A 56489-nucleotide genomic window follows, 5' to 3' on the forward strand; every position below is an offset into this window, starting at 1 on the left:
CACCGGTGAGGATGGCGATGTCTTCCAGCATGGCCTTGCGGCGATCACCGAAGCCCGGCGCCTTGACGGCAGCGATCTTCAGGCCTCCACGCAGCTTGTTGACGACCAGCGTGGCCAGGGCCTCGCCTTCGACATCTTCCGAGATGATGACCAGCGGCTTCGAGGTCTGCACGACGGCCTCGAGGATCGGCAGCATGGCCTGCAGGTTGGAGAGCTTCTTCTCGTGGAGAAGAATGTAGGCGTCTTCCAGATCCGCAACCATCTTCTCGGCGTTGGTGACGAAGTAGGGCGAGAGATAGCCGCGGTCGAACTGCATGCCTTCAACGACTTCAAGCTCGGTCTCGGCGGTCTTTGCTTCCTCGACGGTGATGACGCCCTCATTGCCGACCTTCTGCATCGCTTCCGCGATCATCGAGCCGACCGACACGTCGCCATTGCCGGCGATGGTGCCGACCTGGGCAACCTCTTCCGAGGTCTTGATCTTCTTGGCGTTCTTGATCAGCGTCGCGACGACGTCGGCGACGGCGAGGTCGATGCCGCGCTTGAGGTCCATCGGGTTCATGCCGGCGGCAACCGACTTGTGGCCTTCCTGGACGATCGACTGTGCCAGAACGGTCGCGGTGGTGGTGCCGTCGCCGGCGATGTCGTTGGTCTTCGAAGCAACTTCGCGGACCATCTGCGCGCCCATGTTTTCGAACTTGTCCTCAAGCTCGATTTCCTTGGCGACGGTGACGCCGTCCTTGGTGATGCGCGGTGCGCCGAACGACTTGTCGATGACGACGTTGCGGCCCTTGGGGCCGAGCGTGACCTTCACCGCGTCGGCGAGGATGTTGACGCCGCGCAGCATGCGCTCACGAGCGTCGCGGGAGAATTTTACGTCTTTGGCAGCCATTTTTTACTCCTGGGCATTTCGCCCGAAATTCAGATTGGATGGTGCGGATGAAAGGCGGCGTGTCAGCCGATGACGCCCATGATATCGGCTTCCTTCATGATCAGAAGGTCTTCGCCGTTGAGCTTGACTTCGGTGCCCGACCACTTGCCGAACAGGATGCGGTCACCGGACTTGACGTCCAGCGGGACGAGCTTGCCGACCTCGTCACGGGCGCCGGAACCGACGGCGATGATCTCGCCTTCCTGCGGCTTTTCCTTCGCCGTATCGGGGATGATGATCCCGCCGGCGGTCTTCGCTTCGGACTCGACGCGGCGAACGACCACGCGGTCATGCAGCGGCCGGAAATTCGACTTTGCCATTTTTGGATTTCCTTGGTGCGAATGTTGAACGGTTCTCCGTTGCCGGAGCGTGCTTAGCACTCAGCCGAAGCGAGTGCTAACGCGGCAATGAGATAAGCCGCATGCTCCTGCTAGTCAAGACGGAAGAGCAAAGAGCAAAGAGAAAAGAGCAGACAGCAAAGAGAAGAGAGTAAAGAGCGTGTAAGCATCGAGCCTTTTATGTGAACAATGTCGGGTATCAGACATATATGGGGCGGCTCACCCTTTGTATTTGAGCTTTATTCAGATGGCACGAATGATGCAACGGGTGATGCATTTGATCTCATCCAGAGGCTCGCACGGGGTCGTGCTGCGTCAGCTCGGTCATGTCGAGCTTCAGAAGGCCATTTTGGCATTGGTTCTGTTGCCCTATCGCCATTCATGACCAGTCCTGCGCGCGTGAGCCGGCCGGCTAGATTCCAACCACGAGAGCGCCGCCGCTGAGACCCGCACCCGCCGCCGACAGAAGGATTTTCTCTCCAGGCTGGAATGGCTTCATCTGGTTGGCGAGCGAGAGCGACAGCGGGATCGTCGCGGCCGAAGAGTTGCCGTATTCGGCAATCGTCTTGACAATTGCTTGGTCCGCGATGCCGAGGTTCCTCCCGACCGCGTCGAAAATCCGAGTATTGGCCTGATGCGGCACGAACCGGCCGAGATCGTGTGGCCGCACTCCGGCAGCGGCTAGAGCGCTTGTCGAGCAATCGGTCATCATCTCCACGGCCATTGCGAACACTTCGCGGCCGTCCGTCATCCTCATTCGGGTTTGCGCGAGATCGAGGTCACCGTGGAACGGCTTGTTGCTTCCTCCTGCGGGAATCTGGATCAGCCCGTATCGCGAGCCGTCCGAATCCACCGAGGCACCGAGAATGCCCCGATCAGCATCATCGCACTGACCGATCACCAGGGCGCCGGCGGCATCGGCAAACAGGACCGAGCTTGCGCGCTCGGCTGGATTGATGCGGCGGCTGAGGATGTTGGCGGCGATAACAAGGCTCGCTTTGCCGTGCAGGCGGGTAAATCCGTCCGCGAACATCAGCGCATAGATGAAGCCGGCGCAGGCGCCGGTCAGATCGACAGCGCCGGCGCGGCCCAGCCCCAACCGATGTGCGACCAGGGGCGCGCTGGGCGGCAGGAGGTGATCGGGCGTCGAGGTGGCAAGTAACAGCAGACCGATGTCGTGGCGCGCAATGCCGGCGTTCGCCAAAGCCATGTCGCCGGCTTGCGTGGCCAAGCCAGACAGCGTGTCTTCGTCCGTTGCCCAGAAGCGCGAACGAATTCCGGTGCGCCGCTCGATCCAGCCCGGTTCGAGGCCGAGATTGTTCTCGATTTCGGCATTGGCCACCTTTCGCCCAGGCGCATGATGGCCAAACCCGAGAAGGCGCGACGACCTGCTCATGGCCTCGAACCGAAGCGTTCGCCGGCTTCCTCGATGGCGTCATAGAGCCCGTCCAGCTCCTCGCCGGTGATGCAATAAGGCGGGAGAAGATAGAGGACATTGCCGAGCGGGCGCACAAGGAGCCCGCGCTTGAGGAAAAAAGCGCGCAGTTTCGGGCCGATTTCGGCCAGATAACCGGCTGAGCCGGCGCGAAGATCGAGCGCCGCAATCGTGCCGGTCGTCCGCTTGTCGGTGAAGTAGGGATTGTCGCGAAAGCGTCTAAGCCCGGCGGCCTGCTTCGCGCTCAGGGCCGCGATCCGCTCGGCCACCGGCTCGTCCTGCCAGATCTCGACATTGGCGAGTGCTGCCGCGCAGGCAATCGGATTGGCGGTGTAGGAACTCGAGTGGAAAAAGGTCTTCTTCCTGTCCGTCGAATAGTGAGCCTGGAAGATGGCATCGGTGGCGAGTGTGGCCGCCAGCGGGATGGTGCCACCGGTCAGGCCCTTCGAGGTGCACAGGATATCCGGAGAAATCGATGCCTGCTCGCAGGCGAACATGCTCCCGGTGCGGCCCCAGCCGGTCATCACCTCGTCGGCGATCAGCAGCGTGCCGGAGGCTTCGGCGATCTTCTTCAATCCGGTCAGAACCGAGGCCGGATACATCCGCATGCCGCCGGCGCCAAGCACCAGCGGTTCGATGATCAGCGCGGCGGCGCGCCGGTCGCGGCTGACGGCCTCGAATCTATCCAGCGTTTCCTGCTCGCGGCCGGCGGCCGGGAAGGGAATGGTGTCGACCTCGAACAGCAAGGGTTCGTAGGCGGCGTTGAACACGCCACGGGCACCGACGCTCATCGTGCCGATCGTGTCGCCGTGATAGCTGTGCTCCATGACGACGATGCGCGAGCGCGGCGCGCCGATGTTGCGGAAATAGCCGAGCGCCATCTTCAGCGCGACTTCGACGCTGGTCGAGCCGCTGTCGGAATAGAACACCCAGTCGAGTCCGGCGGGAGCGAGTCCGACAAGCGCCTTGGCCAAGCATTCGGCAGGCTCGTGCGTGAAACCTGCGAAGATGATCTGGTCGAGGCTCGAGGCGGTCGTCTCGATTGCCTTTATAATGCGGGGATGGCGGTGGCCATGTGTGACGACCCACCAGGAGGAAATGGCGTCCAGAATGCGCACGCCATTGGCTTTGTGGAGATAGGCGCCTTCAGTCAGGACGATTTCAGGGATTGCCGGCTCGAGCGCGTGCTGGGTGAAGGGATGCCACACACGGGAATGCGGCATCATTCGCCTCCGGCAATCAAAGCGAGGTCGAAGCCGGCAATCATCGCTTGTCTCAGCGTTTTGTCCGTTAGCGGATCGAGGTGCGGCAGCCTGCCGAGTTGCGGCACGTCGCCGAATTCCACGATCGTCCGTTGCGTATCGGTCATCTCATCGCCGATGAAGGCGATGCCAGCCAGCGGGATAGCGCGCGCCCGCAGGGCCTCGATCGACAGCAGGGTGTGATTGATTGTTCCGAGCGCGGTGCGGGCGCACAGAATGACCGGCAACTGCCATTGCTCGAATATGTCGATGAACCTTGTCCGGCGGTTCAGCGGCACCATCAGCCCGCCGGCGCCTTCGATGACGAGCGGTGTCGGCAGGACCGGAAACGAAAGATCGGCAGCCTCGATCGAAACGTCGTCGATTTCGGCCGAACGATGCGGCGAAAGCGGGCTCTTCAAGCGGTAGGCTTCCGGCAGCACGCGCCCCGACGGCAGCCCGGCAAGTCGCGCAACCGCCTCGCTGTCGGTCTCGCCGTCGAGGCCCGATTGCACCGGCTTCCAGTAGAAGCCGTCAAGCAGGCCGGCAAGCCCGGCCGAAAACACCGTCTTGCCAATTCCGGTGTCTGTTCCGGTGATGACGATGCGCTTGGTCATGTCGCCTCCGGTCATGTCTGCGCCAACACCTCGACGAGCGCCTCGACCATGGCGGAAATGTCGGCTTCGCCTATATTGAGCGTCAGTGAGATGCGCAGCCGCGACGTGCCCTCGGGCACGGTCGGCGGACGAATGCCGCGTATGTCGAAGCCGCGGGCCTGCAGGCGCGCCGCCATTGCCATGGTGCGCCTGACATCGCCGATCACCAAGGGCTGGATCTGAGAGCCACTTGGCATCACACCGCAGCGATCGACCAATTGGCGGCCTGCGAGGGCAACGCGTTCATGCAGCTGAACACGCCGCATAGGCTCGTCGGCGAGCATTGCGAGCGCTTCGCGCGCCGCGACCGCCATCAGCGGCGATGGCGCGGTGGCGTAGATGAATGGCCGGCAACGGTTGATCAGATACTCGCACAGTGTCCTCGGCCCGGTCACGAGCCCACCAGATGCGCCGAGCGCCTTGCCGCAGGTGTGGAGCGCGACGATGTTGTCGCGGCCCTCGAAAGCGGCGGCCAGCCCCCGGCCGTCCGGTCCCCAGACGCCGGTGGCGTGCGCCTCGTCGACGACGAGGAATGCCTCGTGCCGATCGGCAAGCGCGACAAGGCTCTCCAAAGGCGCGCAGTCGCCATCCATGCTGTAAAGGCTTTCCACCGCGATCCAGACGCATCCCATGCCGCCTTCGGCGCGCCAACACGTGATCGCATCCTCGACAGCATCGACGTCGTTGTGCGCGGCCAGCTTGAACTCGGCGCGCCCGGCCTGCGCACCCTCATGCATGCTGGCATGGGCGAGCTCATCGAGGACCAAAAGGTCGCCCTTCTGCGGCAGCGCAGTCAGCAGAGCGAAGTTGGCGATGTAGCCGCTGCCGAAGAATAGCGCGCCGTCGGCTCCAAAGAATGCTGCCGCGTCTGCCTCGAGCTGCTCGTGTTCCGGTGCATTGCCGCGCAACAGCCGCGACCCGGTGGCGCCAACCGGCGTGCCCCGCGCAATCGCCGCCACAACCGCTTCGCCAAGTCTTTTGGAGGCGGCAAGCCCGAGATAGTCGTTCGACGAGAAGTCGAGCCCGGCGCGCGGCTTCAGCGTCCGCAGCCGGTCCTTGCGCGCCAGTCCCTGCAAGGTCGCCTCATAGCGGGCAAGCGGTGCCCCGTTCATTGCGCCTCGAGTTCCATCGGCTCGATGCCGAGGCGCCGGAACAGCAGGGTATCCTTGTCCTCGCCGGGATTGTCCGCCGTCAGCAGCGTGTCGCCGACGAAGATCGAGTTGGCGCCGGCAAAAAAGCACAGCGCCTGCATCTCGTCGGTCATGGCCGTGCGGCCGGCGGAGAGACGGATATGCGATTTCGGCATCATGATGCGCGCCAGCGCGATCACGCGCACGAATTCGATCGGCTCGATGGGCTTGGCGTCGGCAAGCGGGGTGCCGGGGATCGGGATCAGCATGTTGATCGGAACGCTTTGCGGATGTTCCGGCAGGTTGGCCAGCGTCACCAGCATGCCGATCCGGTCCACCGGCTCCTCGCCCATGCCGACAATGCCGCCGCAGCAGACATTGATGCCGGATTGGCGAACGTGCTCGAGCGTCTCGAGCCGCTCCGCAAAGCTCCGCGTGCTGATGATCTCGCTATAGTAGCGTTCCGACGTATCGATGTTGTGGTTGTAAAAGTCGAGACCAGCCTGCTTCAGTCGAGCGGCTTGCTCAAGATCGAGCATGCCGAGCGTCATGCAGGTCTCCATGCCCAGCGCCTTGACGCCTTCGACCATCGCCACCACCGCATCCATGTCGCGCGCCTTGGGGTTTCGCCAGGCCGCGCCCATGCAATAGCGGGTTGCGCCGGCGTCACGCGCTTTCTTCGCCTCGACGATGACGCGCCTGACCTCCATCAGCTTCGACGCCTTCAGGCCGGTCTCGTGATGCGCCGACTGGCTACAATAGCCGCAATCCTCCGGGCATCCGCCCGTCTTGATGCTGAGCAGCCGGCTGAGCTGGACCTTGTTTGGATCGAAATTCTGGCGGTGCACGGTTTGCGCGAGGAAGAGGAGATTGTTGAAGGGGGCATCGTGAAGTGCCTGAGCCTTCTCCAGGGTCCACGCTCCAGGGTCAGGGGATTGAGCCTGTGGCGATGTCTGCGTTGGACTGGCTGTTTGCATGTCCATGCTGTTCTCCGGTTCTGCCTTGCTTTGCTGTCTGATTGACGACGATCGGAAAGGACAGTTGATTCGATCCTGTTCGTTCCTCAGGCAATCATGAGTCCCAATAGTCGAGGCCGATATCCAGGATCGGCGCGCTGTGGGTCAGTCGGCCGACTGAAATCAGATCAACGCCGGTCGCGGCAATCGCTCGCGCTGTATCGGACGTGATCCCGCCAGAAGCCTCGGTGATAGTGCGGCCACCAACGATTGCGACCGCGCGGCGAAGATCGGCGAGGGACATGTTGTCGAGCAGAACCGCATCGGGAGCGAAGCCAAGTACCTCCTCCAACTGGGCCAGCGTATCGACCTCGACTTCGATCTTGACGAGATGACCGGCCCGTCTTCGTGCTCGCTCGAGCGCCGGGCGAACGCCGCCTGCGATGGCGATGTGGTTGTCCTTGATCAGAATTGCGTCGTCGAGGCCGAAACGGTGATTGGATCCGCCACCCGCGCGCACCGCATACTTTTCGACTGCCCTCAATCCGGGCGTCGTCTTGCGCGTGCAGACGATCTTCGCGCCATATCCACGAACCGCAGCGACGATCGATGCCGTTGCTGTAGCGATGCCGCTCAGATGGCACAAAAAATTGAGTGCCGTCCGTTCGGCTGTGAGAATGGCCCGGGCAGGGCCAACCACTGATGCAATGACCTCTCCATCCATGACATTGCAGCCGTCTGCCCGCTCCACCGAAATTTCGACATCAGGATCAATCAAGCGGAAAGCGAGCATCGCCAGATCGAGGCCGGCGACAACTCCGGACTGGCGCGCCGCCAACACGGTTCCCGCTTGGTGTTCCTTCGGGACGATGGCCTCCGTGGTCAAGTCGCCGGCTCTGCCAAGGTCTTCAAGAAGAGCTGCCCTTACAAGCGGCTCAAGCATGACCGTGGGAAGCGGTGAGAGCGTCATCACTTTGCCCCTTCGAGGCTTGGGGAGTTTCCGAGTTCCCGCGCAGCGGCCAAGGCGGCTTCGAGGGTGATTTCGGACCGTCGGGCGACAGTCGCATGATGAGGAAAATCTGTCCGGTAATGAGCGCCGCGGCTTTCTTGGCGCAACAAGGCGGCAACCGCGATCATTAGCCCGACAGCCGCCGCATCCGAGGCCGCGTCCTTGCTTTCGGCGAGCGGCAATAAGGCACGTGCGGCTGCTTTCAAACCTTCACCATCCCGGACGATGCCGAGTGCGCGCGACAGGAAAACACGCACGGGTGTCGGAGCGGGCGATGGGTAAACGTCCGCAAACGCAGGCTTTGTTCTGCGAGCAGGCGTTCCGGCGACACTTTCAGCGACCCAGCGGGCGCACACGACGGCCTCGGTCAAGGAATTGCTGGCGAGCCTGTTGGCGCCATGCAGTCCTGTCGAAGCGACTTCGCCGCAGGCCCACAGCCCCTTGACGGACGTCCTACCGGAGCCGTCCACGGCAACGCCACCCATGTGGTAGTGTTGGGCCGGACGAATGGGGATGAGATCGCGCGCGGGATTGATGCCGGCTCCACGACAGGCTGATGCGATTGTCGGGAAGTGTCGAGCAAATTCCGGGCCAGGCCGTTGCCGCGCGTCGAGAAAAACACGGTGGCCGTTGGCAAGATGGTTCCAGACGGCGCGCGCCAAGACATCACGAGGCGCAAGTTCCGCCCCTGGCACGCTCTGGAGAAAAGCCTGGCCGGTTTCGTCGATCAGGGCAGCACCTTCGCCGCGGACGGCCTCGCTGACCAGCACCATAGGGCGTTCCGGGCCGTCAAGCGCGGTCGGGTGGAACTGGATGAACTCGAGGTCGGCAAGAACAGCTCCAGCGCGGGCCGCAAGCGCCAGGCCCTGTCCGCAACTGCCCCAAGGATTGGTGGTGTCGAGAAACAGTCCCCCGATCCCACCGGTGGCGAGGACGACCCGCCGTGAGCCGAAGAAGACAGGTCCTATCGAACCGCTCGCCCAGACGCCTCGGATCGCGTTCTCTCGCACCGCCAGCCGGCGCGCTTCCGTGCCCTCCACGACAACAATCGACGGAGTGGAACGCACAGCCGCGATCAGGGCACGCATGATTTCACGCCCGGTGCCGTCACCATGCGCATGAACGATGCGACGTCGGCTGTGTGCGGCCTCCAATCCGAGGCACAGTGATCCTTTCGACGTACGGTCGAAGGGAACCCCAAAGCCCGCAAGCCCCTCTATCGCCTTGGGCGCGGCTTGGAGGATGCGGCTCGCCACGTCTGTGTCGCAGAGACCATCCCCGGCGGCAAGCGTATCGGCCAGGTGCAGTTCCGGATCGTCGTCTTCGCCGAAACTTGCAGCCAGACCACCCTGTGCCCAGGTGCTCGAATTGTCAGCTCCCAGTAGCGTCCTGGACAGAAGAAGCACCGGCTCCGGCGCCAGTTGAAGCGCCGTCATCAGTCCGGCGATGCCGCCGCCGATGATGATGGGCCGCCCGAAGAAGCTGCGGATATCGGCGCTCAAATTGCCAGCATCCGTTCGACCGCAAGCCGCGCGCGCCCGGCGATCCCGGGTTCGATGGTTACGACATGGTGGTTCTGCTCGAGCGCCGTGCGGATGTTGGCAAGCGTGATCCGCTTCATGTGCGGGCACAAATTGCAGGGCCGGATGAACTCGACCTCTGGGTGCGCTAACGCGACGTTGTCGCTCATCGAGCATTCCGTCATCAGCACGACACGTGGCGGCCTTTGCCTTTCGACATAGTCGGACATGGCAGCGGTCGAGCCGGAAAAATCTGCTTCAGCCACGACGTCGGGCGGGCATTCGGGATGCGCGAGCACGATCACGCCGGGATGGCTTTCGCGCAACTCGCGGATGTCGGCCGGTGTAAAGCGCTCATGCACCTCGCAATGCCCTTTCCAGGCGATGATCTGCACATCGGTCTGGGCGGCGATATTCTGGGCCAGATATTCGTCCGGCAACATGATCACCTGGGGAACGCCAAGGGATTGGACGACCGCCTTGGCGTTGCCGGATGTACAGCAGATATCCGACTCGGCTTTCACTTCGGCCGACGTGTTGACATAAGTGATGATCGGCACGCCGGGATAACGCTGGCGCATCAAGCGCACGTCTTCTGCCGTGATCGATTCCGCCAACGAGCATCCGGCGCTGAGATCCGGAATGAGCACGGTCTTGTCCGGATTAAGGAGCTTGGCCGTTTCGGCCATGAAATGCACGCCGGCCAGCACGATGACTTGCGCCTCGATCGTCGCAGCCGTGCGGGCCAGTGCCAAGCTGTCGCCGACGATGTCGGCCACGCAATGGAAGATCTCGGGGGTCTGATAGTTGTGCGCCAGGATGATGGCGTTGCGCTCGCGCTTCAGTGCAAGGATCGCCTCGATATCCTCGACGAAAGCCGGCCATTCAATCGGCGGGATCACTCGTCGGACGCGCTCGTAGAGAAACGCGGCCGTAGGCAGCATGGCGCTCATCGACCCCTCCAGCTTATACTCTAGTTGAAAATAACCAGCATATACTTGCTGTGAGTATAAGGGATGTCAACCCCGCGCCAGCGGCAATTTTGTCCCGGCGATGACCCTCTCGTCGAGAGCGGCGTGGCGGAACCGGTAAAGCTTCGCTGGCCGGCCGCCGGTCTCCGTGGTGGCCTCTCCGGTCTCTTCGACCAGCTCCTGCTGCTCGATCAGGCGGCGAAAGTTCGGCTTGTGGATGAGCCTGCCGGCGAGCGCCTCCACGGTTCGCTGCAGCTGCAAAAGCGTGAAGACCGGCGGCATCAGCTCAAAGACGACCGGCCGGTATTTGATCTTGGAGCGCAGCCGCGCAATGCCGGTCGCCACGATGCGGCGATGATCGGCGACCATAGACTTGCTGGGCACCAGCGGAGGCGGCGTCGCGTCCCGTCCGCTTCCGGCCTCTTGGACCAGGCCTGCTTCGTAGACCAACTCATAGCGTTGAAGCGTGAGTTCCTCGTTCCAAAGGCGGTCGTCGAAGCCGAAGGCTATCGTCGCCCGCTGCCAGCGTTCACGTCGCGCGGCCGCGTCGCTGACGCCGTCTGCCCATTCAATCAGGCGCGGTCGCAGAACGTCCAGCACGACCGGAGGCGTGCCGGAGCGGTGGTCCTCCCATGGAAAATATTCATACCAACTCTGCCAGCCGCACTTGGGCGAGCCAGCTGCCTGTTCCTTGCGGGTCAATGCGAGATAGCTGATGGAGATGACGCGTTGCTGGCGCTCGGCGCCGATGCGATCCCGATCCGCGAAGGTGTAGAGTTGCTCAATATACCCCAGCGGATGGCCGGTCTGCTGCTCGACCCACCCCCTCAAACCGGATTGCAGCGATCGGTGCTCAAGCGCAAATGGTCCGGAGGGCAGGGTGTCCGCCTGGCCGATGGTGAGGACACAGGGTTCACTGTCGTTTACGGCGACGACAAAGGCGATCAGGTCCACTTTGACTTCGTCGGCCTTGACGGCGGCTCTGTCTTTCCTGGGTCCTATTGCCTGATCGTCCATGTTCGCGAAAGTGGTTGGCCAGCTCGGGGGCGCCTGAATCGATTTAAGTGTAAGCGCGCCTGTCCGCACGTCAACACCGCACAGCTGCACGGCCATTTTTTAGCTCTTCGCACTTGCACAAAAATGTGGCAAACGCGACACCCGCGGTTGGTAACGTTGGGGAAGGAGGGTCCATTGAGTGCGTTTGGTGACACCAAGGCGATTACACCGCCGGATATTCGTTCGCGTAAAGGTGGGACGCCGCTCGTCTGCCTCACCGCCTACACGACCCCAGTCGCCCGGCTTGTCGATCCCCATTGCGATGTGGTGCTGGTCGGCGACAGCGTCGGCATGGTTCTGCACGGCCTGCCCTCGACGCTCGGTGTGACGCTGGAGATGATGATCACGCACGGCCAGGCCGTGCGCCGTGGCCTCGAGCAGGCGCTGATGGTGGTCGACCTGCCGTTCGGTTCCTTCGAGGAAAGCCCCGAGCAGGCTTTCCGCAATGCCGCGCGCGTCATGGCCGAGACCGGCTGCGCGGCCGTCAAGCTCGAAGGCGGCGAAACGATGGCAGAGACGATCGGCTTCCTCGCCGCGCGCGGCGTGCCGGTCATGGCCCATGTCGGCTTGACGCCGCAGGCGATCAACACCATCGGTGGCTACCGCGTGCAGGGCAGAGGCGGGGATGCCGAGCGCATCAGGCGCGACGCGCTTGCGGTGAGCGAAGCGGGCGCCTTTGCGGTCGTGCTGGAGAAGGTTCCCGAGGCGCTCGCCCGCCGGATCACCGGGGAGGTGGCGACCCCGACCATTGGCATCGGTGCCTCGGCAGCCTGTGACGGCCAGATTCTCGTCGTCGACGACATGCTGGGCCTCTTCGGCGACTTCCGGCCCAAATTCGTCAAGCGCTATGCTGAACTGGGGGAGGCCGCTGCGGCTGCGATCGCGGCCTATGCGCGGGAAGTGAAGGAGCGCCAGTTTCCGGCCGCCGAGCACGTGTTTGCCGATGCGCCCAAGCCCACCGACGCGGACGGCACCAAGAGCGGAGAAGCAGCGTGAGCGTGCCGATTGTCAGGAGCGTTGCCCAGCTTCGCGAAATTGTCGCCGCATGGCGCCGCGAGGGCGTGAGGATTGCCGTCGTGCCAACGATGGGTGTCCTGCATGAGGGCCATCTCAGCCTGGTGCGCGCGGCACTCGTGAAGGCCGACCGGGTGATCGTGACGCTCTTCGTCAACCCGAAGCAATTCAACAGCCAGGCCGATCTCGCCGCGTATCCGAGCACCGAGGACGAGGATGCCGCCAAACTGGCACCGCTTGGCGCGCACCTGCTTTATGCGCCGGATGCAGAGGAGATGTATCCGGCGGCCTTCGCCACGACCGTTTCGGTGTCCGGTGTCAGCGAGGGCCTGTGCGGTGCCTTCCGGCCGGGACATTTCGATGGCGTGGCGACCGTCGTCGCCAAGCTCTTCCTGCAGACCAGCGCTGACTTCGGCTTCTTTGGCGAAAAGGACTTTCAGCAGCTTCAGCTAGTCAGGCGTATGGCCCGGGACCTGGATATTCCAATCACCATTGTTCCTTGTCCGACAGTCCGCGAAGCCGACGGTCTTGCACTATCATCGCGCAATGTCCGGCTCTCGCCAGCAGAGCGTGCTGTTGCCCCCAAGCTCCCATCGGTATTGCTCCAGACGGCTGAGCGGCTTGCCCGCGGCTCGCCCGTCCTGCCAACGCTTGCCGATGCGCGCGCAGCAATTCTGGCTGCGGGCTATCGCGAGGTCGAATACCTGGAACTTCGCGACGAGGCAGATCTGCGACCGATGACAAGCCTTGACCGACCGGCACGCTTGCTTGTCGCGGCCTGGCTCGGCGGCACACGGCTCATAGACAACGTCAGAATATCACGGGTTTCAACAGATTAACGGGGTTCTCGGCACGCGCTGTATCCGTCCGGGGATCGTTTAAAACAAGGTCTCTGCCTGGCATCGAGCGATCACGGAGGTTACGCAAAGCGCAAATGCATCGCGTGTTTGAGAACTTCGTCGAGCAACTGTCTGCGAGTGTTGATGCTGCCGATCTCCGTGAGGCAATGGCATCCGCTGCAGCCGGCTTCGATTTTCCGCTATTCGCCTACTTCACTTACCCGTCGGCCCCCGGCGACGCCCCGCAATTGATCTCAAACTATCCTTCATCCTGGACATCACGTTATCTGCAACAGCGGTACCACAGTCTTGATCCGGTCATCCTGCGCGGGCTGCAAGGCTGGGATACCTTCGATTGGGGTGTGGATCGCGCTCGGCACTGTCTGCCGAATTCGCAGCAACAAATTCTGGAGAGTGCGGCTGAGTTTGGCATCCGCGGCGGCCTGACGATATCCATGCATGATCATCGCGGCCGGTTTGCTGCCCTGACCTTTGCTTCCGACGAGTCCCGCCCGCCTCTGTTGCGGTCACTGACACGTTACGAAAAAGCATTGCAGCTGGTGGCCATCAACTTTCATAGCCATGTCCGGCGCAGGCTCGCCGACGATCGCGTGGTGGACGGTGTAACGCTCACCCCGCGGGAGTTCGAGTGCCTGAAATGGGCGGCGCGCGGCAAGTCGGCTTGGGTTATCAGCCAGCTTCTCGGCGTCTCAAAGCGCACCGTGACCTTTCATCTGGAAAACGCCAAGGCAAAGCTTGGCGTTCGAACGATCAACCAGGCCGTTGCACGACTGGCTGCCTCCGGCCAGGCGAGATCCTGATTCGTCGGCCACGATAGCTGTAAACCTCTACAGGCTGCATCGCTGCCGGCTTTGCCCTTCGATGGCGGGAACACATCCCGCACGGAGGCGACCATGATGCAGCTGATAACACCAGACCTTTACGACGAGTTCGCAAGCGAGCTCAAAGAGATGCACGGGCTCAGGTTTCGGGTGTTCAAGGAAAGGCTCGATTGGGAAGTTGATACCGAAGACCAGATGGAAACAGACCCGTTTGATGGTCTGAAGCCTGTCTATCTGCTCCTCAAGGGATCCGACTGGCGAATTCGCGGTTGCGTGCGTCTTTTGCCCAGCACCGGACCCACAATGTTGCGCGACACGTTCCCGGTGCTGCTGGGTGCTGACGTCGTGCCCTCGACTGCCGACATATGGGAGAGCAGTCGTTTCGCGCTCGATCTCCCTCCGTCGGCGCCCAAGGCAGCGGGCGGGCTGGCCCAGGCAACCTACGAGCTCTTCGCGGGCATGATCGAGTTCGGCTTGGCCAAGGATCTGACCCGGATAGTAACGGTGACGGACACGCGCATGGAACGGATCCTTCGCCTCGCGACGTGGCCATTGTCGCGCATCGGACAACCCAAGTCCGTCGGCAAAACGGAGGGGGTGGCCGGGTTTCTCGAGATTTCCCACGCGAGCCTTTTGCGCATCCGCAGCAGGGGACGTCTGAGCGGACCGGTGCTGTGGCAACCGGTTCTAGGCCCGTCGGCATTGTGGACACCTGAGCCGTGAAGCGTGCTGGTCTGCCCAAGGAAGCGACGGTCGGTCTTGAATGCTGGCCGGACTGGCGTCGTCACGAAGCTTACCATTACGCCAGACGATTGCCACGCACTGCCTGGGCCTGGGAGTTTCTTCGGCGCAATCCACAATTCCAGCGCGACCACGCCAAAATGGCACCGTCCGCCTGCATTGTCGGAGCCCAGGCCGACATGAAGATAATCGAGTTGACGACAGGATCATCTTTCCTAAGACAATGGAGCCTCCTTTTTCGCGGACGCGCCACAGTCGGACGCTACGTCGGCAAGGGTCTTTTGGGATCCGCGCGACTGCGCCCGTATTCTACGGGCGGCCGCGGAGCCGGTTGGGCTCGACCACGGTTTTGAACCGCTTGACCTTTTTTCGCTCTCATGCTGCAAGGACATCCTGCTGACGCCTGCCGGCGTGCAGCACGTGCTGCTGAGGGAGGACTGCCGGAGTCTGCAGATCGCCCTTTCCGGTGCATCCGTTCTCCGCCCGTTGCGGCTATATGTCGACGCGATCGTGCAGCCGCAGCACCTGAAGTTCCATGTCGCTGCCCTTCAGTTCCTGAGCGACATCAATGGTTGCGGCCGCCTGGCAGCTGCTTGCTTTCCGCCGGAACCCCGCGGAGCGCGTCTGCGGATCGTGCTCCAGGCTTTGGATGGCTCGCTTGCGGGAGCATCTCATCAGGAGATCGCCATTGCCCTGTTCGGGAGACGCCGTGTCGAAGAAGATTGGTCTCATCCAGGTAGCCATCTTCGCGATCAGGTGCGTCGCGCCATCCAACGTGGCCGCTACCTGATGAGCGGCGGCTATAGACAGTTCCTGATGTAATTCGGGTGCCAGCTTGGTGATTGTCTTGTTAGAAAACGCGCAGGCATCATCTCCATTTCTCACTGCTATTGTGCCTTGTACAAAACGTAACACGCGCCTAGTTCTTCCGCTGCGGGAATCGGGTTTGAGTAATACGGACGAAGCACTGAGAACCAAGGCTTTTGTGATAGTGCATTCATGCCCCGAGAATCCTGATGACCGTTACGAACCCCCAGAAAGCCGGCGCTGACTGAAACGGTCGCTGAACGTGCTCTGTGGCGTGCGCCGCCTGACTCTCGGTTTCGGCCATGCCGACTAACAGCGTATTGATAGGCCATCGCGGGCTAAGCTCTACCGGCGAAAGCCGCGTCAAACTGGCAGGCAATCAGAAACTTGATCGGCGGCGACGATGATTATGATCAACGTGACGAACACGTGAATCATGCCGACGGCGCCGACGTTGCCGATGATGATGATGCCGATCATGCGTCGCTGACGCTGCCTAACTACAGTGCTTGTGATCATGCCGATCACCGCGTGATCATGAGCGGCGGCGGTCCGTGGTCAGGTGCGTAGCCGGGATGGTTCGCGCATGGCCGATTGTTCCTTCGTGCCGCGGGGTGTGGGCTTGCGTTCGGGCATGAGGGCGTCAGGCGCAACGAGAAGTTAGATCAGGGCCCACAAACGCGACTCATCCATGGGGTGGATGATAGTTATCCCTACAATCAATTGTACCAATATTACCGAATACTACTACAAGGTTCCCAATGAACGCGGCCGGATGGGTATCCGTCTCGCGTGGGCTGAAGCTGCCGGCAAGAATGGGGAGACGAACATGTGCGGGATTGTTGGCATCGTTGGGCAACAGCCGGTGTCGGATCGGTTAGTCGACGCATTGAAGCGTTTGGAATATCGCGGCTATGATTCCGCCGGCGTTGCGACGATCACCGAAGGTGCCTTGCACCGCCGGCGCGCCGAGGGCAAGCTCGTCAATCTCGAGAGGAGACTGAAGGAAGAGCCACTGAGCGGCAACATCGGCATCGGCCACACGCGTTGGGCAACCCATGGGGCCTCGACGGAACGCAATGCGCACCCGCACTTTACCGACGGTGTCGCCGTCGTCCATAACGGGATCATCGAGAATTTCACCGAGCTGAAGGACGAATTGGCGGCGGCTGGCGCCGAGTTCCAGACCGACACCGACACCGAGGTCGTCGCGCATCTCTTGGCAAGACACCGCCGGGAGGGCATGAGGCGGCAAGAGGCGATGCGTGCCATGCTGAAACGCGTCAGGGGCGCCTATGCGCTTGCCGTCCTCTTCGAAGATGATCCGTCGACCATCATGGCGGCGCGCAACGGACCACCGCTGGCGATCGGTCACGGCGACGGCGAGATGTTCCTGGGCTCCGACGCGATCGCGCTCGCTCCCTTCACCAATGAAATTACCTATCTCATCGAGGGCGACTGGGCCGTTGTCGGCAATTCGGGCGCCCATATCTTCGATTTCGACGGCCACCCCGTCGAGCGTCCGCGCCATACCTCCACGGCCGCGGCCGATCTGGCCAGCAAGGGCAATCATCGCCACTTCATGGAGAAGGAAATCTGCGAGCAGCCCGAAGTCATCGCCCATGCTCTCCGTCACTATAGCAACATCATAGAGAATCGCGCCGACATGGTTTCTGGCATCGATTTCGCCAGGATCCCGAGCTTGGCGATCTCGGCCTGCGGGACCGCCTATCTCGCCGGACTGATCGGAAAATACTGGTTCGAGCGCTACGCGCGCCTGACGGTTGAAATCGACGTTGCGTCCGAATTCCGTTACCGCGAGATCCCGTTGTCGCCGCAGTCGGCGGCTCTTTTCATTTCGCAGTCCGGCGAAACCGCCGATACGCTCGCATCGTTGAGGTACTGCAAGGAGCGTGGGCTGAAAATTGGCGCTATCGTCAATGCCTGCGAATCGACCATCGCTCGGGAGGCCGATGCGGTCTTCCCGATCCTTGCCGGACCGGAGATCGGCGTCGCCTCCACCAAGGCGTTTACCTGCCAGCTTGCCGTTCTAGCCGCACTCGCCATCGGCGCCGCCAGAGCCCGCGGGACCGTAACCGAAGACGAGCTGCAGGCGCTCGTCAGGAGCCTCGCCGAAGTGCCGCGCGTCATGGGCCAGGTACTCAACAGCATCCAGCCGGAGATCGAGTTCCTGTCGCGCGAACTGTCAAAGTGTCGTGACGTCCTGTATCTCGGCCGTGGCACCAGTTTCCCGCTAGCGATGGAAGGTGCGCTGAAGCTCAAGGAGATTTCCTACATCCATGCCGAGGGCTATGCGGCGGGTGAATTGAAGCACGGTCCGATCGCATTGATAGACGACAACATGCCAGTGATCGTCATCGCGCCCCATGATCGCTTTTTCGACAAGACCGTCTCCAACATGCAGGAAGTGGCTGCCCGTGGAGGGCGGATTATCCTCATCACCGATGAAAAAGGGGCCGCCGCATCGAAACTCGACACTATGCACACGCTCGTGCTGCCGGCTGTCGACGAGATTATCGCGCCGATGATCTTCTCGCTGCCGATACAGCTTCTTGCCTACCACACGGCGCTCTTCATGGGCACAGATGTAGACCAGCCGCGCAATCTCGCAAAATCGGTCACGGTCGAATGATTGCGAACCTTTATAGGTGGCGATGCTCGTCCATCGAAAGCGCTACCCCCTGTCTGGATCCGAAGCCCGGATGAACCAGATGACCATTGCTTGCTGCAATTTCGGGAAACTCGCCGTCGCCGCATCATGACAATCGCCATCCTTTTTTCGGCCGGTCGGGCGATTGCACAGGGCAGCCGGATCGAGCTTGCTCAAGCCGACGTCAGCACAAAAGCGCGCGGCCCTTTCGGCTGTTTCCTCGGGCGCCCCATCCTTTCGGTCTCCGAACAAGCATCGGCGGCTTAAAAAATTTCGTTAACAGCGTTGATCGATGTGTGATTCAAGCACAAGCGCGTCTTTCGCTGCATCGGCGGTGGAAATTGGTCGAAGGTATCAGCGTCCGCGAGGCTGGGTGGACGGTGCCGCGAATAGCCACTGGAGGCGTCAGGGGGAGTTCGAGTTGCTGTTCAAGAAAGCCATCGGCGAGAGTGAGTCGTGTAGGATCGCAGGTCGAATGCGCTACAGCCGATCAGGCCATCTCAGGGTGGGCAGGTTCTTAGAACTTGATCAGAAGCAGGTGAGCCGCCATATTCCGACCCGGCTGCCAATTTCAAGTGGCCCATTCCATGGATGAGGCCGGTCCGGCCGAATGGACGTCCATTTTTTTGATTTGCTGGGTGTGCGCCAGGGTCGGGGAGGAAATCTCCCGATTTGTCAGGCGCTCCCATCTTCTTGGAGATGTTTATGAAGGATTCGCGCATTCCCGAGCCAGTCTTGACGGCTATGTCGCAGGGGACCCACATCATCCGCGCTTATCGTGAGCACCTTGGGTATTCAATCGAGGACCTCGCGGTGGCGTGCGGGCTTGCCGCTGAGGAAATCCAAAACATCGAGCGGGGTGTGAGGTACAACAAGGGCTATCGGGATCGGATAGCAAGATCGCTGTCCATACCTGTGGGAATTCTTGAGGCAGAGGCGGACATATCGGACGCCGCCTGATCAGTCGGATAATCTGCAATGGGTGGAAGACCGCTCTTGTGATGTGAAGTTTGCGGCTGATAGTCGTCGCTTGATTCCGTTGGACGCGAATGCCTTCTGGCGCAGTACCGCCAAGAGAATTCTCGTCCACTGTCCGATGGAACTGCACACGGGCTCGCCGAACAGGAAGTTGGAACGCTTCGTCATGCTGTCTTAGGCGATATAGCCGCCCGGAGTGCTGCGACACGTGCACGATAGCATCGGCTCGCGACGATGGATTGCTAACAGCGAACTCATGCTGGTCGGCAAGGCGATACTGGCTGGAGCATCAACTCGGCCGACGAGAGTGGCCCCCCATCCTGGACTAGGCAGGATCGGCCGACATGGCCGGCATCGCGCGCCGCTCTGAAAAGAGCACAGCGGGCATCCAGACGCTGCCGGGTTGACTATGGGTGTCGGAACAGCAAAAAGGGGCCGCTCTTCATGAGTGGCGTGCGCCGGCAGTCTAACCCCAAGCCCCCCCGCCAGGCTGCCGGCGCGCTTCTAGGAACATCGAGGTAGGGCACTACGCTTCCTTGTCCGACTACGCCTCGATCAGATCCCGAGCAGCCAGCCAGTGTCCGACCGTCGCTTGCGCCTCTGCCCGCTGAGCCTTGTGCTTCCTCCAGCGAGTCAAGCCGATCACCATGGGTGTCGCCAGTTCTGGTGCTCACCCATGTGCCATTTGCGATCTCGTGTCGGTGAGAGCACCGCAAGCACCTCCCCTGCTACGGCAAGGCGGCTTGCGTCGCCCGTGTTGTTACTATTCTTCGCTGTGATCGGAGTTTTTTCGTGGCTTCGGAATCGGGACATTCGGCTTTGCAAAAAAATAGGCCGTCGTGGTCGATCGTCACGCCCCCGAGTTCGGCGGCACGATGGAATGACAACGGCAGCGCAAGCTCCATTTGCGCGAGGGGCTCGTCCCTTCAAATACTTGATGCATTTGCGCTTTGCGTCCTCCGTGCATGTTGCTCGATGCCAGGCGGAGACCTCTGTCTAAACGATCGCGCATCGATGCAACGCCCGCGCGTTGATCGCCATCATCGCGGCGATCGCTTTGCCGCGACCGCCGCGGCAGCGATGCGCATGCAAAAATTCACAGATGCATTCTAGCCAAATGCTAGCTGCCCAGCAAATGTCCGGCATTTCGCAAGGCCCCTAGGAAGAGACTGGCATGGCCGTTGGCATCGATCTTGGCCTGCATCGACAGGGGCATGCTGTGCCAGTTCTCCAAGGGCGTAGTGAAATGTGAGAACGTACCGTTGACGATGCACTGGTGGGTAACAAGACCCTGTCTGTCCAACGCCAGCACGCCGATCTGGTCGCCCTGATATCGGATGGCTGCGACCCGCTGGACCTCCGCGTCACCGTCGACCCGCACGTCGAAAAGCAGGATGCCGCGGCTCCTGGTGGCTACCTCGGCGGCCTTTTCAGCGAAGCTTAAGGAGAGCGAGCGGACGCTTTCGACCGCCAGCCGTAAAACCATCAAATCCAGTTCATCCACTGCCATAAGGTACCTGCGCGCAACACATGGGTGATAGCAATCGACCACACCGCTTGTTCACAGATGTCGGCTCACGACCGATCATTCAGGGTTTGCCGGTCAGTCCATTGACCGAGGGCGTGCTCCGGTTCGAACCGATCCTGAAGCGGAATGCGCTGGATCTACGGAACCCGAGGAGCAGGCCAGCCAAAGTTGCCGCGACAATTGATGTCGTGATCATTCCAGACATCTGCATCGGCGTCGCTGAACATCCCACTGGTAAGTCCGTTCTCTTGCGGCAAGCCCATCCTCGGGCCGTCTTGTACCTGAAACCCTCGCGGTGGCGTCCCTCGAAGCTCGGGACCGCCGGGCGCTTGATCGTCGAGAACTTTGTTTACGAAGGTCCGGACCTCCTGCAGAGCATATTCCGGTGCGCTCGCCTTTGAGCATTCCGCTGAAGCGTGACGTTTCGCTAGTCCGTGTTCCTTGCAGGCTCACCGCGAGGGCGCCTTGCACACAGCGGCACGTCAGCGCATGAAACTCGTCCCCCGTTCACTTCACAAAATGGATTTCCTGAAGTACTGGGAGCGCAGAGAAATCTCCGGTCGCAGCCTACCCGGTTAAAACAAGGACCCAACAATGAAGACTCTCGTCGTCTGCTCCGGCGGATTGGACTCCGTCACCCTTGCTCACAAGGTGGCAGCGGAGCACGAACTCGCCGGCCTCTTATCTTTCGATTACGGCCAACGGCATAGGAAGGAATTGGGCTTCGCCGCCCTTTGTGCGGAGCGACTGAGCGTCCCGCACCGCATCATCGACATCCACGAGATCGGCGGCGGCCTTTCCGGCTCCGCGCTGACCGATAATGTGGACGTGCCCGACGGGCACTACGCCGAAGACACGATGAAGGTCACGGTGGTGCCGAACCGGAACGCCATCATGTTGGCCATTGCCTTCGGCTTCGCCGCAGCGCACGACGCTGACGCGGTGGCGACGGCCGTGCATGGTGGGGATCATTTCATTTATCCCGACTGCCGTCCGGCCTTCATCGACGCTTTCCAGATGATGCAGGACCACGCGCTCGACGGCTACGCGAAGATTCGCATTTATGCACCCTATGTGAATCTCACGAAGGCGGACATTGTTAGGAATGGAGCAGCATACGGCACGCCATTTGCGCAGACCTGGTCCTGCTACAAGGGCGCCGAGCGTCACTGCGGGAGGTGCGGGACCTGTGTCGAGCGGCGCGAGGCGTTTCATCTCTCTGGGCAGCCGGACCCCACCGACTACGAGGACTCCGACTTCTGGCTCGATGCGCTGCGAAGGAGGACCGCGTAATGTTCCGCATCACCAAGGAATTCCACTTCTCAGCCTCGCATCAGCTCACCTCGTTGCCACCCGATCACCAATGCGCGCGCCTGCACGGGCATAACTACATCGTTGAAGTGGAGCTTTCAGCGAATGGACTGAACGAGAACGGCTTCGTGCGCGACTATCACGATTTGGCGCCATTCAAACGCTACATCGACGAGAGCTTCGACCACCGACATCTCAACGACGTGCTGGGACATGAGCAAGTCACGGCGGAATATCTGGCCAGACATTTTTATGAATGGTGCAAGGCACGCCTGCCCGAAACCTCGGCCGTGCGGGTGAGCGAAACGCCGAAAACCTGGGCGGAATACCGGCCATGACCGATACGCATCCCGCAATCCGCGTGAGTGAGATTTTCGGGCCGACGATCCAGGGCGAGGGCGTGCTCATCGGTTTGCCGACCGTCTTCGTCAGAACCGGCGGGTGTGACTATCGCTGTTCCTGGTGCGACAGCCTGCATGCGGTGGACAATCAATTCCGCCATGAATGGGAGATGATGTCCATTGGCGCGGTGTGGCAAAACGTGCTTGCGCTTTCCGGTGGCCGCCCGCTGATGGTGTCGCTGTCAGGCGGCAATCCGGCCATCCAGCCGCTCGCCGCGCTCATCGAGCGAGGCCATGGTGAAGGTTACCGTTTTGCGCTGGAAACCCAAGGTTCGGTGGCCAGGGACTGGTTTGCCGACCTTGACGTGCTAGTCCTCAGCCCAAAGCCGCCGTCAAGCCAAATGACGACCGATTGGGCCGCTTTCGAGGCGTGTCTCCAGGCGGCACAAGGCAGGCCGCAAGTCGTGCTCAAGCTCATTGTTTTCGACGAAAGGGACTACGCCTACGCGAAAGACGCCGCTGCGAGATTTCCGCGACTTCCGATCTATCTGCAACCCGGCAATCACACGCCGCCACGCCCCGCAAATGAAGACGCGCCTGTCGACCTTGACGGAATATTGAAGCGCATGGAGTGGCTGGTTGATAGCGTGACCCGCGACAGGTGGTTCGAAGCCCGTGTGCTGCCGCAGCTGCACGTTATGCTCTGGGGTAACAAGAGAGCCGTCTAGCCTAGGCCCGCTTTTCACTGAAACTGCGCCGGCAGATATTCGGGTGGACGGGTTGTCCCACGCTTGACGGCGCTGCCGGGGTGCTTGCGGACTTCTGCCACCGGCACCAAGAGCGTGGCCAGCCGCTTACGATTCGGATTGTTGCCGAGGCTCGGTTTCGACGGGCGTCCCTGGCGCGAACCAATCAAAGGGTTAGCGCGAGCCACGGGTGGATAGTATGGTGGTGCGATGCGGCGGCGCCTGCTGCAGCTGGCACGGTCCTTGCGGATTCTTGTTGCAAGGCCGAAGGGAGCTGTCGGCCGACAACCATGATCTGGCCAGGACGATTGTCGACTGCTTCCGATACAGAAAAGAGGCCGGACTCGACGTGGCGCTTCAGGGACTGCGAAATGGAATACGGCGCCGGAAGGCACGACCGGACGATATCGTCACTATGCCAAGACGCGTCTGGTCCTCGAATCCTGTTTCGACACGACGGTCGCCGATCAACAGTGAAAAACATAGCGCAATCGGTTCACGATCGACTGAGAACCATGACCGTTCCTCTGCGGTGCTCAGACTGCCGCTGAGTGCCTGGCCGTTCCACTTTCGAAATATTTGTCGAACTTTGCCGCGATGCTCCTGACAAAGGGCCGGCTTTCCGCAGGCACGACGAAGCGGTCACCATCAAGTTCAAGCAACCGCGCAGGATCTTGGAGGGCCGTGGAACTCGCTCGGACGAGAAGTCTTTGGCCGGCTTTGCCAAAGCGCTCCACCAGTACGATCGCCGAGAAGCCGAAGTCACACATCAATCGCTCGATGATCCAGCCGCGAACACGGTCGTCGTCAGAAAGCGCGATACCCCGAACAGCGGCCAGCCCGCCATCAGCAACCATGCGTCCATACTCGGCGGTCGAAGGCATATTCTGTGCATAGCCCTGGCGAAACTGGCTGATGGACGATGGGCCGAGGCCGATCAATGTCTCGTAGGAGTCCTCGGTGTAGCCTTGGAAGTTCCGGTGCAAAGTCCCGGCGCGTGCCGCAAGCGCCAGCGCATCGCCCGGCTTGGCGAAATGATCGAGCCCGATTGCTTCGTATCCCTGGTCCATGATCGCCCGCGCTGCCAATTGCGATTGGGCAAACCGCTCCGCCGGACCCGGCAACCAGGCCTCGTCGATCATCGTCTGATGTTTCTTGAACCACGGCACATGGGCGTAGCCAAAAAGCGCGATCCGATCCGGTTCCAGGGTCAGTGCCTGTGCAACCGTGGAGGCGACGCTCTCCCTGGTCTGATGCGGCAGCCCGTAGAGCAGATCGAGATTGACGGATTCGACGCCGCGCGAACGAACGCCATCAACAACCGTCTTGGTCTGCAGAAAGCTCTGCTCGCGGTTGATCGCTTTCTGCACCTTCGGGTCGAAATCCTGGACGCCGAGGCTCGCCCTTGTCATGCCGATTTCGGCAAGTGCATCGAGGCGGGCATCGTCCATATCGTTGGGTTCGATCTCAACGCTGATCTTTGCACCGGGGAGAAACGTGAAGCTGTTGCGCAGGACGGTTCCCAGCGCCACGATATCTTCCGGTTTGAGCATCGTCGGCGAACCGCCGCCGAAATGGACGGCACGCACGCGGCCCTTGCCTGCGACAAGACTGGAGACGGTGGCGATCTCGGCATCCAGTGAGCGCATATATGTGGTCACTGGTTCGTAGTGGCGTGTCTGCTTGGTGTGGCACGCGCAGAACCAGCAGAGCCTGTCGCAATAGGGAATATGCAGGTAAAGCGATATCTCGTCACCACCTTCGAGCGCCTCCAACCAGCCTCGGTAAACGACGGCATCGACCCCCGCATGGAAATGCGGCGCGGTGGGATAACTGGTGTAGCGCGGGACGTTCTCGCCAAGTCTGGCAGCTAGCTCCGGTCGCATGTTCTGGTCCACCGTGTTTGCGTCGCCGGAACTCTGGACGCCTTGATGAGGCAAAGCCCTGATTTCGGTCAACCTTCAGCACGGACAAACTGCCGCAAGGATTTTTCTACCGTAGATTGATATCCTGCCGGCACTTGGGACCGGTAGAGCAATCGAATGACATTACGGCAGGACATTCATAGTTCCGGCATTCCCGTTCTTTGCCTGTCTTGCGAGGCACGGCACCACGGTGTCTGTGGTGCGCTCGAACCAGACCATTTGGCTCAGCTCGCCAAGACGTCGTCGCGGCACAATATCGAGCCGGGGGTCGAACTGATCGGCGACGCCGAGGCGGTCGACTGTTATTCAAACGTGCTTTCAGGCGTGGTGAAGCTCACGAAGAGCCTTTCGGACGGCCGCCAGCAGATCGTCGGTCTCCAGTTCGCGCCGGACTTTCTGGGACGGCCCTTCAAGATGAAAAGCGCGATCAATGCGGAAGCGGCAACAGCTGTCTCGCTATGCTCGTTTCCGAGAGCGGCCATCGAACGGATGATGAAGGAATCACCGGAATTTGTGCATCGCCTCCTCAAGCAGGCGCTGAACGAACTCGACGAGGCACGCGAATGGATGGTGACTCTGGGGCGCAAGACCGCACCGGAGAAGGTGGCGAGCTTTCTCCTCATGATCGCCCGGAACATCGGTTCCAGTGTTGACCCGGCGGCTAGGTCGGCGTGCTTCGAGTTGCCGATGACGCGTGCCGACATCTCTGATTTCCTTGGAATTACAAACGAGACCGTGAGCCGTCAGCTGACCAGCCTGAGAATGGACGGCGTGATTCGGATCGAGAACAACCGCCGTGTCACCGTGGACAGCATGAGCCGGCTGGAACGGCGCTGCGGCGGCCGAGGCGCAACCGCCGTTTGAATGACACCGAAGCTGCATGGCCTCCGTCACTTACTTCGTTCGGGGCTGGGCATGCTCGCGTTGGGCTTAGAAGAAAATCGCATAGCGACAGCCCGCTCTCCATCCGATCGCATGAGCCAGGTGCGTTTCGGCCAACTCGTCGGCGAAGCATCCATTCCTCGAGGTGCTTGACGTGCAACCGGCTGTTCCAGGCAGGATCGCACTCGGCCGAAGTCAATACGCCTCATACGCAAGGGAAAATCGCCGTCTCCCCGAACGATGAATGTCACGAAGGCAGCGCAACGCTGGCGCTGGCTCCCAAGGCATTGAAACGATCGACGTTCGGCAAGGCATCGGCCTACTTTCCAGCGTCACAGAAGGCGCGCTTTCCCACACGCCCGCGATCGCCTCCATACCCGGCCCGACCGGGGACGCCGGGCCTGTCGATTAGGGGTGGCGGCCGGTGGTGCGCTTCAAAATTCGATCGCCACAGTCTGATCGCACCGAACTCGATGCTGCTCGAAGCAAAATCGTGCGGCTCTGACATGGATCAGGGCGAGCAGGCCACGGCTGCGCAATAAGGCACTGCGGTTTGGCGCCCGCCGGAATTGGAAATCGGGGCTTACGATGAAATTCGGCACAGAGATCGTCCTTCTAAGCCTGTTTGCGTTTGCGGCCCTGGTGGCTGCCGGCTTCGGCGTAGATGAACCTTTTCGCCGGCATATGTGGGTTTTGTTCTTCGCGGTGGCTGGCTTCACTGCGATTCTGTTGCGCAACACGGAGTTCAAGCCGACAGTTCCGATCGACCCCGCCGCTTACATGGATGGGCCGATCCGCTACGGTGCCATCGCCACCGTATTCTGGGGCGTCGTCGGCATGCTGGTCGGCGTGGTCATCGCCCTGCAGCTCGCCTACCCGGATCTCAACATCCAGCCCTGGTTCAATTTCGGCCGACTGCGGCCGCTGCACACATCCGGTGTTGTGTTCGCTTTCGGCGGCAACGCGCTGATTTGCACGTCTCTCTATGTGGTGCAGCGCACCTGCCGCGCCCGTCTGTTCGGCGGCGATCTCGGCTGGTTCGTGTTCTGGGGCTATCAGCTGTTCATCGTCATGGCGGCAACCGGCTACCTGCTCGGCATCACCGAGAGCCGCGAATACGCCGAGCCCGAATGGTATGTGGACCTGTGGCTGACCATTGTCTGGGTCGCCTATCTCATCCTGTTCCTCGGCACGATCCTGAAGCGCAAGGAACCGCACATCTATGTCGCCAACTGGTTCTACCTTGCCTTCATCGTGACCATCGCAATGCTGCATGTGATCAACAACCTGTCGATGCCGGTCTCCTTCCTGGGCTCCAAGAGCTATTCAGCCTTCTCCGGCGTACAGGACGCCCTGACGCAATGGTGGTACGGCCACAATGCCGTCGGCTTCTTCCTCACCGCCGGCTTCCTCGGCATGATGTATTATTTCGTGCCCAAGCAAGCCAACCGGCCTGTCTATTCCTACCGGCTGTCGATCATCCACTTCTGGGCTTTGATCTTTCTCTACATCTGGGCCGGTCCGCACCACCTCCACTACACCGCCCTGCCGGACTGGGCCCAGACGCTCGGCATGGTGTTCTCGATCATGCTCTGGATGCCCTCGTGGGGCGGCATGATAAACGGCCTGATGACGCTCTCGGGCGCCTGGGACAAGCTGCGCACCGACCCGATCATCCGTATGATGGTGATGGCCATCGCCTTCTACGGGATGTCCACCTTCGAAGGCCCGATGATGTCAATCAAGGCCGTCAACTCGCTCTCGCACTACACCGACTGGACCATCGGTCACGTCCATTCGGGCGCGCTCGGATGGGTTGGCATGATCTCGTTCGGCGCGATTTATTTCATGGTCCCGAAGTTATGGAACCGCGACCGGCTTTATTCGCTGCGGCTCGTCAACTGGCACTTCTGGCTGGCGACGCTTGGGATCGTCGTTTACGCCGCGGTGATGTGGGTCTCCGGCGTCATGCAGGGCCTGATGTGGCGCGAATACAACGAGCAGGGCTTCCTGGTCTACTCCTTCGCCGAAACCGTCGCGGCCATGCATCCCTACTACATCATGCGTGCCATCGGCGGCGCGATGTATCTGTCGGGCGCCCTCATCATGGCTTGGAACATCGCCATGACCATCCTCGGCTACCGGCGCGAGGAGGATCCGATGCCGCGCTCCATCCCCGCCCTCCAGCCTGTGCGATCAGGAGCCAGAAAATGGGCTTGATGGACAGACACGCGGTCATCGAGAAGAACGCCACACTGCTTCTCCTCGGGTCCCTGCTGGTCGTAACAATCGGCGGTATCGTCGAGATCGCGCCGCTCTTCTATCTCGACAACACCATCGAGAAGGTCGAAGGCATGCGGCCCTATTCGCCGCTCGAGCTCGCCGGGCGCAACATCTATGCGCGCGAGGGCTGTTACCTCTGCCACAGCCAGATGATAAGGCCGTTCCGCGACGAGGTCGAGCGCTACGGCCACTATAGCCTGGCGGCCGAGTCGATGTACGACCACCCGTTCCAGTGGGGCTCGAAGCGCACCGGGCCGGATCTCGCCCGGGTCGGCGACCGCTACTCCAACGCATGGCATGTCCAGCATCTCACCGAACCACGCTCCGTGGTGCCGGAATCGATCATGCCGGGCTATGCCTTCCTGAAGGACACACGGATCGAAGTGAAGGATTTCTCGACGCATCTGATCGCCAACAGCCGTGTCGGTGTGCCCTATTCAGACGACATGATCGCTCATGCCAATGCCGATCTCATGGCGCAGGCCGATGCGAATGCCGACACATCGGGCCTGGAGAGACGCTATCCAAAGGCCAAGCTTGGGGACTTCGACGGCGATCCGCAGCAGGTCACCGAAATGGATGCGCTGGTCGCCTATCTCCAGATGCTCGGCACGCTGGTCGATTTCAAGACCTATGACGAAGCCGCCGGTTACCGCTGAGGAGAATGGCGATGACCTACAATTTCATGCGGGAGTTTGCCGACAGCTGGGGCCTGCTTGCCATGGCGCTTTTCTTCCTCGGATGCGTTGCCTTTGCACTTCGTCCCGGCAGCCGAAGGCAAGCCGAGAGAGCCGCTCACATTCCTCTCAAGGACGACTGATCATGGGCAGCGAGCATATCGACGAGGTTTCGGGCATCTCGACGACCGGCCATGAGTGGGACGGCATCAAGGAACTCAACAACCCGCTTCCGCGCTGGTGGGTCATCACCTTCTACATCACCATTGCCTGGGCGATCGGCTACACCGTCGTCTATCCGGCATGGCCGATGCTGACTTCCGCGACCAGGGGTGTGCTGGGGTATTCGAGCCGCAAAGACGTCAAGAATGAACTGGCGGCGGCCGAAGTGGCCAAAGGCAAATATGTCGCTGCCATTCAGGCGAAGACCGTCTCCGAGATTACTGCCGACGATACGCTACGCGACTTCGCCGTCGCCGCAGGTGGCGCCGCGTTCAAGGTCAATTGCGTGCAGTGCCATGGCTCGGGCGCTCAAGGGTCCAAGGGTTTTCCCAACCTAAACGATGACGATTGGCTGTGGGGTGGCAACGCCGAACAGATCCAGCAGACGATTGCGCACGGCATCCGCTTCGCATCAGACCCGGATACGCGCCTGTCGGAAATGCCTGCTTTTGGCGACATCATCACGACGGATCAGATCAAGCAGGTCGGCGCCTATGTCGCAAGCCTCTCCGATCCTGTTCAGGACACAAGCCTGATCGAACTCGGCGCCAATGTTTTCGCCGAGAATTGTGCGGCCTGTCATGGTGAGAATGCAAAGGGCAACAGGGAGCTCGGCGCACCCGACCTGACCGACGCGATCTGGCTATACGGGTCTGGCGAAACAGCCATCGCCGCGCAGGTCCGCGCCCCGAAGCTTGGCGTCATGCCGGCCTGGATCGGGCGTCTCGGCGAGATCAAGGTCAAGGAACTCGCGGTCTATGTCCATTCGCTTGGCGGCGGAGAATAGGAACGCAAGCCTATTCTCGTCCTCCCCCCAACCGCCAAGCGACGAGGCCCGGCGCGAGCCGGGCCTCGGCATCATCCAGAAACCGATGGGTCGGGCTTCCGGCGAAATCGTCGCTGGTGACTGGAGCTTCTCGTGCTCGATAACACGCAAATAGAACGGCTCGAAGCCGATGCGGTCAACTCCGCCAGGACCCGTCAGCCGCTCTATGCCGCACGCAACAAGATCTTCCCGAAGCGGGCCTCTGGCAGTTTCCGCCGCTTCAAGTGGTCGGTGATGGCAATCACGCTGGGGATCTACTACCTGACGCCCTGGCTGCGGTGGGATCGCGGGCCATTTGCCGCGGACCAGGCCGTGCTGGTCGATCTTGCCAACCGGCGTTTCTACTTCTTCTTCATCGAGATCTGGCCGCAGGAATTCTATTATGTGGCCGGCCTGCTGGTCATGGCCGGTATCGGCCTTTTCCTGATCACATCCACCGTCGGCCGGGCCTGGTGCGGCTATACGTGCCCGCAGACCGTGTGGGTCGATCTGTTTCTGGTCGTCGAGCGAGCCATCGAGGGCGACCGCAACGCGCGCATCAAGCTCGATGCCGGTCCCTGGACTGCGCGCAAACTCGTGGTGCGAACATCGAAACACGCCATTTGGCTGGTCATAGGCGCGGCGAGCGGCGGCGCCTGGATTTTCTATTTCGCCGATGCGCCGACGCTGGTTGGGGAACTCTTCACGGGCACCGCAGCCCCGGTCGCCTACATCACCGTCGCCGTGCTGACGGCGACGACCTATACGTTCGGCGGGCTGATGCGCGAGCAGGTCTGCACCTATATGTGCCCATGGCCGCGCATCCAGGCGGCCATGCTCGACGAAAGTTCGCTCACCGTCACGTACAATGACTGGCGCGGCGAACCGCGCACGCGTCACGCCAAGAGGGTCCTTGCCGCCGGACAGCCAGTCGGCGATTGCGTCGACTGTAACGCCTGCGTGGCTGTCTGCCCGATGGGGATCGACATTCGCGATGGCCAGCAGCTCGAATGCATCACCTGCGCGCTCTGCATCGATGCCTGCGACGGCGTCATGGACAAGCTCGGCAGGGAGCGCGGCTTGATCTCCTATGCGACGCTGGCCGACTACAACGCCAACATGATGCTGGCGACCCCGGGCGGCTCCGGTTCAGTCAACCCGTCACTGGTCAGGAGCGCTGACGGCCTGTTCTCCGACAAGGTGGCCCGTTTCCATATCCGCAAGATCTTTCGCCCGCGCACCTTCATCTACATGGCCGCCTGGTCGGCGGTCGGTCTCGCGCTGCTTTATTCGCTGCTGACCCGCGAACGGCTCGAATTGAATGTCTTGCACGATCGCAACCCGCAGTTCGTGACGCTGTCCGACGGTTCGATCCGCAACGGCTACACCGTCAAGCTGCTCAACATGATCCCCGAACCAAGAACGATCATTCTCACGATGCAGGGCCTGCATGGAGCCGAAATGAGCGTTGTCGGCATCCACCTGCCGGCGGATCGCTCCTTCGCCATCCCGGTCGAACCCGACCGGCTGAAGATGCTCAAGGTTTTCGTGCGTCAGCCGGCAGATCAGGTTCGGGGTGCAGCGCAAAGCTTCAAGTTCCGGGTCGAAAACAAGGCGACGTTCGAGTCGGACGAATACACGGCCACTTTCAACGCACCGGAGAGCGCCAGATGAGCGACACCTCGCGACAATCCCGCGAATTCACCGGCAGGCATATGCTGTTCACCATCCTTGGCTTCTTCGGCGTGGTCATAGCGGTCAATCTGACGATGGCGACGCTTGCCAACACAAGCTGGACCGGCCTTGTCGTCGAAAACACCTATGTGGCGAGCCACCAATTCAACAAAAAGGCCGAGCAAGGGCGAGCTCTGGCAGCCCTCGGCTGGACTGGCAAACTGACCATCGCAGGCGGTGAGGTCCGCTACAGCCTCACCGATGCTGTCGGCAAGCCGGTTGCCTTGCATGGCGTCAAGGTGCTGTTTCGTCATCCCGCCTACGAGGCCGAGGACAAATCCGTCACTCTTGCCGCTGCCTCCGGTCAGATATTCGCCGGGCACCACATGCCCAAGGATGGCGTCTGGATCGTCGAAATCGACGCCGATGCGAGCCTTGCGGAACCCTATCGCGACGTTCGCCGGATCATGATTTCCCACGGGGCGCTGCAATGAGCTGCTGCGCGCCAGGCGCCGAAGTGGCTTTGGACCTGGAAAAGGTCACACTGGTCCTGCCTTCTGGCCAGGAAATCAGACTGGCGAGCCGCTCGATTGGCGAAAATCTTCGCCAGACCGACCTCTCGGTGCCGGCTGTGCATTGTGCCGCCTGCATCCAGACGATCGAGACGGCGATCGGCAAGCTGGATCGCGTCGAAGGCGCTCGTGTCAATCTTTCGACGAAACGTGTTTCGGTCCGGTGGCGCGGCGAGGAGGTTCCGCCATTCGTCGCCACACTTGGACGGCTGGGCTATGGCGCGCACCTGTTCGATCCCGAGGCTGACGGGAAGGACAAGATGCTCTCGGAACTGATCCGCGCCGTCGCGGTCGCCGGCTTTGCGGCGGGCAACATCATGCTGCTATCAGTCTCCGTCTGGTCCGGCGCGCAAGGCGCGACCCGCGACCTGTTCCATTGGGTCTCGGCCTTGATTGCCATTCCTGCGCTCGCTTTCGCCGGCGGCATCTATTTTCGCTCGGCCTGGAATGCGCTGCGCCACAGCCGCATGAACATGGACGTGCCGATCGCGGTCGGGGTATCGCTGGGCTATGCGATGAGCCTCCATGAGACGATCACCCATGGCGACCACGCCTATTTCGACGCGTCGGTGTCTCTGCTGTTCTTCCTGTTGATCGGCCGCACGCTGGATCACGTGATGCGCGCACGCGCCCGCACCGCCGTGAAAGGCCTGTCACAACTGGCCGCGCGTGGCGCCATGGTGCTGCGCGACGGTGGCGCACGCGACTATCTGCCGGTTGGCGAGATCGAACCGGGCATGCTGTTGCTGATAGCGGCCGGCGAAAGGATCCCCGTCGACGGCAAGATCACGCGTGGGACATCGGACGTCGACTGCTCGCTGGTTTCGGGAGAGAGCACGCCCAGAAGCGTGGCTCCAAACGATGCCGTCCAGGCCGGCGTGCTCAACCTTACCGGCCCGCTGACCATCGAGGCGACAGCCGCCGCGAAGGATTCGTTCCTGGCGGAAATGGTTCGGCTGATGGAAGCCGCCGAGGGCGGTCGCGCACATTACCGCCGCATCGCCGATCGCGTTTCAGCACTCTATGCTCCAGTTGTTCATCTCACCGCCTTCGTGACATTCCTTGGCTGGATGGCGGCAACCGGCGACTGGCATCGGGCGATAACCATCGCCATCGCCGTTTTGATCATCACATGTCCGTGCGCGCTCGGGCTCGCCGTGCCGATCGTCCAGGTGGTCGCCGCGCGGCGGCTGTTCGAGAACGGCATCATGGTCAAGGATGGTTCGGCCATGGAGCGCCTGGCAACGATTGATGCAGCGGTGTTCGACAAAACCGGCACGCTCACGCTCGGCCAGCCCCGTCTCGTCAATGCGGCCTCGATCGATCCGGCCATGCTGACGATTGCGGCCGACATGGCCGCGCATTCGCGTCATCCCTTTTCAAAGGCCATAGCCGGTCTTGCCGCTGGCGGCGGGCAGCACAAATTCGATGCCGTCACCGAGCATCCGGGGTTCGGTATCGAAGCAACTGACGTCGGAAGTATCTGGCGGCTGGGCAGACGCGGATGGGCTGGATGGAAGGCCCGCACAGGCGGCGAAGGCAAACATGGCTATGGCGGGACGGTCCTGACGAAAGACGGGATCGTTGTCGCGACCTTCAATTTCGAGGATGCGTTGCGTGCCGACGCCAAGGCGGCGATCGAGCGATTGAACGATGCCGGGATGTCGGTTCAGATGCTGTCGGGCGATAGCGCGGCCGCCTGCCGCGAAATCTCGAAAATGCTGGGTATCGATGACTTCGTTCCGTGCCTGCTGCCGTCCGGCAAGGTCGAATGCATCGAAACCCTGGCGAAAGAGGGACACCGGGTTCTGATGGTTGGCGACGGCTTGAACGACACGCCTGCGCTGAGCGCGGCGCATGTTTCGTTCGCGCCGGCCACGGCCGCCGACATTGGCCGCAATGCGGCGGATTTCGTATTCCTGCGTAAAAGTCTTCTGGCGGTCCCACTTGCTTTAGACATTTCGCGGAAGGCCGGACGGCTGATCCGGCAGAACATCGCCCTCGCGATCGTTTACAATGGCATCGCCGTGCCGGTCGCCATCCTGGGGCACGTTACGCCACTCATTGCGGCGGTCGCGATGTCCGCCTCGTCCCTCCTGGTCATCGGCAATGCGCTACGCTTGCAAGGTTTCGTGTCAAATGCATCGGTGCAAGATGCCCGACAATGACAGGCACTCCGACATTGGCGCACTGGCACAATCCTCATGACGACGCTCGCCTACCTCATACCTGTGGCCCTGTTCCTCGGAGCGCTTGGGCTGGCCGGGTTTCTGTGGGCCTTGAGGAGCGGCCAATATGAAGATCTCGATGGCGCCGCCGAGCGGATCCTGATCGACCGCGACGAGCCACGCAGCTGAGCCAGCCTGCCCTGCAACGACTCGCTCGAATATTTTCCCCGGTTGCTTCGCCTCATGCCGATTTCGGCGCGCGACGGGTGCGAACGCATCAGCCAGAATACGTTGCCGAACTTTCGGCCAGGAAAGTGCTGCGTTTGTGCCGCTTCGCGCATTGCTATTTTTCCATACGTTTCCATATAATTCAATAAGTTAGCGGGCAGAAGACTGGTCGAGGCAAAACGTATCGAAGCCGTCTCAAAGGCCGCTGGCGACCCTGTAACCGTCCGCAGTGTCACCGAGGCTTACATACTAGAACGCGAGAAGGTTGAGCGCGCTCGCGGCGCTCGCCTTGATGCCGGCAATCGTATGCGAAAGCACATTCTGTCCGACGCCGCTATTGCTCACAAAGAATTGCATTGCTTGACGGAAGCCGACCTGCAGGATTGGCGCGGCCGTTTGCCTGCCAATTTCGCCCGAGCAACCGTGCTCCGCGTTAACAACGACTTCAAAGCTGCCCTGAATGCGGGCGTCAGCAAGCACGCACGGCGGCTTCAATCCTTGAATGCCTCTCACGTCGGCGTCGTCGTCAAGAACGGCTTGGCTGCGACGGATGCGGTTTCCCCCGTTGCCCGAGATAAGATCATACGCACGGCGGACCCGCACGCCTCCGGTAGGCTCTGGCTGTCCGGCACAATTCATCTATCGGGCGACGAGCCGCGCATAGAGAGTGTCGCGAGCACGCGCCTGCACTGACTCCTTAGCATTCGGGGATTCTAGACCTCCGTTTGTATATCGCAAACTAAAAATCAGTATCGTTTGCATATCGCAAACAACATGGGAAGATATCTCCCGCCATCACCTGATAAAACGTGGCAAGCTCGTTTTGTACTTGATTTGCGAATGGATTTGTCGAAATGTGAGTGAGCCGGCGAGTGATAGAAACACTCGCCGGCTCTAACCACAACCAAAGAGGACGCTTCGATATGGCCGTCACCCGAAATATAGAATTGCCCGAATTCAGCAAGTTGATCTTGGCCGCAGCCAGGCTCGCTAAAGTCGGTCAAGACCAAGATCTTGGCGAACCAATCGACGTCAGGACCGGCGGAACCTATCGCACCCGAGGCGGCCTCTGTGTCGGGCCGCTCCGCCCTTTTCGAGACGAGGAGGACGGCGCCCACACCGATGCCGCCGGGCGTTCCGCATGGTTCTTCGCCCCAGGTATCGGCGCCTATGACCGATACGGCTGCATCCTGTCCGGCGAGATCCCGAAAAGCCAGTTGGACTGCGTCGCCCCGTGGCCTCGCCAACCTCTTGATATTGATCTAGAATTCTCAAACAAGAAAATGCAGACATGATCGCTTTCGAAACCGGCAAGACCTTGACCGCCGAAACGTAACAATCTCAATCTGCGAGCTTTTTTCCTTTCAAGAGCGACATTAGCTCTTGCTTCGTCAATCCGTTGATTGACATATAAAGAGTGTGACTCTTCTTCTCAACCAGCGTGTCCCTACAGCCCTTGCTGCAGGTTTTTGCGGTGGCATCCCAAGACGCATAGCAGCGCTTGGGGCATGTTATGCTGCAAGAGTCTTTCCCCGTATCGCACGTATCAGCATACGCCGCCGTAGGTAACAAACCCGTTGCGGCGACAAGTAGGATCTTGCCGTAAGCTTTCATTGCAGACCCCTTTTCATCTCGGAAACAAGCCATAATACAAGCCGCAACTAAATTAGTAAATAGAAAAGCACTACCAAAGTAACAGGTCACGCAATTCCGGGTGTCTCGCCGACTTTTCAGTAGCGTAAACCTGTGTAGACCGGCGTTAGCCGGCGCAGTGCCGTAGGCGCGGACTATCCCGTTGGCCTTGCCTTGGCAGGGGTAACACGGGCGCTCACACTTGCTATCGCAGATCATAAGTGCGACCTCGGCGGCCGTTGGCTTCGCCGAGGCAGTCAACAGCTTCAATCCGACGAATAGTGCGGTATCCGGGGAGAGCGTGACCCGCTTCCCCGCGTTGGCGCGCACCATGATAAGCGCGGGCTAGTTCGGCCTCCTCAGCCCATCGCCTCGGCATTCTTCACCGTATGAATTTATTCCTGCGCTAGAACGGAATAGGAACATCGGTCAAGGCCGAATTACCACTGGGTGACGTCTATGCCGCCGTCCGGCTGGAACGTGACACGGTAGGAGAAGTCGGCGAAGACTTTGTCGGTTCCATCGTCGGACCGCAATGCACCTTGACGACATCGCCTCCGGCATCAGGCCGTTTCTTCTATGCGCTCGGCGAGCGGGTTGTCGTAGCTGGCGTTGGTGACGGTGACGCGTTCGAACTCGAAAGCCGCCGCCGAGCATGCCGAAAGGGCGAGCGCCACGACGGCAAGTGCAGACATAAGAAATGTGCATTTCGACCACGAACCTTGAACACCAAGTCATATGATCCCGCTGGTGTCATCACCTTGGCCGGCGACGAATTCACGCCATCGGTAAATTGCAGGGTCCGGTGGCGGGCGCCGGCATGGGGAGCCACACAACACATCGCCAGGCTCTTCAATGTCACTGACGGTGTTGTGGTCGCCTCCGGCTCTAGCGCGGTGGCTGACACCAGCCCTCACCAACAAACCGACTCGTTCGGATGGGGAACCGCTCTCGCCGGCAAGGCGCACCGCGTCGAGCATTGGTGTTCGGGAACCAACAACACGGCCGGGTTTGGACTAGCCGCCGCCTCCGGCGAGTCCGAACTCTTTACCAGCGTCGAGGTTTGGAGGACGGCGTGAGGGTAAGAGGAGCCTATACTACCCGGAAATTCAAACCGTCTTCGCTGCGTGGCGCGCCAGCACCGTTGTTACCAACCGGACACCATAGGTTGCCGCCGAGTGGCGAACAACCAAGAACTGTAGCAGCAGAACGGCGCAATAGATAAACGACACCCTCAGGGACTGCACCATGAAAACCGCTGCGGTCCCAAAGCCGAAAAGAAACAGGAACGAAAAAGCGGCGTAGTCGCGAGTAAACAGAAATTCCCTGTGAGCATGGAGGATTGCGGTCTCTGACTCGACGTCTTTGTAAAACCGATACCACAGGCGATTTTCGTCACCCGGTGTTCGGGGGAAAGTATCTCCCAAAGAGTCTTTCAGTCGAGACATATCGATGCGAGGATCTGTCGGCCCGTGGCTGCTAAAGGCTCGATGTCCAGGCAATGCAAAGTGCCATCGAAGAAACACCAAGCGGGCTTTCGCAGCGGCGTTCAGAAGGCCGTTTGCGACTGATGTAACAATGAGAGCTAGCCCGACCGGAAGAAGGTTTGCGGCCCCCACCAGCAGGCCCTTGATGCCGGAAACCGCAAGAGCGTCAGACTGTGCCACCCCATAAAACAAAGCAAAATTCGCGGCAATCGTAAGCCAAAGCTGCCAGCGGGTCTGATCTTTCAACGAGCGCGGCGGTCCACCTGTGCTCACGTATATTCCTCGACCTGTGTGTAGAAGGGCAGGCCTTCCGCCACGCTATATCCAGGACGTGCCGGGAAGCCTCCCCAATGAACTTTGCTGCCTCCCTGTGTCGCAATGATGAGGCCGCCACGGCGCTTAAATGCGTTGAGAACCATGCGACGTGGATGTTTGGCGTCATCCTTGGGTGCTGAAACGTACGCCGAGAAGCGATACGCTGCGCCTTCCGGCTGCTTCTCCCCCAATAGTTTGGTCAGAACAGTCGGCCCCACATTGCGGCGACTTCCGTGATGCGGGATTTGCACAAAGGTGAACTGCTGAAGGGGCAGGCCCACGCTTTCTGCGTAACTAGCTGTCCACCAAAGACCGCTCACACCCGTGTCACCGGTTAGCAAAACGCGGGCGTTGTTTTCGAAGGCGCCATAAAGCACGACGCTAGACTCGTTGCTTGCGCTGGTGATGCCTCCATCCTTCAATCGCTCGTTATCCCACGTTTCCTCGGTCCAGCCCTGCAATGCTGCTTTCGCAGCTTCAAAAATCTTGTGGGTCAATGATTCCTTCCCAATCCAAATATGGGCCGCTTCGATAGCGCCCTGATCCGGGTCGGGTGTTTTTTCGAATTGTGGGAGCAGGTAGTTGTAAGTAGCCCTCTTTGGTGAGCACACCCGGAATGGACCAATGTCGGCACCTTGAAACGGAAAGAAAATATTGCAGCCAGCTTCGACAGCTAGATCGTAGATTTCACTGATCGTCCCGTATTCGGCTTTGACAGCCGCCTTCAGGCCTTCCGGAGTCCATCGCTTATCTGAAAACAGGTGACGGGATTCCTCGGCGAGCAGCCATGGAATATGCATCCAGAGATTTCGCACAGGAATTTCGCTCAAGACGGTGCGCAGCCCCGACGCGTGGTCCGCATCGGAGTGCGTCAGCACTACATGCTCAAGCACAGGAAATGGCCCAAACTGCTTCTTGAGGTGCGCGACGATGTTGTCTCCGGTTTCGGCATGGCCACCGTCGACCAAGATCAAATGATATCGGCAGCGTCGCCATAACGCACTACAATGGCGTCACCGGCTTTGGAGCCGGAGCCAACCGGCAGAAACTCAACCTCACAATGCATCTGGCCCCCCAAGCACTCATATAGGAGCCAATTTCAACGTTCGGCTATCTGATTCCATCAATCTCCACCCAAATCCACCGTTTTCCACATAACAAATTTTAGATGAATCTTAGACGAGTTTGCGGAAAATGCAGCTAAGTGATTGATTTTGCTGGTGCGCCAAAGGGGAATCGAACCCCTGTTACCGCCGTGAAAGGGCCGCACCGAAGGGGAAGCCCGCCATTCCATGATGACCTGACCAGACCATGGCGTGGCGATCGACCAGTCGACCGTGAACCAGCGGTTGCCGCGTTTATCGAGCCTGGTTGATCCAGATCAGGGTTATCTCTTCGTCGGCATGGTTTCATTGACCATTTTTCAACGGAGAACGGATGTCTAACGGACGGTTAGGTCGCGTGGAGACGCTTGGGGACATGAGCCGCAAACCGTGGATCGATTGCGATGCGCTCCAGTGCTCTTCGTCGCAGATAGCCGACGCTATGGCGGCACGCTGATGGCCGGCTCTGTCGATAGATTCGACGTTATTGTCGTCGGAGCCGGGCCGGTCGGACTTTCCTTCGCCGCATCGCTTGCCCAGAGCCGACTCAAGATGGCAGTGGTTGAACGGCAGTCGCTCGAAAGCCTGGCGAATCCGGCTTTCGACGGTCGCGAGATCGCGCTGACCCACGCATCGGTTGGAATCCTTCGCGAGCTCGGCGCCTGGGATGCCATCCCCGCTTCGGACAAATCACCGCTACAAGGCGCGCGCGTGCTCAACGGATCGAGCCCTTTCGCCCTGTGCTTCGATTCTCCCAGCGGATCTGCGGAACCACTCGGAATTCTGGTCCCAAATTGTCGGATCCGCGCCGCCCTGTTCAAGATTGTCCGCTTCCAGGGTCATGCGCAGCTGCTGTGCGGCCGCTCGGTCGTCAATGCAACAACCAGCCACAAAGAAGCAGTCATAAGGCTCTGTGATGGCAGGCAATTGGCCGCTCGGCTGCTCGTTGCAGCGGATTCGCGTTTGTCCGCGACGCGCGACCTCCTCGGCATTGGCGCCGCGATCAATCGGCTTGGCAACTCCATGCTGATTTGCCGGGTGAGGCACGAGCGCGCCCATCACCAGATCGCGGTCGAATGGTTCGATCACCATCAGACGATAGCGATGTTGCCGCTCATGGAAGGCGTGTCGTCGCTGCTTCTCACTTTGCGCTCAAGCGAGGCCGACAGACTGCTTGCTCTCGACGACGATTTGTTCCTCATGGAATTGACGAGCCGGTGTCGAGGACGCCTCGGAGAGATGACCTTGGCAAGCACCCGCCATGCCTATCCGCTGGTCACGACCTGGGCGCACAAGTTCTGGGCTCCGAGTGCGGCACTGATCGGCGATGCTGCCCTCGGCATGCACCCGGTGACCGCGCATGGCTTCAACATCGGCCTCAGTGGCCAGAAGCAACTCGCCGATGGAATCCTGGCGGCATATCGCGAGCGCCGCGACATTGCTGATCCCGACATGCTCGGCAGATACGAAAGCCGGCTGCGTCTGTCGGCGGCACCGCTCTATCATGCTACGAATGTACTTGTCGGTCTCTACTCAGGCGAGCACCCGGCGGCACGGCTTGCAAGACATGCGGGGCTTCGCTTTGCCCAATATCTTCCCTTTATCCGCCATGGCATTTCGGCCATGCTCAGGCGGTGAATCGCAGGCAGCGCTGCCGCTCTGGAACGCTATCTCGGCCCGGCTTCCTTTTGTCTCGCCGGGCGCGTTGATGCCGTTGGCAGGGCTGCTTCCATGGTGACGTTGCCGATCCTGGGATGATTCGGATCAAGGCACGCGTGCGGGCAAGAGCTCGATGGTCAGACGGCAAGGCCAAGAGCAGACGTGCGCCCCGAAGACATGGTGAGCGCACTGGTTACCCCCCGCTGGATAGTTAACCCGTCCTTCAGTGGGCCTGCGTAAGCTTGTCCTCGCGAACAACGATGGGAGCAAGCTGGTCCGTCCATGGCCCCGAAGAAAGTAGACACGCTGGAGGCCAAAATCCGTCAGGATCAGCTTGCTGACCTGAGGACCGGCCTCTTCGTGTCGATGCCGATAAGCGGTATCCTGTCAGGCCTGATTTGGGCGGTGCACGCCCTTTCTGGCAGCGGCTTTGCCGCTGCAATCTGGTTCCTGGTCGTCAATGCGATAAATGCCGCCCGCCTTGCACTCGCGCGTTATCAGCTAAAGGAAACGGGGCGCCATGACGGTTTAGTGGGGGTTTTGCCGCGGCTTCGCTGGTTTGGCATCCTTGCCCTTCTGGCAGGGTTTGCCTGGTCCTTCCTGGCCGTCCTGACTGTTGGATACACGACACCTCAAGCACCGCTGCATCTGGTCATTCTGGCGGGCATTTCCGCTGGTGCGGTTACATACGGCAGTTCGTATGCCGCGGCGGCGACCAACTTCATCACACCTCCGCTCCTCATCACGGTGGGATGCCTTTTGGCGAAAGGCAATTTTGAAGACTACATTCTGGCTTTTACCGTTCTGCTTTTCATGGGCGGCTTGGTTCGAGCTTCGTGTGTTGGGCAAGCACGGTTCCGCGAAGCGAGCCGCCTGAGGCATGAGGCCGAGCGGCTTGCGGCGGAGATGAAGGCCAGTTCCAGGCAGGACCACCTGACGGCCCTTCTCAACAGGCGTGGCCTCGAAGACGCAATCGGACGTTTCGAGACCGCGGATGGCCCCTTCGTGGCAATGCTGGTTGATCTGGACGGGTTCAAATCCGTCAACGATACCTACGGTCACAGGACCGGTGATGAACTGCTTGTCAGGATCGCCCGCCGCATAGAGGAGGAAGCACCGGAAGGCTCAACGCTCGCTCGTATCGGCGGCGATGAATTCGTGCTGTTTTTTCCCTCAACGAGGGTTTCGCTTTCTGCCAGTGATCTCGCCTCCAATATCATAGCCAAAATTGCCCGACCCTATATCGAGGTCGCGTCCGTCCGTGTCGGGGCATCGATAGGAATATACTTGGCGCAGACGCCGGGCCTGACGGAAATGTTGTTGCGGGCGGATATCGCCCTTTATACGGCCAAGCGTCGTGGCAGGAACGAATTTTGCCTGTTCGATGCCGAACTCGACAGGGAACTGCAACGCCGCCAGTCCGTCGAACGGGACCTTCATTCGGCGATAAAGACGAGAAGCTTGCAACCTTGGTTCCAGCCGATCGTGAAACTCGACACCGAGGCCGTGGTCGGTTTTGAAGCCTTGCTGAGGTGGTCCCATCCGACTCATGGCGCCATCTCTCCACCCGAAATCATCACAGCTGCACGCGAAACCGGAATGCTTCAGCTGCTGACGCAAACCGTATTCGCCGACTGTTGTGCTTTTATCGACGGCTTGGTGAAAGCTGACTGTCGTGATCTCCGTGTGGCGATGAATATTTCGCCGCGCGAACTGGAAGCCGGCGATATCGACGACATGGTTCTGGATGGTCTGGCGGCAAGAGGTCTCCCTGCAACGATGTTCGAGATCGAGATTACCGAAGAATCCCCGGTTGACCCGGACAGAGTGGATGAAAAGCTCGGACGGCTTTCACATGCCGGCATTTCCATCGCGCTCGATGACTTCGGCACCGGCTTTTCCACGTTGGCATCGCTCAAGGACAGTCGGATACGCAAGGTGAAAATAGACCAGGGTTTCATTCGCGGCTTGGCCAAGTCCCGAGAGGACCGACTGCTTGTCAAATCGGTCATCGATCTCGGTAACATGCTCGGGATCGAGGTCATGGCCGAGGGCGTCGAAACAGAGGCGGATCGGCAAACCCTGCACAAGCTTGGCTGCAGGACCGCTCAGGGCTTCCTCTTCTCCAAGGCGGTGCCTCTGAGCCAAGCACTAGAAATGGCAGTCAAACAGCACGCGAACCAGTTGTGACCGCTCCCGCCGCGCCGTCTCTCGCGGCCGTGCGCTCATGAATGGCGGGTATCTGAACTTCCTTGTTTGAAGAGCATGACAATCCGTGCTGTGCCTCAGCCGGCGAACAGTTCCTTGTAGCCAGTCGTCACCATCCAGTTCGCACGGTCGATATGGCTGCGAAGAGCCTTGCGGGCGCGGACCGGTTCAAGGGCCGGGTCGATGCCGAGAATGAGATCGGCCATCTCCTCTTCGCTGGCATTGTCGGCGCAGGCATCCAGGATCCGCAGGTAGATCGTGAAATGCTCCCTGTCGTAGGCCGTCAGGCTCTCCGACCAGGGGACTTCATCCCTCAACGTTGAGCTTCGACTCTCATCTGTTCCCATTGGTCGATTCATGCCTGCGAACCTCGCCTGTTGAGCGCCCGCAGCATATCCCAAAATGGGATAATCCGAAACCGGGATTAGTCGCTGATCCGGTCTTTACCCGACCGGTTCGCCTACATGCCCAAGTCTCTTCGATCGCCCCGCCACCAGCGGTTTCTGGCCCAGTTGGTTTCCCTGCGCAAGGCCAAAGGCCTGACTCAGGCGCAGGTGGCCGAGAAACTTGATCGTCCCCAATCCTTCGTGGCCAAGTACGAGGGTGGAGAGCGGCGTCTCGACGTCATCGAGTTTCTCGACTTAACTGCGGCGCTTGACGCTGATCCGTGCGAGATTCTGTCCAGCCTGCGGTCCTAGCGGGCGCCCGCGCACCAACTGCTCGCGCCGGTGCCGTGAACCGAGCGCGCTTTTCTTCGGCAAGCTGCCATTCCGCTGCGGGTGGGTCTTTACCCGGCCATGCTGATATAGGATGATAATCCTAGGTGGGGCGATTCCTCAATGGAGATCGCAATGGCTAGGACCAAACTTTCCAAGCAGCTTTCACAGGCTGAAATCGAGCGCTTTCTGGCGGAGGCGGAACGGCTGCACAAGAGCATCGTCCAGCCGCTTCTATCCCCTACCAGCAACCATTACCTGGCTCTCCAACGCACCCATGAAGCGCTGTTAAAGACGGTGAAGGATATCACGGGCAAGGATGCGCCGTTCATTCAATGGTTCGGAACAGGACCGGTGAATTAGACCCGACTTGTAGACTCCAGGCTGCAAACGTCGCATTCTCTCTTCGGAGGGAAGGGGCGTGGGCAACCGTCGCTATCAAGACAACTCCTGGCTGGCTTTCTTGCCTTCGAATCGACCCTGCCGCTGTCGGCTGCAACATCAAAGCCAATATCAGCTACAACACGGGCGAGCGAATCTATCATGTTCCCGGACAGGAATATTACTGGGACACGCGCCTCAACCTGTTGAAAGGCGAGCGCTGGTTTTGTTCGGAGGAAGCCACGCAAGGCGGCATGGCGGAAGTCTCGAGTCTGAGCCGTCCGTTGTAAATGCTTACGAAATGCTGCATCGCACATGTTTTCGGTGCAGCATTCATTTGAAGTATTTATCGCGATCCGTTCGAAAAATCTGTCCAGCCTGCCGTCCTGGCGGGCGCCCGCGCGCCTGACGACGCGCACCAGGTGCTCGTGAACCGAGCCCGCTTTTCTTCGGCAAGCTCAGGCGGTCTCGGCCATTCGGCTTCGCCCCTTGGCGTGGGCAGCCCTTCGGGCTGTGACGGCCGCCGCCCTTGCGGGCGGCGCGGTTTGTCTGTTGGCCTTTCCCGGTGGCGCGGGGTGGGCGGCACTCCCTTCTAGGCCCGCCGCGGCAGCCCGCAACCCTTCGCGTGCCGCTCAGGGTCCTCCTCTTCGTTCCGGTCCTTCGGATGCGGTCCGCCTCCCACGGCGGGCCTTTCCGGTCGCGACTCGCCGCCCACCCCGCTTCCGGGGAAAGGCGCGGCGATTGGCGAGCGGAGGATGAGACGATGCATGCAAACAGCAAGCGTTCCGCCAGCGGAGAGGCTGGCGCAGGCAAGGGCGGGCGCCCCAGCGCCAGCCTTTATCAGGAGATCACGGACCGCATCATTGCCGAGCTGGAGCGCGGCACCGTGCCATGGGTCAAGCCATGGGGCAGCGCAAAGGCAGGCCTTGGCCTGCCGAGGAATGCATCCTCTGGGCGCACCTATTCCGGCATCAATATCCTCATCCTGTGGGGCGCGGTCATCGAGCGCAGCTATCCCAGCCAGAACTGGCTCACCTTCCGGCAGGCGCTCGTCCTTGGCGGCAACGTCAGGAAGGGCGAGCGCGGCACGACCATCGTGCATGCCGACCGCTTTGTCCCCAAGGACGAGAAGGAGCGCGCACGCCACGAGGGCGATGAACCACAGGCCGTGCCTTTTTTGAAGCGCTTCACCGTCTTCAATGTCGCGCAGTGCGATAATCTTCCGGAAGACCTCTATGCCGCCGCCGAGCCGCTGCCTCAGTGCGAGATCGTGCCGCAGGCCGAGACGCTCATTCGCGCCAGCGGTGCGAATTTCAGGGTCGGCGGCGATCGCGCTTTCTACATGCCGGGCAGCGACCACATTCAGGTGCCGCCGCAGCCGGCGTTCCATCACCAAATCGACTATTACCGGACCTGCTTTCACGAGCTTGGCCACTGGACCGGCCACCCGACGCGGCTTGCTCGCGACCTCTCCGGCTCGTTCGGCTCCAAGGCTTACGCGCGTGAAGAATTGGTCGCCGAAATCACTGCCGCTCGTCTGCAGCAATCTCGGTATCGAGCCGACCGTGCGTCATGCCGATTACATCGGCTCATGGCTGAAGGTGCTGCGCGAGGACAATCGCGCCATCTTCCGTGCCGCCAGTCTTGCTTCCAAGCCCGCCGATTTCCTGTTTGGCCTTCAGGCCGATGCCGAAGGCGAGGCGCAGGAAGGGATTGCGGCATGACGATGCGCGATCCTCAACTGACCGCGAGCGAGCCGACGCCGCAAGGCGAGCAGATGCTCATTCCCGGTGTCCGGCCGATCACCACGCGCGATCGGCTCACCCTCCTGATGGACGCGCCGATGTGTCCGCGCGCGGCGCAAAAGCCGCTCGATATCGGCCTCTTCGATGAAGCCAGCAGAAATCAACTCGACCTGTTCTGACAAGGAGTCTTTCCATGATCCTGATCACCGATCCACTGCGCGCACGACTGCTCGCCAATGGCGCCGCCGACGCCGACGTCGACCATTTTCCCGTTGTGAAACTGTTTAATCCGACAGGTGCCGCCACGTGGCTTTTGACCGAACTCGACGCCGATGGCGACACGCTGTTCGGCCTTTGCGATCTCGGCTTCGGCTTCCCCGAACTCGGCAGCGTCAGTCTGGCCGAGCTTGCATCCGTAAAAGGTCCGCTTGGCCTCGGCATAGAGCGCGACCTGCATTTCCAGGCGCGCTTTACGCTCTCCGTCTATGCCGAAGCCGCCCGCATTTGCGGCCACATCACCGAGGCCGAGCGACTTCTGCGGCAGGCAGCAGACGCCCTTTCAAAGCCCCATTCCGAGCTTCCGCCCGACACGGCGGAATAGCAGCGCCGATAGGCGCAAAAACCGTCCCGCCGCGCCGGCCGTCGGCCTCTGCGGCGGGGACAACCTTAACCAAAGCGAAGGAGAGTAACCATGCAGCTTGCCCACATCCCCTTGGATCAGCTCAACATTTCCGCGCTCAACATGCGCCGTGGAAAACGCGCGCCCGACATATCCGACATCCTGCCATCCGTGCGTGCGCGCGGCGTGCTGGTGCCTCTCCTTGTGCGGCCCAATGGCCAGCCGGAAACCTTCGAGATCGTCGCCGGCAGGCGGCGCTATTTCGCCGCCAAATCGCTTGCCGACGAGCGCGGCGAAGGCGATCCCTTGCCCTGCGCCATCATGGAGGACGGTGACGACGCCGATGCGCTGGAAGCCTCGCTGATCGAAAACCTCGCCCGCCTCGATCCTGACGAAGTATCGCAATGGGAGACGTTTTCGCGGCTCGTCAGGCAAGGCCGCACCGTTCCGGACATCGCTGCGACCTTCGGCATCACTGACCTGAAGGTCAAACGCATTCTGGCGCTTGGCTACCTCTTGCCCAAAATCCGCGAAGCCTATCGGCGCGAGGAGATCGACGCCGAGACGGTGCGCCATCTCACCATGGCGTCCAAGGCGCAGCAGAAGGACTGGCTGGCACTCTGTGCCGATCCCGATCAATACGCGCCGCGTGGCTTTCAATTGAAGCAATGGCTGTTCGGCGGCCAGTCGATTTCCACCAAGGTGGCGCTGTTTGCCATCGACGAATATCCCGGCCTGATCACCTCGGACCTGTTCGGCGAGGACAGCTATTTCGCCGATGCCGACCTGTTCTGGCAAAAGCAGAACGAAGCGATTGCCGCCAGACGCGACACCTATCTTAACGACGGCTGGAGCGAGGTGGTGCTGCTGGAGCCGGGCCAATATTTCCACGCATCGGACCACGAGAAGACCCCGAAGAAGAAGGGCGGCAAGGTCGTCATCACTGTCTCGCATCGCGGCGAGGTTGAGTGTCACGAGGGCTGGCTGTCACGCAAGGAAGCGCGCCGCGCCCGCGAGGGCGGCGACCAAGAAGAAACAGCCGCCAAGCCGCCGCGCCCCGAACTCACCGGCCCGATGCAGAACTATGTCGATCTGCATCGCCATGCTGGCGTGCGCGCGGCCATGCTAGACCATCCCGCCGTGGCGCTGCGCCTCGTGGTGGCGCACGCCATCACCGGTTCCGGCCTGTGGCAGGTGCGCCGTGAACCGCAGCGAGGAGCCAACGAGACGGTGACTGCCAGCCTTGCCGGCTGCAAGGCTGAAGCCGCATTCGGCAAAAAGCGGCGCGAAGTGTTGGCCCTGCTCGGATCACCGGATGAGGATGGCGTGGTCGCCGGCGGCAATGGCGACGCCTTTGCTATCGCCGGCGTCTTCGCGCGCCTCTTGGCGCTGTGCGACGACGATGTCATGCGCGTTCTCACCCTTGTCATGGCCGAGAAGCTTGCAGCCGGCAGCGCCGTCATCGAGGCGCTCGGCAACCATCTGAACGTCGATATGGGCACATGGTGGCAACCGGACGATGCCTTCTTCGACCTCTTGCGCGACAAGGAAATCGACAATTCGATGCTGGCCGAGATCGGCGGCAAGCTGGTCGCGGACGGCAATGTCGCCGAGAAGGTCAAGACGCAAACGAAGATCATCCGTGACTTCCTGGCGGGCGAGAATGGCCGCCAGAAGATTGAGACCTGGCTGCCGCGCTGGATGAAATTCCCGGCCGAAAGCTACACCAGCCGCGGCGGCTTCCGCACCGCCGATCAGTGGACACAAGTGCAGCCGCTGTTCGTGCGCGAATAGTCGATCAGGGCCCGAGCGGCGGTTCTCTCGAGTACCGCCGCTCAGGTCGCGCGCGCCGCTCCGGGCCGCGCCGGCTGGCGATTGGTCGTCTTGTCGAGCCAGTGCCGCGCGCGAGAAATCCCGACGCCAACTCGCCCCCATTTCGGCAGCCCTGCACCGCGCCGGGTTGCTTGCCGAGGCGCCCCGCGCATGGGGCCAATTGTCCGATCCGGTTGCCGACAGAGCCCGCGCAGCCGGCGCCCTGCATTGCCGCCTGTTCGTTGTGCCGCCGATCGCGCCACCTGTCTCCATGTGTCTCAGGGACCATTCCCCTGCGGCTGGCTTGACGACCTATGGGCGGATCCGGCCCGCCCGAAACCCTCGCCAGCAGCTTTTTTCCCCGCCGCCTGCGGCGGCTGCCTCGCGCCGCTTCGCTTCAAAAAAGCTGTCCGCTCGGGTCCTCCGCTATCGCTGCGGCCGTCCCGGTTCCGGCGGTCCGGACGCGCCCATCACGGTCCGCCATCGCAGGGGAATGGTCCCCGGCGAGCACCAAAAGGAGACTGAAAATGACCGCGATCGGATACGTCACCAAACAGGAAAACGGCGGCTACAAGGGCCAGCTCAAGACGCTCAGTGTCCGCGCCGACATCGACATCGTGCCCAATCAGGCAAAGAGCGCCGACACCCATCCCGACTTTCGGGTGCTGACGCAAGGGGTCGAAGTAGGGGCCGGCTGGATCCGCACCGGCGAGACCTCCGGCAAGGACTATGTGAGCCTGTCGGTTGCCGCCCCGGAGTTCGGCCCGCGCAAGCTCTACGCCAATCTCGGCCGCGCCGCCGGCCAGGATGACGACGACACATACGCCATCATCTGGAACCCGGTCGACTGAACCGCCAGCCTCGAGCCCCGCGCCGCAACCGGCGCGGGGCTCTTTCGGGAGGGGGCGGCGAAAACTCGCCCCCCACTCTTCGCCCGTCCCCGAAACGATCTCGCTCGCCGATCCTCGCCTTCGCTTGTCCGTAGCGAAACGAGGACCATCATGGACGACGAAAACGAACGCGCGGCCCGCGCCAAGAAGGGCAGTCCGTTTCTCAACACCGCGCAGGCCGCCTTCTATATCGGGCTGTCCCAGCGCACGCTGGAGAAGATGCGGCTCAAAGGCGGCGGCCCGCAATTCCGCAAGCACGGCCGCTATGTCCGCTATCACATCGACGAACTCGACGACTGGTCGAAGGGACGCGCGCAGGAGACCCGGTCCGAGGATGGCGGGCACGATTCCGGCTCGGCCGGTGAGGGAGGCCGCTCATGAGCCGGCGTCCCACTATCCGTCTGATCGGCAGCCATCTGCGGCGCATTCGGGCGCGCAAGACGATTGCCGTGGCCACCATGGGCCTCGGCCTGATCGGCTTCGCCGCTTTCGACAACCCATCGCCTTGGCTGGTCTGGAACGGCTCGGCGAGTGCGCCGGTCGGCCTCTATCGCGTCGCGTCCGGATCGCCGGCTCGTGGCGATCTGGTGCTCGTCCGCCCGCCAAAACCGGTCGCCGATCTCGCCGCCGAACGCTTCTATCTGCCCAGCAATGTGCCGCTGGTCAAGCGCCTTGCCGCAGTGCCTGGCGAGCATGTCTGCGCCTTCGGCGACGCCATCATCATCGGCGGCGAGATTGTCGCGCGCCGGCTGGCAACCGACACGCAGCACCGTCCGCTGCCTTGGTGGAATGCCTGCCGCAAGCTCGCCGCCGACGAGTTTTTCCTGCTCGGCAACGATAGAAACCGCTCCTTCGACAGCCGCTATTTCGGGCCGGTGCCGGCCGAAAATATTGCCGGGAGGCTCGTGCCGCTATGGACCGAGTAACCCTCCTGATGCTGGGCATGGTCGCGATAGCGCCATGCGCCTGTTCCGCCGCGACCGACGCTCAGCCGGCCGCCATCTCCCGTGGTCCGCAGCTGTCAAGATGGCAGCCCTTGGTGGCCGAAGCAAGCCGGCGATTCAGCATTCCACAGGCCTGGATTTATGCCGTCATGGATGCCGAAAGCCGGGGGCAGACAATGGTGGACGGACGGCCGATCACATCGAGCGCCGGCGCCATTGGCCTCATGCAGGTGATGCCCGGCACCTACGAGGAGGTGCGCGCAGAGCTTGGCCTGGGAGCCGATCCGCACGACCCTCGCGACAACATTCTGGCAGGCACTGCCTATCTGCGCGCCATGTATGACCGCTTCGGCTTTCCCGGCCTGTTTGCCGCCTATAACGCTGGGCCGGACCGCTACGAACAGCATTTGCAGCGTGGGCGACCGCTGCCCAGCGAGACGGTTTCGTATCTGGAAGAGCTCAAGGCGGCGGGGATCTCGGCCGCCGACATGGACGCGTTCACCGGCAAATCCCGTTCCGGAAAAGCGCCGGAAATCCCGTCCGGGCAGTCGCTGTTTTTCCTGCGAAACGGTGTTTCCGCGACCGATCCGAATGGCCAAATTGTGGTGCCGCTCGGATCGGAGCGAGCAAGGTCAGGCCGGCCGGATCGCAGGTGAGGGCAGGGGTACCGTGGGTCGGGGCAGGAAGGCAGGGAGGCAGGTCCGCTGAAGGCAAGATAAAGGCATCGCCTCCTGGAGCCGGCGAAGTCTTTGTCTGCACATCGTTTTTCACGGAGGCTGCCTTCAGCGTCAGGAGAGCTGCTGCCGACAAACATGTGATTTTGTTAAAGATTACTAGGAGGCTCAATGCAGGATGAAGAGTTCAAGCCGAGCCTGGGCAAAATCGGATCGCGCGGCTCGAAGGCAGGCAAGCGTTTCGCCGGCCAGATTCGCGCCGCGATCAACCGAGCCGGCGGCGGCAGCGGTCGCCGTGGCCGCTTCATCGGAAGCCGGGCGGGGCGCGGCGGGGCTGCTGCCGCCGTTCTCAGAGCGCGCGATCGCCACGCGGCGTTTCGGCAGCGGCGCGCCGTCGTCAAGGCGCGTATCGTCAAGCTGGCCGGCAAGGGTGTTGACGGGGCACGTGCACACCTTCGCTACCTCCAGCGCGACGGCGTCACCCGGGAAGGCGAGCCTGGCGAGCTCTATAGCGCCGACAGCGACCGCGTCGATGGCAAGGCGTTCATCGATCGTGCCGATGGCGACCGGCATCAGTTCCGCTTCATCGTCGCACCTGAAGACGGCATCGAGTATGACGACCTCAAGCCGCTCACGCGGCGCCTCATGGCGCAGATGGAAGGAGACCTCGGCACCAAGCTCGACTGGGTCGCTGTCGATCATTTCAACACTGGTCATCCGCATACCCATATTATCGTCCGCGGCAAGGACGACCGCGGCGAAAATCTTGTCATCGCGCGAGACTACATCTCGTCTGGAATCCGTGAACAGGCGGCCGAGCTGGTCAGCCTCGACCTTGGCCCGAGAACGGACCGCGAGATCGAGCAACGCCTGCGCCAGGAAATGGAGCGGGAACGCTTCACCAGCATCGATCGGCAGCTGCTCCGCATGCGCGACCATGAGGGGCATGTCTCACCGGCCAGCCGAGACACGTTTCGCCAGACGCTGCAACAGGGCCGCCTGCGCAAGCTCGAGCGGATGGGTCTGGCTGAGGAAGTCGGCTCGGGCCGCTGGCGCCTTGATGGCGAGCTTGAAGCGACGCTGCGCCGCATCGGCGAGCGGGGCGACATCATCAAGACCATGCACCGCGAACTGACCGGCAAGGGGCTCGCCCGCAGTGCCGCCGACTATGTTGTCCATGATCGATCTGCAGAGCAGATGCAGCCTGTCGTTGGCCGCATCGTTGCGCGCGGCCTGGCCGACGAAATCACTGACCGCCATTACCTCGTCGTCGACGGCGTGGACGGCAAAAGCCACTATGTTGATATCGGCAAAGGCGAGGCCACCCAACCGACGCCAGAGGGCTGCATAGTGCGGGTCACGCCGAGGGACACCGGGCCAAGGCAAGTCGACCGCACAATTGCCGAGATCGCCACGGCCAATGACGCGCGCTACAGCATCGATATCCATCTCAAGCATGACCCGTCGGCCACCGAACGCTTTGCCGAAACGCACGTGCGGCGACTGGAGGCGATCCGCCGGGCGACCGGTCGTGTCGAGCGCGAGCCGGACGGCACCTGGATCGTCGCACCGGATCATCTCGACCGTGTGTCTGACTACGAGCGTAAGCGAGCGAGGGCCGAGCCTGTCACGGTTCACAAGCTCTCATCGATGCCGCTGGAGAGACAAGTCAGGTTCGACGGCGCCACCTGGCTCGATCGAGAGCTGGTTTCCGACACACCGGAGGCCTTGCACAGCTCTGGTTTCGGCCGCGATGTCCGAGAGGCGCAAGGCCGCCGACGGCAGTGGCTGATTGCGCAAGGTCTTGCTCGGGAAGAGCAGGACCGGATCGTCTATCGCGCCAACATGCTTTCGATGCTGCGTCAACGTGAGCTGAACCGTGTTGCCGGTCAACTGTCTGACGAACTCGGACTCTCGTATTCCGAAGCGCAGCCTGGTGATCGAATAGAGGGTCGATTGCGCCGCTCGATCGACCTTGCCAGCGGCAAGTACGTCATAGTCGAGAAGGCGCGCGAGTTCACGCTGGTACCATGGAGGCCAGTGCTTGATCGGTCTATTGGCAAGGAGGTGTCTGGTGTCATGGGTGGGGAGGGGATTTCATGGACCATCGGCCGGCAGAGAAGCGGACCAAGCATTTCGTGACATGACTACACAACTTCTTTTGCCCGCCTTGAAACAGGTACTCAGTCCGGACGGAGTTCGCCTGCTAATTGCCCGCGGCATTGATCTCGCGAGGGATAAATGGCTGGTCGTGCAAGACTTATCGTTCGCTCTACAAAAAGCGCCGCGATGATTCATCGTGTTCCATGATTCTGAGCCAAAACCCTCCTGCGCCACCACGGCACTCTTCCCGGTGCCACGGAAGCCGCGCCGACGACGGCGGTGCCGGCCTGGTTGCGCAGGGCTGCCGCCGACCCAAACAGTTGCGGCGCATTGAGGACATTGCAATCACTGCAGGTGCGGCCATCGGCGCGCTCGATGCGATGGTCCGCCAGCTAGAGAGGTGGGCTGGCGCCTGGTGACAGCGCCTAGGGCTTTCGGCGGCCGCGGTACGGCGAGCAGGCTCGCGGCGTCGAGGATGAAGCCGCACTTCGCGATGTTCTTCTGCTCACACGACCGGGAGACGAGTCGGCCCCACGGGCCGGATGCTTGTTGGCCGCTCACAGCGCTGAAGGCGCGGGTTGGGCGGGTGCTTCCTCGTCGTGAGTTGCGGGAAACGGGCGCAGATTTCCTTGACGGCCTTCTTTCCGGCATTGAGCGCAAGACAGGCTGGCTGATGGCTGAGCAATCCGGAGCGGAGCGGCCCTATCGGATGCAGTCGCTGAGGATGGCGTCCTGATCGTCGACGAGACGGGATTTGTGAAGAAGGGCGATCGTTCCGCCGGTGTCGCGCGTCAGTACTCGGGAACGGCGGGGCGGATCGAGAACAGCCAGGTCGGCGTGTTCTTGGCTTACGCGAGCCGCTACGGCCAAGCGCTGGTCGATCGTCGCCTTTATCTGCCGGAGAGCTGGACAAGGGATCGGGCGCGATGTGCCAGAGCGTCGATCCCGGAGATGGTCGAGTTTGCGACCAAGCCAAAGATGGCGCGCGCCATGGTCGAGGCGGCGCTCGATGCCGGCGTCCCGTGCGCTTACGTTCTGGGCGACGCTGTCTACGGGGCGGACAGCAGCCTTCGCCGGATGCTGGAAGCTCGCGAGCAGCCCTATGTCTTGGCGGTTCGAGGCGCTCACTTCATGCGCCGGGGAGGGGATCGTCTGTTTGAGGAAACCTCGCCCGAGGAACTGGCCAGCGAGTTCGAGCCCGACGACTGGGCCTGTCATGCGGCAGGTGAAGGCGCCAAAGGCCCTCGGCTCTACGACTGGGCACGCATCCGCCGCCCTTGGACGTCAAAAGGCGGCTTCGAGCATTGGCTTCTCGTCCGCCGCAAGCGATCGACATCCGGAGAAAAAGCCTACTACCTGGTCTTCGCCCCGCCCGGTTCCTCCTTGGCCGAATTGGCGGCAGTGGCCGGCCTGCGCTGGGCGATCGAGGAGTGCTTTGAGCGCGCCAAGGATGATCTCGGACTTGATCATTGCGAGGCTCGGTCCTGGCACGGATGGCATCGCCACATGAGCCTGTGCATGGCCGCCCTGGCATTCCTCTCGAAGCTATCGGCTGATCTTCGCCGCAGCGCATGGAGCAAACCGAACGAAACGAGTCCAAAGGAGCCAATCGCCGCCTGATCCGGATGGCTGCGCTCGTCCCGAGCGTCCCCGAGATCCGCTATCTCCTCGCCCGGATCCTCATCTTCCCACCGACACAAAAGCCCTTCATCATCGCCTGGTCGCTATGGCGACGACGACATCAGGCTGCGGCCACCATCTGTCACTACAAACGGCATCGGCATCCGCAACTGTAGTACTAAGGTCCGGACTCATAACCGTTGGTCGACTGGCGGCTCTGGTTGCCGTTAATCGCGGGGCGCTGAGCGGGGCTCGATAGGATCAACCGAACCTGCGATACTCAAGGCAATCTGTTGGACTCATGATGCGCATCGTAACCCGTCTCACTGATCGGCTTAAACTGCAGCATCCGATCATCAGCGCGCCGTTGGCATTCGCATCGGGCGGGGAACCCGCAGGTGCGGTCATACAGCCGGAGGGCTTGGGCTTATCGGCGGCGGCTATGGCGACGCTGATTGGCTGACGCGAGAGTTCGAGCGATCTGGCAACCGACCTGTCGGCTGCGGCTTCGTAACTTGGTCACTCGCCAGGAACCCGCGCCTACTGGATAAGGCCCTGGAGCGGCGACCAAGTGCGATTTTCCTATCCTTTGGCGACCCGGCGCCTTTTTCGCCGGCGATACGGGCCGCCGGGGTCCCCTTGATCTGCCAGGTCCAGAGCCTCGACGACGCGCGCCGCGCTCTTGATGCCGGAGCCGACATCGTCGTCGCCCAAGGCGCGGAAGCCGGCGGTCACGGTGAGAAGCGAGCGACATTCACATTTGTTCCGGAGGTCGCGAACTGGTACTGCGACGGGCGCCGGACACGCTCATCTGCGCGGCCGGTGGCATCGCCGATGGTCGTGGGCTCGCAGCGGCGCTGATGCTTGGCGCTGATGGCGTCGTGATGGGATCACGTTTCTGGGCCTCGTTGGAGGCTCTCGTTCATCCAAATCTGCACCAGGCTGCCCTTGCCGCGACCGGAGACGACACGGTTCGAACCTCGGTGATGGACCTAGCGCGCCGCCTGGATTGGCCATCGCGGTTTTCACTGCGCGTTCGGAAGAATGCTTTTACGGAAGCCTGGCACGGCAATGAGGCCCATCTCCTCGCCGACATTGACGCGCAGTCCGCTGCCTACCGCGAAGCGTGGGCAAGCGGCGATCCCACGATAGCCGCGATCATGATTGGTGAGGCCGCCGGCCTCATCCACGACATCGAGCCGGCGAGTGACATACTCCTTCGCACCGTTTCTGAAGCGATCACCCTGCTTCAGGGCGCAAGTTCGCTTCTGTTTGTCGAGGACAACTGTCACAGCCAGTAACCGACCGTAGCGGCGAGGCAGACGGCAGCGAGGAAGTTAGTGGCCGATCGATCGTAGCTGGTGGCAATGCGGCGGAAATCCTTGAGCCGTCCAAACATGGCGTTGCGATCACGGTAGAGGAAGGGGAGAAGCAGTTCTTCCAGCGCCGGTTGGCTTTCGACGGAATGTTCGGCATCGCCCCTTTAGCCTCGACCTTGTGGCGAATGGCATTGGTGTCATAGCCCTTGTCGGCGTGCAGGATTGGGCTCTCGGGCATCTGCTCCAGAAGCAAATCTCCGGCGCTGCAATCGGCGACCTGGCCACCGGTCAAGAGGAAAGCGATCGGGCGGCACAGGCCATCGGTCAGGGCGTGGATCTTCGTGGTTCGCCCACCGCGCGACCGGCCAATCGCCTGATTTTGCTCCCCCCTTTGCCGGCAGAAGCGCAGCGATGCGCCTTCACGGCCGAAGAGTCGATCAGGACCTCAGCCGGAGGACCGCCAGCGCTTGCCGCGCGTGTCGGTTGGCAGCAGCGCCTGCAGCCGCGAAAACTGCTCCTCGGTCAGCCAGAAATAATCGCGATTCATCGGTGGCCTCCCTTTGGAGACCGTGAATCATAAAACCACCGTCAGTGGAACCCTTTATGGGTCCGGACCCTAGCAGGTTGTGACCATTGCTGTGGCAATGCAGCAGTCCTGGATAATAAGTCCAAGATGCCCCGGGTGCGCTTCCACCGCACCACCGGGACCTTCGCTGCAGCTAAATGCAGAAAATCCACGCGCGCGCTGAAGCCCGAAAAGGCGGC

54 protein-coding genes and 4 pseudogenes are annotated in these 56489 nt (G+C 61.3%); 39 read left to right on the plus strand and 19 right to left on the minus strand.

The window, feature by feature from the left end; genetic code table 11:
- The 11 genes from groEL to NKI16_RS28875 form a co-directional block, all read right to left on the minus strand.
- The coding region (gene groEL, locus NKI16_RS28825) for a chaperonin GroEL (RefSeq protein ID WP_352924038.1) at positions 1-892 on the minus strand (892 nt) is incomplete at its 3' end.
- 62 nt (positions 893-954) lie between these two features.
- Positions 955-1251 (minus strand): co-chaperone GroES, encoded by a 297-nt coding sequence (groES, locus tag NKI16_RS28830; RefSeq protein WP_352692538.1) that lies wholly within the window; start codon positions 1249-1251, stop codon positions 955-957.
- 430 nt (positions 1252-1681) lie between these two features.
- Positions 1682-2665: a 3-oxopimeloyl-[acyl-carrier-protein] synthase BioZ gene (bioZ, locus tag NKI16_RS28835; RefSeq protein WP_352788662.1), complete on the minus strand. Its 984-nt coding sequence runs from the start codon at positions 2663-2665 to the stop codon at positions 1682-1684.
- Positions 2662-3927: an adenosylmethionine--8-amino-7-oxononanoate transaminase gene (locus NKI16_RS28840; RefSeq protein ID WP_023679598.1), complete on the minus strand. Its 1266-nt coding sequence runs from the start codon at positions 3925-3927 to the stop codon at positions 2662-2664. Before NKI16_RS28840 ends, bioZ begins: the two co-directional genes overlap by 4 nt.
- Positions 3927-4562 carry a dethiobiotin synthase gene (gene bioD / locus NKI16_RS28845; RefSeq protein ID WP_023679599.1) on the minus strand — a complete coding sequence of 212 codons (636 nt, stop codon included), beginning with the start codon at positions 4560-4562 and terminating at the stop codon, positions 3927-3929. The genes NKI16_RS28840 and bioD overlap by 1 nt, the downstream gene beginning before the upstream one ends.
- Before the next feature lie 11 nt (positions 4563-4573).
- A complete protein-coding gene (locus NKI16_RS28850; RefSeq protein ID WP_352788665.1) occupies positions 4574-5713 on the minus strand; it encodes an 8-amino-7-oxononanoate synthase in 1140 nt (379 codons plus the stop codon).
- Positions 5710-6708: a biotin synthase BioB gene (gene bioB / locus NKI16_RS28855; RefSeq protein ID WP_352788701.1), complete on the minus strand. Its 999-nt coding sequence runs from the start codon at positions 6706-6708 to the stop codon at positions 5710-5712. The genes NKI16_RS28850 and bioB overlap by 4 nt, the downstream gene beginning before the upstream one ends.
- A gap of 94 nt (positions 6709-6802) precedes the next feature.
- Positions 6803-7657: a carboxylating nicotinate-nucleotide diphosphorylase gene (gene nadC / locus NKI16_RS28860; RefSeq protein ID WP_352643785.1), complete on the minus strand. Its 855-nt coding sequence runs from the start codon at positions 7655-7657 to the stop codon at positions 6803-6805.
- Positions 7657-9198 (minus strand): L-aspartate oxidase, encoded by a 1542-nt coding sequence (locus NKI16_RS28865; protein WP_352854303.1) that lies wholly within the window; start codon positions 9196-9198, stop codon positions 7657-7659. Before NKI16_RS28865 ends, nadC begins: the two co-directional genes overlap by 1 nt.
- Positions 9195-10169, minus strand: coding sequence for a quinolinate synthase NadA (gene nadA / locus NKI16_RS28870; protein WP_352625280.1), 975 nt, complete (start codon positions 10167-10169; stop codon positions 9195-9197). Before nadA ends, NKI16_RS28865 begins: the two co-directional genes overlap by 4 nt.
- A gap of 66 nt (positions 10170-10235) precedes the next feature.
- A complete protein-coding gene (locus tag NKI16_RS28875; protein ID WP_352625301.1) occupies positions 10236-11204 on the minus strand; it encodes an NUDIX hydrolase in 969 nt (322 codons plus the stop codon).
- A 174-nt stretch (positions 11205-11378) separates the two neighbouring features.
- Here NKI16_RS28875 and panB point away from each other — a divergent pair, with 174 nt between their 5' ends.
- From panB to NKI16_RS28920, 9 genes are all read left to right on the plus strand, one after another.
- A complete protein-coding gene (gene panB, locus NKI16_RS28880; RefSeq protein WP_352625282.1) occupies positions 11379-12239 on the plus strand; it encodes a 3-methyl-2-oxobutanoate hydroxymethyltransferase in 861 nt (286 codons plus the stop codon).
- Positions 12236-13096 carry a pantoate--beta-alanine ligase gene (gene panC / locus NKI16_RS28885; protein ID WP_352625284.1) on the plus strand — a complete coding sequence of 287 codons (861 nt, stop codon included), beginning with the start codon at positions 12236-12238 and terminating at the stop codon, positions 13094-13096. The genes panB and panC overlap by 4 nt, the downstream gene beginning before the upstream one ends.
- Before the next feature lie 95 nt (positions 13097-13191).
- Complete coding sequence (locus NKI16_RS28890) at positions 13192-13917, plus strand: LuxR family transcriptional regulator (protein ID WP_352625286.1); 726 nt, start codon at positions 13192-13194, stop codon at positions 13915-13917.
- A 93-nt stretch (positions 13918-14010) separates the two neighbouring features.
- Positions 14011-14661: an acyl-homoserine-lactone synthase gene (locus NKI16_RS28895; protein WP_352625288.1), complete on the plus strand. Its 651-nt coding sequence runs from the start codon at positions 14011-14013 to the stop codon at positions 14659-14661.
- Positions 14658-15032, plus strand: coding sequence for a transcriptional regulator domain-containing protein (locus NKI16_RS28900; protein WP_352625290.1), 375 nt, complete (start codon positions 14658-14660; stop codon positions 15030-15032). The genes NKI16_RS28895 and NKI16_RS28900 overlap by 4 nt, the downstream gene beginning before the upstream one ends.
- 280 nt (positions 15033-15312) lie before the next feature.
- Positions 15313-15501 carry a DUF2285 domain-containing protein gene (locus NKI16_RS34130; RefSeq protein WP_502894601.1) on the plus strand — a complete coding sequence of 63 codons (189 nt, stop codon included), beginning with the start codon at positions 15313-15315 and terminating at the stop codon, positions 15499-15501.
- A gap of 372 nt (positions 15502-15873) precedes the next feature.
- The gene (locus NKI16_RS28910; protein ID WP_352625292.1) at positions 15874-16056 is read left to right on the plus strand and encodes a hypothetical protein; all 183 of its coding nucleotides are present in this window, start codon (positions 15874-15876) and stop codon (positions 16054-16056) included.
- 259 nt (positions 16057-16315) lie between these two features.
- Positions 16316-18139 carry a glutamine--fructose-6-phosphate transaminase (isomerizing) gene (glmS, locus tag NKI16_RS28915; RefSeq protein WP_023679615.1) on the plus strand — a complete coding sequence of 608 codons (1824 nt, stop codon included), beginning with the start codon at positions 16316-16318 and terminating at the stop codon, positions 18137-18139.
- A 723-nt stretch (positions 18140-18862) separates the two neighbouring features.
- A complete protein-coding gene (locus NKI16_RS28920) occupies positions 18863-19117 on the plus strand; it encodes a helix-turn-helix domain-containing protein (RefSeq protein WP_031212627.1) in 255 nt (84 codons plus the stop codon).
- 1138 nt (positions 19118-20255) lie between these two features.
- Here NKI16_RS28920 and NKI16_RS28925 read toward each other — a convergent pair.
- Complete coding sequence (locus NKI16_RS28925; protein WP_023679620.1) at positions 20256-20645, minus strand: hypothetical protein; 390 nt, start codon at positions 20643-20645, stop codon at positions 20256-20258.
- 612 nt (positions 20646-21257) lie between these two features.
- Between NKI16_RS28925 and queC the strand changes: the two genes are divergently transcribed.
- Genes queC through queE form a run of 3 tightly spaced genes read left to right on the plus strand, consistent with a single transcriptional unit; the run spans position 21258 to position 23043 of the window.
- Complete coding sequence (gene queC / locus NKI16_RS28930; protein ID WP_023679622.1) at positions 21258-21956, plus strand: 7-cyano-7-deazaguanine synthase QueC; 699 nt, start codon at positions 21258-21260, stop codon at positions 21954-21956.
- Positions 21956-22312 carry a 6-carboxytetrahydropterin synthase QueD gene (gene queD / locus NKI16_RS28935; RefSeq protein ID WP_023679623.1) on the plus strand — a complete coding sequence of 119 codons (357 nt, stop codon included), beginning with the start codon at positions 21956-21958 and terminating at the stop codon, positions 22310-22312. The genes queC and queD overlap by 1 nt, the downstream gene beginning before the upstream one ends.
- Positions 22309-23043 (plus strand): 7-carboxy-7-deazaguanine synthase QueE, encoded by a 735-nt coding sequence (queE, locus tag NKI16_RS28940; RefSeq protein ID WP_023679624.1) that lies wholly within the window; start codon positions 22309-22311, stop codon positions 23041-23043. Before queD ends, queE begins: the two co-directional genes overlap by 4 nt.
- Before the next feature lie 554 nt (positions 23044-23597).
- On the opposite strand, the gene hemN is transcribed toward queE, so the two are convergent.
- The gene (gene hemN / locus NKI16_RS28945; protein WP_352828211.1) at positions 23598-24947 is read right to left on the minus strand and encodes an oxygen-independent coproporphyrinogen III oxidase; all 1350 of its coding nucleotides are present in this window, start codon (positions 24945-24947) and stop codon (positions 23598-23600) included.
- 156 nt (positions 24948-25103) lie between these two features.
- On the opposite strand from hemN, the gene NKI16_RS28950 reads away from it, so the two are divergent.
- The 9 genes and pseudogenes from NKI16_RS28950 to ccoS all read left to right on the plus strand — a co-directional run bounded on the left by NKI16_RS28950 (position 25104) and on the right by ccoS (position 34458).
- The gene (locus NKI16_RS28950; protein WP_352828214.1) at positions 25104-25850 is read left to right on the plus strand and encodes a Crp/Fnr family transcriptional regulator; all 747 of its coding nucleotides are present in this window, start codon (positions 25104-25106) and stop codon (positions 25848-25850) included.
- A 606-nt stretch (positions 25851-26456) separates the two neighbouring features.
- The gene (gene ccoN / locus NKI16_RS28955; RefSeq protein WP_023679627.1) at positions 26457-28088 is read left to right on the plus strand and encodes a cytochrome-c oxidase, cbb3-type subunit I; all 1632 of its coding nucleotides are present in this window, start codon (positions 26457-26459) and stop codon (positions 28086-28088) included.
- A complete protein-coding gene (gene ccoO, locus NKI16_RS28960) occupies positions 28079-28810 on the plus strand; it encodes a cytochrome-c oxidase, cbb3-type subunit II (protein ID WP_352828688.1) in 732 nt (243 codons plus the stop codon). The genes ccoN and ccoO overlap by 10 nt, the downstream gene beginning before the upstream one ends.
- A gap of 11 nt (positions 28811-28821) precedes the next feature.
- The gene (locus NKI16_RS28965) at positions 28822-28971 is read left to right on the plus strand and encodes a cbb3-type cytochrome c oxidase subunit 3 (RefSeq protein WP_023679629.1); all 150 of its coding nucleotides are present in this window, start codon (positions 28822-28824) and stop codon (positions 28969-28971) included.
- A gap of 2 nt (positions 28972-28973) precedes the next feature.
- Positions 28974-29837 (plus strand): cytochrome-c oxidase, cbb3-type subunit III, encoded by an 864-nt coding sequence (gene ccoP, locus NKI16_RS28970; RefSeq protein ID WP_023679630.1) that lies wholly within the window; start codon positions 28974-28976, stop codon positions 29835-29837.
- Between the two features lie 132 nt (positions 29838-29969).
- Complete coding sequence (gene ccoG, locus NKI16_RS28975; RefSeq protein WP_352828690.1) at positions 29970-31529, plus strand: cytochrome c oxidase accessory protein CcoG; 1560 nt, start codon at positions 29970-29972, stop codon at positions 31527-31529.
- Positions 31526-32023 (plus strand): FixH family protein, encoded by a 498-nt coding sequence (locus tag NKI16_RS28980; RefSeq protein ID WP_023679632.1) that lies wholly within the window; start codon positions 31526-31528, stop codon positions 32021-32023. Before ccoG ends, NKI16_RS28980 begins: the two co-directional genes overlap by 4 nt.
- Positions 32020-34309: pseudogene (locus NKI16_RS28985) on the plus strand (cation-translocating P-type ATPase). The gene NKI16_RS28980 and the pseudogene NKI16_RS28985 overlap by 4 nt, the downstream one beginning before the upstream one ends.
- Positions 34306-34458, plus strand: a complete 153-nt coding sequence (gene ccoS / locus NKI16_RS28990) for a cbb3-type cytochrome oxidase assembly protein CcoS (protein ID WP_023679633.1) — start codon at positions 34306-34308, stop codon at positions 34456-34458. Before NKI16_RS28985 ends, ccoS begins: the two are co-directional and overlap by 4 nt.
- A gap of 288 nt (positions 34459-34746) precedes the next feature.
- Here ccoS and NKI16_RS28995 read toward each other — a convergent pair whose 3' ends face one another.
- Complete coding sequence (locus NKI16_RS28995) at positions 34747-35100, minus strand: hypothetical protein (protein WP_156937443.1); 354 nt, start codon at positions 35098-35100, stop codon at positions 34747-34749.
- 320 nt (positions 35101-35420) lie between these two features.
- Between NKI16_RS28995 and NKI16_RS29000 the strand changes: the two genes are divergently transcribed.
- The gene (locus NKI16_RS29000; protein ID WP_352924044.1) at positions 35421-35792 is read left to right on the plus strand and encodes a hypothetical protein; all 372 of its coding nucleotides are present in this window, start codon (positions 35421-35423) and stop codon (positions 35790-35792) included.
- A 900-nt stretch (positions 35793-36692) separates the two neighbouring features.
- On the opposite strand, the gene NKI16_RS29005 is transcribed toward NKI16_RS29000, so the two are convergent.
- The 3 genes from NKI16_RS29005 to NKI16_RS29015 all read right to left on the minus strand — a co-directional run bounded on the left by NKI16_RS29005 (position 36693) and on the right by NKI16_RS29015 (position 38905).
- Complete coding sequence (locus NKI16_RS29005; protein ID WP_023679638.1) at positions 36693-36824, minus strand: hypothetical protein; 132 nt, start codon at positions 36822-36824, stop codon at positions 36693-36695.
- A gap of 414 nt (positions 36825-37238) precedes the next feature.
- Positions 37239-37889 (minus strand): hypothetical protein, encoded by a 651-nt coding sequence (locus NKI16_RS29010; protein ID WP_156937445.1) that lies wholly within the window; start codon positions 37887-37889, stop codon positions 37239-37241.
- A complete protein-coding gene (locus NKI16_RS29015; RefSeq protein WP_352854425.1) occupies positions 37886-38905 on the minus strand; it encodes an MBL fold metallo-hydrolase in 1020 nt (339 codons plus the stop codon). Before NKI16_RS29015 ends, NKI16_RS29010 begins: the two co-directional genes overlap by 4 nt.
- Before the next feature lie 585 nt (positions 38906-39490).
- Between NKI16_RS29015 and ubiM the strand changes: the two genes are divergently transcribed.
- A complete protein-coding gene (gene ubiM, locus NKI16_RS29020; protein WP_352924051.1) occupies positions 39491-40672 on the plus strand; it encodes a 5-demethoxyubiquinol-8 5-hydroxylase UbiM in 1182 nt (393 codons plus the stop codon).
- Positions 40673-40975: 303 nt separating this feature from the next.
- Positions 40976-42883 (plus strand): putative bifunctional diguanylate cyclase/phosphodiesterase, encoded by a 1908-nt coding sequence (locus tag NKI16_RS29025; RefSeq protein ID WP_023679644.1) that lies wholly within the window; start codon positions 40976-40978, stop codon positions 42881-42883.
- 95 nt (positions 42884-42978) lie between these two features.
- Here NKI16_RS29025 and NKI16_RS29030 read toward each other — a convergent pair whose 3' ends face one another.
- Positions 42979-43260: a DNA -binding domain-containing protein gene (locus NKI16_RS29030; RefSeq protein ID WP_023679645.1), complete on the minus strand. Its 282-nt coding sequence runs from the start codon at positions 43258-43260 to the stop codon at positions 42979-42981.
- 105 nt (positions 43261-43365) lie between these two features.
- Here NKI16_RS29030 and NKI16_RS29035 point away from each other — a divergent pair, with 105 nt between their 5' ends.
- The 15 genes and pseudogenes from NKI16_RS29035 (at position 43366) to NKI16_RS29105 (ending at position 55706) form a co-directional block, all read left to right on the plus strand.
- Complete coding sequence (locus NKI16_RS29035; protein WP_023679646.1) at positions 43366-43599, plus strand: helix-turn-helix domain-containing protein; 234 nt, start codon at positions 43366-43368, stop codon at positions 43597-43599.
- A 153-nt stretch (positions 43600-43752) separates the two neighbouring features.
- Positions 43753-43980 (plus strand): hypothetical protein, encoded by a 228-nt coding sequence (locus tag NKI16_RS29040; protein WP_023679647.1) that lies wholly within the window; start codon positions 43753-43755, stop codon positions 43978-43980.
- Complete coding sequence (locus NKI16_RS34135) at positions 43953-44288, plus strand: sunset domain-containing protein (RefSeq protein WP_502897632.1); 336 nt, start codon at positions 43953-43955, stop codon at positions 44286-44288. The genes NKI16_RS29040 and NKI16_RS34135 overlap by 28 nt, the downstream gene beginning before the upstream one ends.
- Positions 44289-44761: 473 nt before the next feature.
- Positions 44762-45722: pseudogene (locus NKI16_RS29045) on the plus strand (ArdC family protein).
- Positions 45719-45922, plus strand: a complete 204-nt coding sequence (locus NKI16_RS29050; protein ID WP_352549568.1) for a hypothetical protein — start codon at positions 45719-45721, stop codon at positions 45920-45922. The pseudogene NKI16_RS29045 and the gene NKI16_RS29050 overlap by 4 nt, the downstream one beginning before the upstream one ends.
- Before the next feature lie 14 nt (positions 45923-45936).
- The gene (locus tag NKI16_RS29055; protein ID WP_352854428.1) at positions 45937-46344 is read left to right on the plus strand and encodes a DUF2958 domain-containing protein; all 408 of its coding nucleotides are present in this window, start codon (positions 45937-45939) and stop codon (positions 46342-46344) included.
- A 90-nt stretch (positions 46345-46434) separates the two neighbouring features.
- Entirely contained in the window at positions 46435-48156 is a 1722-nt protein-coding gene (locus NKI16_RS29060; RefSeq protein ID WP_352854429.1) for a ParB/RepB/Spo0J family partition protein, read from the plus strand.
- A 545-nt stretch (positions 48157-48701) separates the two neighbouring features.
- On the plus strand, positions 48702-49025 hold the full coding sequence (locus tag NKI16_RS29065) for a DUF736 domain-containing protein (RefSeq protein WP_352828590.1): 324 nt from the start codon (positions 48702-48704) through the stop codon (positions 49023-49025).
- 150 nt (positions 49026-49175) lie between these two features.
- The gene (locus NKI16_RS29070) at positions 49176-49445 is read left to right on the plus strand and encodes a helix-turn-helix transcriptional regulator (RefSeq protein WP_352818463.1); all 270 of its coding nucleotides are present in this window, start codon (positions 49176-49178) and stop codon (positions 49443-49445) included.
- The gene (gene lepB / locus NKI16_RS29075) at positions 49442-49990 is read left to right on the plus strand and encodes a signal peptidase I (RefSeq protein ID WP_352828587.1); all 549 of its coding nucleotides are present in this window, start codon (positions 49442-49444) and stop codon (positions 49988-49990) included. Before NKI16_RS29070 ends, lepB begins: the two co-directional genes overlap by 4 nt.
- Complete coding sequence (locus NKI16_RS29080) at positions 49978-50664, plus strand: lytic transglycosylase domain-containing protein (RefSeq protein ID WP_352854431.1); 687 nt, start codon at positions 49978-49980, stop codon at positions 50662-50664. Before lepB ends, NKI16_RS29080 begins: the two co-directional genes overlap by 13 nt.
- Before the next feature lie 189 nt (positions 50665-50853).
- Positions 50854-52824: a relaxase/mobilization nuclease RlxS gene (rlxS, locus tag NKI16_RS29085; protein WP_352924049.1), complete on the plus strand. Its 1971-nt coding sequence runs from the start codon at positions 50854-50856 to the stop codon at positions 52822-52824.
- A 454-nt stretch (positions 52825-53278) separates the two neighbouring features.
- Positions 53279-54405: pseudogene (locus NKI16_RS29095) on the plus strand (IS701 family transposase).
- A 576-nt stretch (positions 54406-54981) separates the two neighbouring features.
- Positions 54982-55266 (plus strand): nitronate monooxygenase, encoded by a 285-nt coding sequence (locus NKI16_RS29100; RefSeq protein ID WP_352924053.1) that lies wholly within the window; start codon positions 54982-54984, stop codon positions 55264-55266.
- Complete coding sequence (locus NKI16_RS29105; protein WP_352828406.1) at positions 55266-55706, plus strand: nitronate monooxygenase family protein; 441 nt, start codon at positions 55266-55268, stop codon at positions 55704-55706. Before NKI16_RS29100 ends, NKI16_RS29105 begins: the two co-directional genes overlap by 1 nt.
- Here the strand turns inward: NKI16_RS29105 and NKI16_RS29110 are convergent.
- Positions 55694-56195, minus strand: a pseudogene (locus tag NKI16_RS29110) (IS5 family transposase); the annotation flags it as partial. The gene NKI16_RS29105 and the pseudogene NKI16_RS29110 overlap by 13 nt on opposite strands.
- Positions 56196-56489: the final 294 nt, after the last annotated feature.

This window comes from Mesorhizobium sp. M0698 (assembly GCF_040320455.1).
Classification (GTDB): domain Bacteria; phylum Pseudomonadota; class Alphaproteobacteria; order Rhizobiales; family Rhizobiaceae; genus Mesorhizobium.

What these genes read in the sequence shown, in the direction of transcription:
- nadA (WP_352625280.1), bottom strand. Translation starts at nt 10,169, where the DNA reads ATGAGCGCCATGCTGCCTACGGCCGCGTTTCTCTACGAGCGCGTCCGA.
- NKI16_RS28965 (WP_023679629.1), top strand. Translation starts at nt 28,822, where the DNA reads ATGACCTACAATTTCATGCGGGAGTTTGCCGACAGCTGGGGCCTGCTT.
- glmS (WP_023679615.1), top strand. Translation starts at nt 16,316, where the DNA reads ATGTGCGGGATTGTTGGCATCGTTGGGCAACAGCCGGTGTCGGATCGG.
- queE (WP_023679624.1), top strand. Translation starts at nt 22,309, where the DNA reads ATGACCGATACGCATCCCGCAATCCGCGTGAGTGAGATTTTCGGGCCG.
- NKI16_RS28840 (WP_023679598.1), bottom strand. Translation starts at nt 3,927, where the DNA reads ATGCCGCATTCCCGTGTGTGGCATCCCTTCACCCAGCACGCGCTCGAG.
- bioB (WP_352788701.1), bottom strand. Translation starts at nt 6,708, where the DNA reads ATGCAAACAGCCAGTCCAACGCAGACATCGCCACAGGCTCAATCCCCT.
- ubiM (WP_352924051.1), top strand. Translation starts at nt 39,491, where the DNA reads ATGGCCGGCTCTGTCGATAGATTCGACGTTATTGTCGTCGGAGCCGGG.
- queD (WP_023679623.1), top strand. Translation starts at nt 21,956, where the DNA reads ATGTTCCGCATCACCAAGGAATTCCACTTCTCAGCCTCGCATCAGCTC.
- NKI16_RS29005 (WP_023679638.1), bottom strand. Translation starts at nt 36,824, where the DNA reads ATGTCTGCACTTGCCGTCGTGGCGCTCGCCCTTTCGGCATGCTCGGCG.
- NKI16_RS28850 (WP_352788665.1), bottom strand. Translation starts at nt 5,713, where the DNA reads ATGAACGGGGCACCGCTTGCCCGCTATGAGGCGACCTTGCAGGGACTG.
- NKI16_RS28980 (WP_023679632.1), top strand. Translation starts at nt 31,526, where the DNA reads ATGAGCGACACCTCGCGACAATCCCGCGAATTCACCGGCAGGCATATG.
- NKI16_RS29070 (WP_352818463.1), top strand. Translation starts at nt 49,176, where the DNA reads ATGGACGACGAAAACGAACGCGCGGCCCGCGCCAAGAAGGGCAGTCCG.
- ccoN (WP_023679627.1), top strand. Translation starts at nt 26,457, where the DNA reads ATGAAATTCGGCACAGAGATCGTCCTTCTAAGCCTGTTTGCGTTTGCG.
- NKI16_RS34135 (WP_502897632.1), top strand. Translation starts at nt 43,953, where the DNA reads ATGGTTCGGAACAGGACCGGTGAATTAGACCCGACTTGTAGACTCCAG.
- hemN (WP_352828211.1), bottom strand. Translation starts at nt 24,947, where the DNA reads ATGCGACCGGAGCTAGCTGCCAGACTTGGCGAGAACGTCCCGCGCTAC.
- groES (WP_352692538.1), bottom strand. Translation starts at nt 1,251, where the DNA reads ATGGCAAAGTCGAATTTCCGGCCGCTGCATGACCGCGTGGTCGTTCGC.
- NKI16_RS28875 (WP_352625301.1), bottom strand. Translation starts at nt 11,204, where the DNA reads ATGGACGATCAGGCAATAGGACCCAGGAAAGACAGAGCCGCCGTCAAG.
- NKI16_RS29065 (WP_352828590.1), top strand. Translation starts at nt 48,702, where the DNA reads ATGACCGCGATCGGATACGTCACCAAACAGGAAAACGGCGGCTACAAG.
- bioZ (WP_352788662.1), bottom strand. Translation starts at nt 2,665, where the DNA reads ATGAGCAGGTCGTCGCGCCTTCTCGGGTTTGGCCATCATGCGCCTGGG.
- NKI16_RS28950 (WP_352828214.1), top strand. Translation starts at nt 25,104, where the DNA reads ATGACATTACGGCAGGACATTCATAGTTCCGGCATTCCCGTTCTTTGC.
- NKI16_RS28920 (WP_031212627.1), top strand. Translation starts at nt 18,863, where the DNA reads ATGAAGGATTCGCGCATTCCCGAGCCAGTCTTGACGGCTATGTCGCAG.
- NKI16_RS28925 (WP_023679620.1), bottom strand. Translation starts at nt 20,645, where the DNA reads ATGGCAGTGGATGAACTGGATTTGATGGTTTTACGGCTGGCGGTCGAA.
- ccoP (WP_023679630.1), top strand. Translation starts at nt 28,974, where the DNA reads ATGGGCAGCGAGCATATCGACGAGGTTTCGGGCATCTCGACGACCGGC.
- ccoS (WP_023679633.1), top strand. Translation starts at nt 34,306, where the DNA reads ATGACGACGCTCGCCTACCTCATACCTGTGGCCCTGTTCCTCGGAGCG.
- NKI16_RS28890 (WP_352625286.1), top strand. Translation starts at nt 13,192, where the DNA reads ATGCATCGCGTGTTTGAGAACTTCGTCGAGCAACTGTCTGCGAGTGTT.
- NKI16_RS29055 (WP_352854428.1), top strand. Translation starts at nt 45,937, where the DNA reads ATGATCCTGATCACCGATCCACTGCGCGCACGACTGCTCGCCAATGGC.
- NKI16_RS29060 (WP_352854429.1), top strand. Translation starts at nt 46,435, where the DNA reads ATGCAGCTTGCCCACATCCCCTTGGATCAGCTCAACATTTCCGCGCTC.
- NKI16_RS29030 (WP_023679645.1), bottom strand. Translation starts at nt 43,260, where the DNA reads ATGAATCGACCAATGGGAACAGATGAGAGTCGAAGCTCAACGTTGAGG.
- rlxS (WP_352924049.1), top strand. Translation starts at nt 50,854, where the DNA reads ATGCAGGATGAAGAGTTCAAGCCGAGCCTGGGCAAAATCGGATCGCGC.
- NKI16_RS29105 (WP_352828406.1), top strand. Translation starts at nt 55,266, where the DNA reads ATGCTTGGCGCTGATGGCGTCGTGATGGGATCACGTTTCTGGGCCTCG.
- NKI16_RS29040 (WP_023679647.1), top strand. Translation starts at nt 43,753, where the DNA reads ATGGCTAGGACCAAACTTTCCAAGCAGCTTTCACAGGCTGAAATCGAG.
- NKI16_RS28895 (WP_352625288.1), top strand. Translation starts at nt 14,011, where the DNA reads ATGATGCAGCTGATAACACCAGACCTTTACGACGAGTTCGCAAGCGAG.
- queC (WP_023679622.1), top strand. Translation starts at nt 21,258, where the DNA reads ATGAAGACTCTCGTCGTCTGCTCCGGCGGATTGGACTCCGTCACCCTT.
- bioD (WP_023679599.1), bottom strand. Translation starts at nt 4,562, where the DNA reads ATGACCAAGCGCATCGTCATCACCGGAACAGACACCGGAATTGGCAAG.
- lepB (WP_352828587.1), top strand. Translation starts at nt 49,442, where the DNA reads ATGAGCCGGCGTCCCACTATCCGTCTGATCGGCAGCCATCTGCGGCGC.
- NKI16_RS29080 (WP_352854431.1), top strand. Translation starts at nt 49,978, where the DNA reads ATGGACCGAGTAACCCTCCTGATGCTGGGCATGGTCGCGATAGCGCCA.
- NKI16_RS29050 (WP_352549568.1), top strand. Translation starts at nt 45,719, where the DNA reads ATGACGATGCGCGATCCTCAACTGACCGCGAGCGAGCCGACGCCGCAA.
- NKI16_RS29025 (WP_023679644.1), top strand. Translation starts at nt 40,976, where the DNA reads ATGGCCCCGAAGAAAGTAGACACGCTGGAGGCCAAAATCCGTCAGGAT.
- ccoO (WP_352828688.1), top strand. Translation starts at nt 28,079, where the DNA reads ATGGGCTTGATGGACAGACACGCGGTCATCGAGAAGAACGCCACACTG.
- NKI16_RS29035 (WP_023679646.1), top strand. Translation starts at nt 43,366, where the DNA reads ATGCCCAAGTCTCTTCGATCGCCCCGCCACCAGCGGTTTCTGGCCCAG.
- NKI16_RS29000 (WP_352924044.1), top strand. Translation starts at nt 35,421, where the DNA reads ATGGCCGTCACCCGAAATATAGAATTGCCCGAATTCAGCAAGTTGATC.
- nadC (WP_352643785.1), bottom strand. Translation starts at nt 7,657, where the DNA reads ATGACGCTCTCACCGCTTCCCACGGTCATGCTTGAGCCGCTTGTAAGG.